The organism is Microcella pacifica (genome assembly GCF_009371975.2).
In the GTDB taxonomy this organism is placed as follows: Bacteria; Actinomycetota; Actinomycetes; order Actinomycetales; family Microbacteriaceae; genus Microcella; species Microcella pacifica.
This window is the reverse complement of sequence record NZ_VIKT02000013.1, coordinates 1-57,671: the sequence shown is the minus strand read 5'-3', so window position 1 is coordinate 57,671 and position 57,671 is coordinate 1. Positions and strand designations below refer to the sequence as shown.

Below are 57,671 nucleotides of genomic sequence, written 5' to 3'. Positions count from 1 at the left end.
AGATCCCCCAGCTCGACCCCACGACCGCCTACCGCTACAGCCCCGCTCTCTTCGACTCCTACGCTGTCGTGCTCGCCGAGCTCGGGCGCGAGGAGGAGGCCGACGAGTGGGCGCGTCGAGCCGACGTCGCCGCCGCGGCCATTGCTGCGGCTGACGGCGAGACGCCCGCCGATGACACCATCGAGATCGTCGAAGAGGAAGGGGAGGCTGGCGCTGCGGAGGCACGCCAGCCCGAGTCGGAGGTCGACGTCGCGGAGGGCGACGATGCCGCTCGGTAAGCGTCGGCACACCCCGCTCACCGAGCGGGATGCTCTGCTCCTCGACCTCGACGGCGTCGTCTACACGGGGCCGGGGGCGATCCCGCACGCGGTCGAGAGCATCACGCGTGCTGCGGAGAGCGTGCGCGTCGGCTACATCACCAACAACGCCTCTCGCACTGACGAGGCCGTCGCCGAGCACTTGAGTGAGCTCGGGCTCTCCGTCGCCGCGAGCGATGTCGTGACGAGCCCGCAGGCCGCGGTGCGCGTGCTCGCAGATCTCGTGGAGCCCGGCTCGCGCATCCTCGTCGTCGGAGGCGACGGCCTCGTGAGCGAGGTCGAGAACGCGGGGTTCACGGTGACGCGCTCGGCGGAGGACGACCCCGCGGCCGTCATTCAAGGGTTCGCGCCGCACGTCGGTTGGGAGCACCTGGCCGAGGCGTCGTTCGCCCTGCACACCGGCATTCCGTGGGTGGCGACGAACACCGACTGGACCATCCCCGTTGCGCGCGGCATCGCGCCCGGCAACGGCACCCTCGTCTCGGCCGTGCACCTCGCCGTCGGCCGCCTGCCCGTCTTCGCCGGCAAGCCCGAGAAGCCCATCTTCGACGTCGCAGCCGAGCGGTTCGGGGCTCGCAACGCCCTCGTCGTGGGGGACCGCCTCGACACCGACATCCTCGGCGGCAACCGCGCCGGCATGGCGACCGCGCTCGTGCTCACGGGCATCGACCGCGCCAAGCAGGTGCTCGCGGCGCCCGCCGGTCAGCATCCCGACTACATCCTCACCGACCTGCGGCAGCTCTTCGAGGCGTATCCCGACGTGCGGGAGAGCGTCGAGGACGGCGTGCGCACGGTCGAGGTCGGCAAGGCTGTCGTGCGCATGAAGCAGCACGTGGTGCGCGTCGCCCGGGCGGGTGATCCGCTCGATCTGCTGCGCGCGGGCGCCGCCGTGATCCACTCCTCGGGGCTGCAGATCTTCGCCCTGGACGTCGATGAGCAGTTGCGCGACCTGGCGGTACGCTCGTAGCCATGGACGGCGACGGCGACGCGACTGCGGGGGAGGCGACGACCTCGGCACACGTCGAGGCTCCGACCTCGGGCGGCTCGACGTCAGATGAGTCGAGCCAGGTGGTGGAGGCTGACGAGGCCCTTCTCTCGCGCCTCGCCCTCATCGAGGAGCGGCCTCTCGCGGACCGTGCGGCGGTGTTCCGGCAGCTGCACGACGAGCTGAGGACGGAGCTCGAGGCGACCGACGGCCCGGCCGCCGACCCGATGCGCCCGGCGTGAGCTCCCGACTCGACGTCGCACTCGTGACGCGCGGGCTCGCGCGCTCCCGCACCGTTGCCCGCGGGGCGATCGAGGAGGGTCGCGTGCGGGTCGACGGGCGCGCGGTGGTCAAGCCCGCGCATCCCGTCTCGGCGGATGCTGCGCTCACGATCGACGCCGACGACGGGTACGTCAGCCGCGCCGCGCACAAGCTCGTCGCCGCCCTCGACGCGACTGCGCGCGAGGGCCGGCCGCTCGAGATCGAGGGAGCCCTCGCGCTCGACCTCGGCGCCTCGACCGGGGGATTCACGCAGGTGCTGCTCGAGCGCGGCGCGCGGCGCGTGATCGCGCTCGACGTGGGGCACGGTCAGCTCGACCCGCTGCTGCGTGCCGACGCGCGCGTCGTCGTCGTCGAGGGGGAGAACGCGCGCGCCCTCACGGCCGAGCGGCTCGCCGCCGTGAGCGGCGTCGCCGAGCGGCCCGACCTCGTCGTGGGCGACCTGAGCTTCATCTCCCTCACGCTCGTGCTGCCGGCGATCGTCGCCACCGTCGGCACCTCGGTGCCGCTCGTCCTGCTGATCAAGCCGCAGTTCGAGGTGGGTCGGCAGGGCATCCGCGAAGGGGTCGTGCGCGATGCCGACGCGCGCGCGGAAGCGATCATGAGCGTGCTGTGGGCGGCGCACGACGTCGGACTCGCCGCCGACACGATCGCTCCCTCCCCACTGGCGGGTGTGCACGGCAATCTGGAGTTTCTCGCGGTCTTCCGGCCGACTGTCGGTCGGAGTCCGACACAATGGAGGGAGCACGTGGATGCTCTCGCGCACGCCCGCGGGGTCTGAGCGCAGCATCACCCCTGACCGCAGCACCGCAGACCGCAGTACCCAGGAGTCCTCGTGACCGCCGACCGCCACCTTCTCGTCGTCGCCCACACCGGCCGCGCCGAGTCGCTCGCGGCCGCCGTGCGCGCCGTGCACCACATTCGCGATGCCGGCCTCGTCGCGGTCGCCGCCGAGGATTCGGTGGAGGAGCTGCGGGCTGCCGCGAAGGTCGACGACCTGCGCGTGCTCGGCCGCGACGTCGGCGTCGGCGAGCTCGAGCTCGTCATCGTGCTCGGCGGCGACGGCACGATCCTGCGCGCCGCGGAGCTCGCTCGCGGCGGCTCGGCGCCCCTCCTCGGCGTGAACCTCGGGCACGTCGGCTTCCTCGCCGAGAGCGAGCGCGACGACCTCACGGCCGCGCTCGACCGAGCGCTCGACCGGGACTACCTCGTCGAGGAGCGCATGACGCTCGCCGTGCGCGTCAAGCTCGGCGGCGAGGTCATCTACGAGACGTGGGCGCTCAACGAGGCGACGGTCGAGAAGGCGAGCCGCGAGCGGATGCTCGAGGTCGTCATCGAGGTCGATGGCCGACCGCTCTCGAGCTTCGGCTGCGACGGCGTTGTCATGTCGACGCCGACCGGCTCGACCGCCTACGCGTTCTCCGCCGGCGGCCCCATCGTGTGGCCGAGCCTCGACGCGATGCTGCTCGTGCCGCTCAGCGCGCACGCGCTGTTCGCGCGGCCCATCGTCGTGGGGCCCGACTCCTCCCTCGCGGTCGAGGTGCTCGATCGCACGCAGGGCACGGGAGTGCTGTGGTGCGACGGCCGCCGCGCCTTCGAGCTGCCCACGGGTGCGCGCGTGATCTCGCGCCGCTCACCCACGCCGGTGCGCCTCGCGCGCCTGCACACGGGCCCATTCACCGACCGGCTCGTCAACAAGTTCGCCCTGCCGACCACCGGCTGGCGGGGCCCCATCGATGAGGAGGCCCGCGACTCGTGATCGAAGAGATCTCCATCCGCCACCTCGGCGTCATCGGCGAGGCACAGCTTCCCCTCGGGCCCGGCTTCACGGCTCTCACGGGCGAGACGGGCGCCGGCAAGACCATGGTCGTCACCGCCCTCGGCCTCCTGCTCGGCGATCGCGCCGACACGGGGGCGATCCGCTCGGGCAGCGGTCAGGCCCTCGTCGAGGGGCATTGGAGCATCGACGAGCGCGGCGCTGTCGCCGACCGCGTGCGGGATGCCGGGGGAGACCTCGACGAAGGTGCGCTCATCCTCAGCCGCTCGATCTCGCAGGAGGGCCGCTCGCGCGCCGTCGTCGGCGGGCGCTCGACCCCCGTGGGCGTGCTCAACGAGATCGGGCAGCAGCTCGTCGTGGTGCACGGGCAAAGCGACCAGGTGCGGCTCAAGTCGTCGACGGCGCAGCGCGAGGCTCTCGACCGCTTCGCCGGGCCCGAGCTCGCGCACGTGCTCGGCGACTACCAGGAGGTCTTCCGCCGCTGGATGGACGCGCAGTCCGAGCTCGACGTGCTCGTCGCCGACCGCGACCGCCGCGCTCGTGAGGCGGAGGATCTGCGCGCCGCGATGACGGAGATCGAGGAGGCCGCGCCGCGCCGTGGCGAGGACGACGAGCTCACCGCTCGCGCCGAGCGCCTCACCAACGTGGAGGACCTGCGGCTCGCCGCCGCGCAGGCGCACGAGCTCATCTCCTCGGAGAGCCTCGACGAGGCGCGCGACGCCGTCGCCCTGCTCGAGACGGCTCGCCGCACGATCGACCGCGTCTCGGGTCATGACCCGGCACTCGAGCCCATCGCCGAGTCGATCGCCAACGCTGGCTTCGTCGTCGGCGAGCTCGCGACGCAGCTCGCGAGCTACCTCGCCTCGCTCGACACCGACGGCGGGCGCGAGCTCGAGACGGTGCAGGAGCGTCGCGCGGAACTCGCGAACCTCATGCGCAAGTACGGGCCGAGCCTCGACGAGGTCATCGACTACCTCGACTCCGGCAGCAGCCGCTTGCTCGAGCTCGACCAGGACAGCGACCGCATCGACGCCCTGCGACTCGAGGTCGACGCCGACCGCGCGCGCGTGAGCGAGCTCGCCGATCGGCTCAGCGACCTGCGCCGCACCGCCGGTATCCGGCTCTCCGAGCGCGTGACGGGCGAGCTCGCGGCCCTCGCGATGAGCGGAGCCCGCATCACGGTCGACGTCACGACGCGCGAGGAGTACACGCTGAGCGGGCGCGACCAGGTGGCGATTCTGCTGCAGCCGCATCCCGGAGCCGAACCGCGACCCCTCGGGCGCGGTGCCTCCGGGGGAGAGCTGTCGCGCGTCATGCTCGCGCTCGAAGTCGTCATCGCCGCGACTGACCCCGTGCCGACGTTCATCTTCGACGAGGTCGACGCGGGCGTCGGCGGCTCCAGTGCGATCGAGATCGGGCGGCGCCTCGCACGCCTCGCCCAGAGCTCGCAGGTCATCGTCGTCACTCACCTCGCTCAAGTGGCGGCCTTCGCCACCAACCACCTGCGCGTCGTCAAAGACAGTGCGGGCACCGTCACAGCGTCGAGCGTGCAGCAGCTCGGCGGCGAGGAGCGCGTCGCCGAGATGGCACGGCTGCTGAGCGGCCTGCCGGACAGCGAGACGGGTCTCACGCACGCGCGCGAGCTGCTCGAGACGGCGCGCGAGCTCGTCGGCTAGGAGACGCGGGCCGGGCACTGCTGCCTCTCTCGTGCCGCCCCGATTCTGCGCGCTCAGCCGCGGATCGGTACGCGGTACTCGGCCACCGTGCCGTCGCGCTCCTCGATCGTGACGGTGAGCGCGAGGTCATCGGTGTCGACGCCGTCCGTGGTGATTCCCTCGGGCGTGGCGAGCACGTGCGTCGTGGGCGCGAAGTCGGCCGTGCAGAACTCGGCAGGGTTCGGCGCGAAGTCGAGCACGACGACGCCCGTCTCGGCGGGCTGCAAGCTGCGGGCGATCGGCGGGCAGCCCGAACTGCCCCACGTCACGACGCGGATCGTCTCGCGGGCTTCGCCCCAGAACGCGAGCGGATCGCCGCTCGCGAGGTCTTCATCATCGAGCTCGATGTCAGCGGGAGTGCCGCGGATGACCTCGAGGGCGATCGAGTCGACGGGCTCCTCGGCCGGCTCGTCAGGAGCCGCGCTCCCCAGCGGCAGGATCGGCACACTCTCCACCGTGGGCTCGGCCGGCCCGAATGCGGTATCCGCGAGCGAGACCTCCACCTCGAGGCCCGCCGAGGCGGCGTCGACACCCTCGGGTACGGCGAACACGTGCGTGCGGGGCGCCAGATCGTCGGTGCACGCTTCGGCTGGCCCCTTCTCGAAGTCGATCGCGAGCTGCCTCGCGGTGAGCATCTCGATGCGCACGGCGATGAAGGGGCAGGACGAGCTGCCGAAGGTCACGACCGTGAGCGTCTCGCCCTCGTCGGAGACCCACGCGAGCGGCTCACCCCTCCAGTCGGGGTCGTTCCACGGCTCGCTCACGGGGGCGTCGGGCGGTAGGCCCTGCGCCTCGGAGAGAGCGACAGACGTGGGTGTGCCGCCCGAGCCCGAGCATCCCGCCATCAACAGCACCCCCAGCAGTGTCGCGGAGGCGGTGAGCGAGTGCCTGCGCATCATGCGCCCAGCGTACGCTCGCTCTCACTCTGCATCACGACGTGAAGTCGGGGTCTCCGCTCGTCGCGCACGTGCCCGACTGGACGGGGGCGTCGTCCGTGACGAAGAACGTCGCCGACGAGTCAGACGTCGCGTCGATGCAGAAGCGACCGGCGGCGATCGTGATGACGGGCGCGGCGATCGTCGAGGTGGCGAAGCCGTAGTCGGCGAGGTCGTCCGCGTCGCTCGTGTAGCTGCCCTCGTGCTCCACCGAGTAGGCGACGAGGGCCGTGCGAATGTTCACCAGGTCGCTCGTCGCGACCGCATTGTGCGCCAGATTCTGCTGGCCGATGAAGATCGGGACGGCAATGGCGGCGAGGATGCCCACGATGATCACCACGACGAGGAGCTCGATGAGCGTGAAGCCGCCGTCGGGGGTCGAGAAGGGTGGCCGCGACCGCTGGGCGGTGCGCGGCGCCGTGCCGTGGGTGAGCGTCATGCGGCTCCCTCCCGGTGGTGCGTCGAGTGACGAGGGCAGGCCGTTCTCGCAGACCGCAGCACCAGACTCACCCTCGATGATGCCGCACCGATGCCGAGCGCAGAATCCCCTCTCCGGGGGAGGGCCCGAGAGGGTTCCGAGGAGAGCGGTGCGCGCGTCGGGAGCCGCCGGCCCGCAAGTCGGATACGATGAAACCCCGTGGCGGACACTTCTGAGACAGGTTCTGACGGGCGAGACTTCGAGCACGTCACGAAGCACATCTTCGTGACCGGGGGTGTCGTCTCATCCCTGGGCAAGGGCCTCACCGCCGCGTCTCTCGGCAACCTGCTCACCGCGCGGGGCCTGCGCGTCGTCATGCAGAAGCTCGACCCGTACCTCAACGTCGACCCCGGCACGATGAACCCCTTCCAGCACGGCGAGGTCTTCGTGACCGACGACGGGGCCGAGACCGACCTCGACATCGGGCACTACGAGCGGTTTCTCGACCTCAACCTCAGCCAGGCGGCGAACGTCACGACCGGGCAGATCTACTCGGAGGTCATCGCGAAGGAGCGCCGCGGCGAGTACCTCGGCGACACGGTGCAGGTCATTCCGCACATCACCGACGAGATCAAGCGCCGCATGCGCCTGCAGGCGCAGGACGACCCGAAGCCGGACGTCATCATCACCGAGATCGGCGGCACCGTCGGCGATATCGAGTCGCAGCCGTTCATCGAGTCGGCCCGGCAGGTGCGCCACGAGCTCGGCCGCAAGAACGTCTTCTTCGTGCACGTCTCGCTCGTGCCGTTCATGAACGCGAGCGGCGAGCAGAAGACGAAGCCCACGCAGCACTCCGTCGCGATGCTTCGCTCGATCGGCATCCAGCCCGACGCCCTCGTGCTGCGCAGCGACCGGCCCGTCTCGAGCGGCAACCGCCGCAAGATCGCGCTCATGTGCGACGTCGAGGAGGCGGCCGTCGTCAACGCCGTCGACGTGCCCTCCATCTACGACATCCCCTCGATGCTGCACAGCCAGGGCCTCGACGCCTACATCATGGACCAGCTCGACCTCGTCGCCGGCGACGTCGTGTGGGACGGCTGGAAGGATTTGCTCACGGCGGTGCACGAGCCCAAGCGCGAGGTCACGATCGGACTCGTCGGCAAGTACATCGATCTGCCCGACGCCTACCTCTCCGTCACCGAGGCCCTGCGGGCGGGCGGCTTCGCGCACCAGGCGAAGGTCGCGATCCGCTGGATCCCCTCCGACGAGTGCGAGACGCCCGAGGGCGCCGCACGCCACCTGTCAGAGCTCGACGGCATGTGCGTTCCCGGCGGCTTCGGTGTGCGCGGCATCGAGGGCAAGCTCGGGGCTCTCCGGTTCGCGCGCGAGAACGAGATTCCCGTGCTCGGCCTGTGCCTCGGCCTGCAGTGCATGGTCGTCGAGTACGCGCGCAACGTCGCGGGCCTGCCGGGCGCCTCCAGCAGCGAGTTCGACCCCGACACCGAGTACCCGGTGATCGCGACGATGGCCGAGCAGGTCGACATCATCGCGGCCGGCGACATGGGCGGCACGATGCGCCTCGGGCTGTACGAGGCGGCGCTCACCTCCGGCTCGATCGTCGCCGAGCTGTACGGCTCGCAAGTTTCGCACGAGCGCCACCGCCACCGCTACGAGGTCAACAACGCCTACCGCGAGCAGATCGCCGCCGCAGGTCTGACGTTCTCGGGCACGAGCCCCGACGGCTCGCTCGTCGAGTACGTGGAGCTGCCGCGCGAGGTGCACCCGTTCTACGTGGCGACGCAGGCGCACCCCGAGCTGCGGTCGCGGCCGACGGCGGCGCACCCGCTGTTCCGCGGGCTCATCGACGCGGCGATCGCGCGCCAGAAGGCCTCGCGCCTGTTCGACGACGAGGCGGGTTCGGCCGCGTGAGCGCCGGCGCTGCGGGTGACGATGCGGCGGTCGATGCAGTGGTCGTGGATGCTCAGGGCGAGGGTGCCCGAGAGCTCCGAGACGAGGCGCGCAGCGTCGAGGTGCTGCGCAGCGATGTCGCCTTCGACGGGGTCGTGTGGGACATCCGTCGTGAGGAATTCGCGTACGGAGACGTGACCCTCACGCGGGAGTTCATGGAGCATCCCGGGGCCGTCGCCGTTCTCGTGATCGACGAGTCGGACCGCGTGCTGACGATCCAGCAGTACCGGCACCCCATCCAGATGCGCAACTGGGAGCTGCCGGCGGGCCTGCTTGACGTCGAGGGGGAGCCGCCGCTCGAGGCCGCGCAGCGCGAGCTCGCCGAGGAGGCCGACCTCGTGGCGGCCGCGTGGGAGCCGCTCATCACTCTGCACACCTCGCCGGGCGGGTCGGACGAGGTCATCCACGTCTTCCGCGCGACGGAGCTCTCGGCGACGGACGAGGTCTTCGAGCGCGAGGCGGAGGAGGCCGACATCGTGCCGCGCTGGGTGCCGCTCGCCGAGGCGGTCGATGCGGCGCTCGCCGGGCGCGTGCACAACGGCATCTTCCTCGCGGCGATCCTCGCCGAGCACGCGCGCCGCACGCGGGAGTAGTCGTGTCGCCCCGCCCCGGTGCTGCGAGCGACACCCCGACGCCGGGCGGCGACGCGCCGCGCGCGGAGCCGGGCGACCGGGGTGACGCAACAGCCTCCCCGCGGGTAGCGTCGGCCATCGAGCGCGCCGTCGAGCGGTACGTGCGCCACGTCGCGCTCGAGCGCGGGCGCTCGCCGCACACGGTCTCGGCGTACCGGCGCGATCTGGCGCGCTACGCCGAGCATCTGCGCGCGCGAGGGATCGACGAGCCGGGGAGCATCGGCGAGGCCGATGTGTCGGCGTTCGTCGCGGCCGTCCGCGCGCCAGCCGACGGTTCGCCGGGGGTGGCGCCGTCCACGGCGGCGCGCATGCTGTCGAGCGTGCGCGGCTGGCACCGCTTCCTCGTCGAGGAGGGTCTGGCCGACCGCCACGTGTCGGCCGAGCAGCGCCCGCCGAAGCAGCCGCGCCGCCTGCCGAAGGCGATCAGCATCGACGAGGTGGAGCGCCTGCTGGAGGCGTGCGCGGGCGACGACCCGTTGCGGCTGCGCGACCGCGCCCTGCTCGAGCTGCTGTACGCGACGGGGGCGCGCGTGAGCGAGGCGGTTGACCTCGCGGTGGACGACGTGCTCGGCGACGACGGCGCCGTGGCGGAGGCGGTGCGGCTGTTCGGCAAGGGGCGCAAGCAGCGCCTCGTGCCCCTGGGTCGCTACGCGCGCGAGGCCCTCGAGGCGTACCTCGTGCGCGCGCGGCCGCTGCTCGCGCGGCAGGGCGGCTCGACGCCGGCGCTGTTCCTGGGGGCGCGCGGGGCGGCGCTGTCGCGGCAGAGCGTGTGGTTGGTGATCCGGGATGCTGCGGCGCGGGCATCCCTGACTGCCGAATTGTCGCCGCACACCCTGCGGCACTCTTTCGCGACCCACCTGCTGGAGGGCGGCGCCGACGTGCGCGTCGTGCAGGAGCTGCTCGGGCACGCCTCCGTCGCGACGACGCAGCTGTACACACTCGTGACGGCGGACGCCGTGCGCGAGGCGTGGGCGACGGCGCACCCGCGCGCGCTGTAGTCGCGCGGCCGTCGTGCGGAGCGCCGCCCAGCAGCACCGCCCGCGGTCACTAGACTGGGGCGCTATGAGTGGGGAGAGGTCAGACGAGTCGGCACTGCCGGGCTTCGACGACATGGTGCAGGGCCCGACCGGCCGCGCGCTGCGCGAATGGCCCGAGCCCCCGCCGCTCAGCGGCCACGGCCCCGCGCGCATCATCGCTCTGTGCAACCAGAAGGGCGGCGTCGGCAAGACGACGACCACGATCAGCCTCGGCGCGGCGCTCGCCGACTACGGCCGCCGCACGCTCGTCATCGACTTCGACCCGCAGGGCGCCCTCTCGGCGGGCCTCGGCATGCCCAGCCACGACGTCGTCACCATCTACGACCTGCTGCTCGGCAAAGAGAAGGACGCCCGCAAGGCCGTCCAGGCGACCAAGACCAAGGGCCTCGACCTCATCCCGGCCAACATCGACCTGAGCGCCGCCGAAGTGCACCTCGTCAACGAGGTGGCGCGCGAGCAGATCCTCGCCCGCGTGCTCGCCCCCGTCGTCGACGACTACGACGTCATCCTCATCGACTGCCAGCCGAGCCTCGGCCTCCTCACCGTCAACGCCCTCACGGCGGCGCACGGCGTGCTCATCCCGCTCGAGTGCGAGTACTTCGCGCTGCGCGGCGTCGCCCTGCTCGTGGAGACGATCGACAAGGTGCGCGACCGCCTCAACCCGGCCGTGCAGCTCGACGGCATCCTCGCCACCATGTACGACGCGCGCACCCTGCACAGCCGCGAGGTGCTCGAGCGCGTCGTCGAGGTGTTCGGCGAGAAGGTGCTCGAGACCGTCATCGGCCGCACCGTGAAGTTCCCCGACGCGACCGTCGCCGGCGCCCCCATCACGAGCTTCGCCCCCGACCACCCGGCCGCCGCCGCCTACCGCCAGCTGGCTCGAGAGCTGATCGCCCGTGGCCAGGTCGCCTGAGCCGACCGTCGCGGGGTTGGCTGCGCAGGCGGGCGCCGTCGCGGCGGCAGAGGCTTCTGTCGAGGATGCTCCGCGCGGGTTCCGCGTCACGCTCGACGACTTCGACGGCCCGTTCGACCTGCTGCTGAGCCTCATCACCAAGCGCGAGCGCGACATCACCGAGCTCAGCCTCAGTGCCGTGACGGACGAGTTTCTCGCCTACCTGCGCGCCCTCGAGGCGGAGGACCACCTCGACGAGGCGAGCGAGTTCCTCGTCATCGCCGTGACGCTGCTCGACCTCAAGATCGCGAGCCTGCTGCCGCAGGGCGAGCTCGTCGACGCGGAGGACGTCGCGCTGCTCGAAGCGCGCGACCTGCTCTTCGCCCGACTGCTGCAGTACCGCGCCTTCAAGGAGGCGAGCGCGTGGTTCGCCGAGCGGCTCGAGGCGGAGAGCCGCCGCCACGTGCGCTCCGTGCGGCTCGAGGACCAGTACCGGCAGCGCACGCCCGAGCTGCAGTGGACTCTCAGCCTCGACGACTTCGCGGCGCTCGCCCTGCTCGCCCTCACGCCGCGCGAGATCCCCCTCGTCGGCCTCGACCACCTGCACGCTCCGCTCATCTCGGTGCGCGAGCAGGCGGCGCACGTCGTCGCCCTCCTGCGGCGCGGCGACCCCGTGTCGTTCCGCCAGCTCATCGCGGGGGCCGAGGGCAAGGGCGTCATCGTCGCGCGCTTCCTCGCCCTGCTCGAGCTGTACCGGCACTCGGCCGTCGGCTTCGAGCAGCTCGAGCCCCTCGGCGAGCTCACCGTGCGGTGGACGGCCGAGAACTGGAGCGACGAGAACCTCGTGAACCTGGGGGCCGACTATGGCCAGTGACGCTGACGTGACCGAGGGCACGACGGCCGCGAGCGCGCCGGACGGCGCCGAGGAGACGGTGCCTGACGAGACCCCGGCCCCGGGCATCCCGGACCACATCGAGGTGGAGCGCGCCCTCGAGGCGATCCTCATGATCGTCGACGAGCCGCAGAGCCTCATCGGCCTCGCGAGCGCCCTCGGTCGGCCCGTCGGGGTCGTGCGGGCCGCGATCGCCGCGCTCGTCGCCGACTACGACGGCGAGGCGAGCGAGGACGGCACGCCGGGCACGCGGCGCGGCCTCGAGCTGCGCGAGGTCGGCGGCGGCTGGCGCATCTACGTACGCGGCGAGTACGACGACGTCGTGCGCGACTACGTGCAGACGCAGAACCCGTCGAAGCTCTCGCAGGCCGCCCTCGAGACGCTCGCCGTCATCGCCTACAAGCAGCCGATCAGCCGCGGGTCGATCGCGTCGATCCGCGCCGTCAACGTCGACTCGGTCGTGCGCACGCTCCTCGGGCGCGGGCTCATCACGGAAGCCTTCACCGACAGCGAGACGGGCGCCATCCACTACGCGACGACCGACCTGCTGCTCACGCAGCTCGGCATCAACTCGCTCGACGAGCTGCCCCAGATCTCACCGCTGCTCGACGACGGGAGCGCGGGGTTCGACGATGTCCGCTGACGGATACAGCGCTGACCAGCCTGCGGGGGAGCGCCTCCAGAAGGTCATGGCGGCCGCCGGTGTCGCCTCCCGCCGGGTGTGCGAGGACTACATCGCGCAGGGCCGGGTGACCGTCAACGGCGAGCCCGTCGTCGAGCCGGGGCGCCGCGTCGACCCTGCGGTCGACGAGGTCGCGCTCGACGGCGTGGCCATTCAGCTCGACACCACGAAGCGGTACGTCATGCTCAACAAGCCGACGGGCGTCGTGAGCACCATGAAGGACGAGAGCGGCCGCCCCGACCTGCGCCGCTACACCGACCGCTACGACGAGCGCCTCTACAACGTGGGCCGGCTCGACGCCGAGACGAGCGGACTGCTGCTGCTCACCAACGACGGCGAGCTCGCCAACGTGCTCGCCCACCCGCGCTTCGGCGTCGAGAAGACCTACATCGCCAAGGTGCGCGGCAGCGTCACCGCGCCCGTGCTGCGTCGCCTCAAGGAGGGCGTCGAGCTCGACGACGGCCCCATCGCGGCCGACGCGGCCCGGCTGCTCGGCAAGCCCGTGGGCGGGTACAGCATGGTCGAGCTCACGCTGCACTCCGGCCGCAACCGCATCGTGCGCCGCATGCTCGCCGCCGTCGACCACCCCGTCGTCGAGCTCGTGCGCCGCTCCTTCGGCCCGTTGCACCTCGGCACGCTCGCGGCGGGGGAGGTGCGCGACCTCACTAAGGTGGAGCGCGGCGCGCTGCTGACCCTGAGTCGCGCAGCCCGCAGCGGGTCGGATGCGACGGATGCCGCCGCCGCCGAAGCTCGCGCGACCGTCGACGACCCCGACACTCTCGACACGAACCCCGGAGCCCCCCGATGACCGAGCCACGCCCACGGCAGCCCGGCGCGCACGACCGCCGCCTGCAGGGCGACGTGCGCATCGTCGGGGCTGGACTGCTCGGCACGAGCATCGGGCTCGCGCTCACCGCGAAGGGCGTCGACGTCGCCCTGGCCGACCTGTCGCCGACGGCCGTGCGCCTCGCCGTCGACTACGGCGCCGGCCGCCCCGCGTCGGCGGGCGACCGCCCCGCGCTCGTCGTCGTCGCCGTGCCGCCCGACGTCACCGCGTCGACGGTGGCCGCCGAGCTGGAGGCGCATCCCGAGGCCCTCGTCACGGATGTCGCGAGCGTCAAGGGCAGCGTGCTCGCCGAGCTGCGCGCCATCGGCGCTGACGTGAGCCGCTATCTCGGCACGCACCCGATGGCGGGGCGCGAGCGCGGCGGGCCGATCTCGGCGCGCGCCGACCTCTTCGTGGGGCGGCCGTGGGTGCTCGCCGGCCACGACGGCATCAGTTACCGCGCGGCAGGAGCGATCGAAGACCTCATCCTCGACGTGGGCGCCGTGCCGATCGAGCTCAGCGTCGAGGAGCACGATCGCGCCGTGGCGCTCATCAGCCACGTGCCGCAGCTCGTCGCGACCGCGATGGCGGCGCGGCTGCGCGGCGCGAGCAACGCCGCCGTCGACCTCGCCGGGCAGGGAGTGCGCGACGTGACGCGCATCGCCTCGAGCGACCCCGGGCTGTGGGTGCAGATACTCGGGGCGAATGCGGGGCCCGTGGCGGGCATCCTGCGTTCGCTGCGCGACGACCTCGACGAAGCGATCAGCGCGCTCGAGCACCCGAATGCCAGCGGCTCGCGTCGAGCGCTCGCCGACCTGCTCGGCGCGGGCAACGCGGGTGTCGCGCGCATCCCCGGCAAGCACGGCGAGGACCGCCGGTACGCGCAGCTCATCGTCATGGTCGACGACACTCCCGGCCAGTTGGCGCGCCTGCTCACCGAGATCGGCGAGCTCGGCGTCAACATGGAAGACCTGCGGCTCGAGCACTCGCCCGGCGCGCCCATCGGCTTCGCCGAGATCTCCATCGTGCCCGAGGCCGAAGAGCGCCTCATCGCCGAGCTCGAGGCGCGCGGCTGGCGCATTGCCGGCGCGAGCTGAGCTGCCCCGACCATTCCTGCGCGGGCGCGCCTCGCCACGAATCCGACGAGAGGAACCCCATGAGCGACATCATCGTGGCCGTCGACGGCCCCGCCGGCAGCGGCAAGTCGAGTGTGAGCAAGGAGGCCGCCCTGCGCCTCGGATGGGCGTACCTCGACACCGGTGCCGCCTACCGCGCGCTCGCCTGGCACTGCCTCGATGAGGGCGTCGACACCGAGGATGCTGATGCCGTGGTCGCTCGTCTCGCCGACTTCGACTACTCGATCGGGATGGACCCCCAGCACTACTTCGTGCGCGTGGGCGGCGAGGAGATCACGCGCGACATCCGCGAGCCGCGCGTGAGCGCCGTCGTGAGCCACATCGCGCGCGTGCCCGAGGTGCGCGTGGGGCTCAACGACCTGTTCCGTCGGCTCATGGCGGAGAACCCCAAGGACGGCGTGATCGTCGAGGGCCGCGACATCACGACGGTCGTCGCGCCCGATGCGCCGGTGCGCGTACTGCTGACCGCCAGTGCGGAGGCTAGAATGGCGAGAAGGTCGGCGGAGCTGAGCGCCGTGTCGGCCGAGGCGACCGCGCAGCAGCTGGCCTCGCGGGATGCCCAGGATTCCCGCGTGGTGGATTTCATGAATGCCGCTGAGGGCGTCACCACTCTCGACTCCACCGACCTCGACTTCGAGCAGACGGTGCTGGCGCTCCTCGACATCGTGCATGCAAGGACCCCATGACTGACACCACCCCCGGCTCTCCCGGTGACGATGACGCCCGCGACTCCGCGGGTGATGACTACCCCGAGCTCGCGCCCGAGGCGGCAGGCGAGGTCGCCGCGCGCCTGGCCGACCTCGATGAGGATCTCGCCGCGAAGCGCGCGGATGCTCTACGCGCCGGCCTCGCCGACTACGACCTCGATGACGACGACCTCGACCTGCTCGAGGGCGCGACCGTCGGGGAGGACGGCATCATCACGATGCCGGCCCTGCCGGTGCTCGCGATCGTCGGCCGCCCGAACGTGGGCAAGAGCGCTCTCGTCAACCGCATCCTCGGCCGTCGCGAGGCGGTCGTGGAGGACACTCCGGGCGTCACGCGCGACCGTGTGACGTACAAGGCGGAGTGGAACACGCGCCGCTTCACGCTCGTCGACACGGGCGGGTGGGAGCCCGACGCCTCGGGCATCAACGCGTCGGTCGCGGCGCAGGCCGAGGTCGCGGTCGATCTGGCGGATGCTGTGCTCTTCGTCGTCGACGCCATCACGGGTGCCACCGCGACCGACGAGTTCGTCGTGAAGATGCTGCGCCGCTCCAACAAGCCCGTCATCCTCGCCGCGAACAAGGTGGACGATGCGCGCCAGGAGCCGGAGGCCGCCGCGCTGTGGAATCTCGGTCTCGGCGAGCCGTGGCCCGTCTCGGCCCTGCACGGCCGCGGCGTCGCCGACCTGCTCGACCACATCCTCACGGTGCTGCCGAGCGTGTCGGCGGTCGCGAAGGAGGAGTACGGCGGGCCCCGCCGCGTCGCGTTGCTGGGCCGCCCCAACGTGGGCAAGTCGAGCCTGCTCAACAAGGCGGCGCGCGAGGAGCGCGTCGTCGTCAACGAGCTCGCGGGCACGACACGAGACCCGATCGACGAGCAGGTGGAGCTCGGCGGGCGCATCTGGCGCTTCGTCGACACGGCCGGCATCCGCCGCCGCGTGCACCTGCAGCAGGGTGCCGACTTCTACGCCTCACTGCGCACGGCGGCCGCGCTCGAGAAGGCGGAGGTCGCGGTCGTGCTGCTCGACGTGACGGAGCCGCTGAGCGAGCAGGATGTGCGCATCATCGACCTCGTGCTCGAGTCGGGGCGCGCCCTCGTGCTGGCGTTCAACAAGTGGGATCTGCTCGACGACGAGCGCCGCCGCTACCTGGAGCGCGAGATCGAGCAGGATCTCGCGCACGTCGCGTGGGCGCCGCGCATCAACATGTCGGCGCGCACGGGACGCCACTTGGAGAAGCTCGTACCCGGCCTGGAGCTCGCGCTCGAGTCGTGGGATACGCGTATTCCGACCGGAAAGCTCAACGCGTTCATCAGCGAGCTCACGGCGGAGCATCCTCACCCGGTGCGCGGGGGCAAGCAGCCGCGCATCCTGTTCGCGACGCAGGCGTCGACGCGCCCGCCGACGTTCGTGCTGTTCACGACCGGGTTCCTCGACCCGCAGTACCGCCGTTTCATCACGCGGCGCCTGCGCGAGGTCTGGGGCTTCGAGGGAACCCCCATCCAGGTGAACATGCGAGTTCGGGAAAAGCGCCAGCGCAAGTAGGTGGTTCTTCGCGAGTGTCCGCTTGCGTTCTAGGCTGACAGCATGCCCCCTCATGCTTCGGTCTCCGCCGTGTGCGTCGTCCACCAGCTCATCCCCGACTACGGCGGCCCCGACGGCGTGACGGCGATCGACAAGCGCGCGACCGCCGAGCCGGTCAAGGTCGGCGAGTTCGGGCTGCGCGGTGACGTGCAGGTCGATCGCAAGCACCACGGCGGTCACGACAAGGCCGTGTACCTCTACAGCCAGTCGGATGCCGACTTCTGGCAGGCCGAGCTGGGCCGCGAGCTGCACCCCGGCTGGTTCGGCGAGAACCTGCGCGTCGAGGGCCTCGACGTCAACGCCGCGCGCGTGGGGGAGCGGTGGCGCATCGGCGAGGGGTCCGACGCGGTGGAGCTCGAGCTGACGATGCCGCGCACGCCGTGCCAGACGTTCGCCCGCTGGGTCGGCGGCGAGGATGCTCGGGGCTGGGTCAAGCGCTTCGCCGACGCTCGACGGCTCGGGGCGTACGCGCGCGTCGTGCGCAAGGGCGTCGTGCGCGCGGGCGACCCGATCACGGTCGTGAGCGTGCCCGACGTGGCGCCGACGATCGCGGGCGCCTTCCGCCACGAGTAGCCGCGCCGTCGGTAGCCGATTTTCCCCCGGCGGCCCTTCCACAACTTCGGAGTGGCGCTCGGAGGCTGTCGGCGGGGCTGCTTCCACTCCGAAGTTGTGGAAGCGGGCGGGGACCGCCTCGGGGACCCGCCGCTGCTACGCGACGCGCGTGGGCGCCGCGAACTCGGTCGTGACGCCGGGGTGCCGCAGCGGGGTCGCGAGCACCGAGTCGGGCGGGCGCTCCGCGAGGTCGGGGAATCCGGCGGCCGCGAGCAGCTCGTCGTCGAGGTGCAGCAGCTCGGCGTCGACGAGCGGCCACGGCTCGTGCGTGTTGCGCGCGAAGATCGTGCGCCCCAGGTGCCGCTCGTGGAACCCCCAGCGCGCGGTGAGGAAGCGGCTGAGCGGCGTGTCGACCGGGGCGGCGCCGGGGCGAGCGTGAATGCGGGTGCACGGTCGGGCGCCGGTGCGTCGTCGCGCGCGGTACTCGAGGGTGTCGGCGGTGAGGCGCATCCCGGCCTGGGTCCAGCGGTACGGCAGGCCGAACAGTGCCTGCGCGGCGAGGACGGAGGGCAACCGTTCGGCGTCAAGCGAGCGGAAGACCACCCCGCGCTGACCGCGCTCGTCGACCGAGTAGGTGCGCACGTTGATCTCGATGAACGTGCCCGCACCGGGTACGGGCGGCAGCGGCAGGAAAGCGTGGTCGCTCAGCACGAACGGGATGAGCCCCACCCACGCGCTGCCGTCGTGCACGTCGGGCCGCGTGCCGGGCGGCAGCATGGGCGCGACGAGCTGCGGGTCGACGCGCCAGTGGAGGAACACGAAGTCGCTCCAGCGCTGGCGGATGATCGCGCGGCCCGGCAGTGGGGGCGCGATCGCGCTGAGCGGGGGCGCGATCGAGCTGAGCGGTGGCACAGCCGCGTCGGGCGGGGGAGCGTCGACCATGCCCCCATCATGCCCCGCACCGCCGCTGTCTACCCGCCCACGCGGCTCGCGTGGGAGAGCGCGCGGCACTCTCGCAGGGGTGCGGCGTAGCCTGAGAGCATCATGACCGAACGACCTCCGCTGCCGCCGCCGCACCTGCGCGACCCCGGCGACGCGTGGGTCGAGGGCCCCGACGGCACGAAGTACTGGGGCCGCTTCGGCGCGGCCGGCCTGCTGGCGTGGCACCTCGAGGCGGGCGTCCTGCTGCAGCATCGCGCCGCCTGGTCGCATCACGGCGACACGTGGGGCCTGCCTGGCGGCGCGCGCAAGCAGGGCGAGTCGGCCCAGGACGCCGCCGTGCGCGAAGCCATCGAGGAGGCCGGCGTGCCGCCCGACGAGGTCAGCCTCCTGTTCGAGAGCGTCTACGACATCGGCTTCTGGTCGTACACGACCGTCGCGGTGCGCGTCGACCGGCTCTTCGCCCCCCTTGTCGCCGACGCGGAGAGCGTCGCCGTGCGCTGGGTTCCCCTCGACGACGTGGATGCTCTGCCCCTGCACCCCGGATTCGCCGCCAGCTGGCCGGCCCTCCGCGAACGACTGAGCCTGCACTGAGTTCATGAACCGCGCCGGGCTCGTCGCCAGCGACGAGCCCGTGAACCGCCCGTGTGCGCCTCGACGGCCCGCGCCGTCCGCTGGCAGAGTGGAGCGATGACGCACGTCTGGCCGTTACTGCCGAGCATCATCGGGCTCGCCGCCTCCGTCGTGCTGCTCGGCTTCGCCGGCACGCGCCTGGCGAAGACGGCCGACGAGCTGGCCGATCGCACGGGACTCGGCGAGGCCGTGGCCGGGGCGCTGTTCCTCGGTGCGGTGACCTCGTTGCCGGGCATCCTCACCACCATCACGGGAGCCCTGGGCGGTGACGCCGAATTCGCCCTCGCGAACCCGATCGGCGGCGTCGCGATTCAGACCGTGTGGCTCGCCATCGCCGACCTCGTCTACCGCCGCGCGAACCTCGAGCACGCGGCGGCGTCGCTCGACAACCTGCTGCAGGCGCTCATCCTCGTCGGGCTGCTCGCCCTGCCGATCATCGCCTACGCGACGCCCGACCTCGCGATCGGGTGGTTCCACCCGGCGACGCTCGCCATTCCGCTGTTCTACGCCTACGGGCTGCGGCTGCTGCGGCAGATGCGCGAAGCGCCCATGTGGTCGCCGCGCATGACGCGCGACACCCGCACCGACGACGGGGAAGACCACAGCACGACCTCGACGCGACGGCTGTGGACGACGCTCGCCGTGCTCGCCGTCATCGTCGGCGTGACCGGCTGGGTGATCGGGCAGTCGGGTCTGGGCCTCATCGCCGCGACCGGGTGGCCGAGCGCGGTGACCGGGTTCACGGTGACGACGGCGATCTCGTCGCTGCCGGAGCTCATCACGCTGCTCGCGGCCGTGCGCCTCGGCGCGCTCACCCTCGGCGTGGGCGGCATCATCGGCGGCAACGTCTTCGACACGCTCATGATCGCCGTCGCCGACGCGTTCTACCTGGAGGGCACCATCTACGCCAACGTGGGCCCGGCGAGTCTCGTGCTGCTCGGCGGCACGATTCTCATCACGGCGGTGCTCGCCGCGGGGCTCGTCGTGCGCGACCGGCGCGGCATCGGCTTCGAGGGCATCGCCCTGCCCAGCCTCTATCTGGCGACGGTGGGCGGGGCAATCTGGGCCGGCTGAACTCGGCGCCCCCGATCCGCGCGATGGCCCGGACGACCGCGCCGGTGGGGATGCGCGCCGCGCTCTGATCGGCGCCTGCTCACGGCGTCTCAGGCTCGGTGTTCTCGAGTCGCCGCAGTGTGTCGATGGCGTCGTCGGCAGCGTCGCGGAACGGGTGCAGCACGGTGGAGATCGTGCCGTCGGCCACAGCCGCGTCGTAGAGCGAGCCGACGGCGTCGGTGTGCGCAGTGACCGCGATGGGGCACGTGGCCCCGTGCTGCCGCAGTGCGGTGGCGAGCACGATGCTCGTGCCGGCGTCGGGCACGGTGCTGATGATCCAGCGCGCGTGGCGGATGGGGAGTGCGTCGGGGAAGTCGGGGCTGCTCGCGTCCCCGAACACGACGGTCACGCGGTCGGCGAGGTCGGCGTCGTCGATCTGTGCTTGCGCGTACGGATCCCACTCGACGACGAGCACGGTGCAGCCGGTGCCGACAATCTCGGCGACGAGCTGCTTGCCGAACCGGCCGTAGCCGAACACGATCGCGTCATAGGTCTCGGGCTCGTAGTCGGTCGCCGGTACTGTGCGCTTGCGCTCGAAGATGCGCAGGGCAGGCTCGAGCCACGCGTAGATCTGCTTCGAGTAGAGGATGAGGTAGGTCGATCCGGCGATCGTGATGAGCCCGACGAGGGTGACGAGCCCGACCATGTCGTCGCCGACCTGGTCGAGGTCACGGCCGAGCGCGATGAGGATGAGGCTGAACTCGCTGATCTGGGCGACGGCGAGGCCGGCGAGGAAGCCCACGCGGCTCGGATAGCCCATGAGGCCCATGATGATGAGCACGATGAGCGGGTTGCCGATGAGGACGAAGAGCGAGAAGACGATCGCTGCGGGGATCTGCTCGCCGATGGCGCTGAAGTCGAGCTGCGCGCCGAGGGTGATGAAGAAGAACAGCAGCAGGAAGTCGCGCAGGCCGCTGAGGGAGGCCGCGATCGTCTCGCGGTAGCGCGTGGAGGCGAGGGCGAAGCCGGCGAGGAACGCGCCGACCTCGATGGAGAAGCCGAGGATGTCGGTGAGCGCGGCGAGGGCCACGGCCCACGCGACGCTCCAGACGATGAGCAGCTCTTGACTGGTGGCGAGCAGCTTGAGCAGCCACGGCAGAACCCACCGGGCGACGACGTACAGTCCGCCCAGCAGGCCGACGGCGCTGATGATGAGGAAAAGCGCCTGCTCGCCGATGGAGCCGTCGCGGCCGCCGCCGAAGCTCGTGAGAGCGATCATCGCGAGGATGACGACGATGTCTTGCACGATGAGGAAGCCGAGCGCGATGCGGCCGTGCAGCTCGTCGAGTTCGCGCTTATCGGTGAGGAGCTTGACGATGATGATCGTCGAGGAGAACGTCAGGGCGACGGCGACGTAGATCGCTGCGACGAGGTCGATGCCGAACAGCACCGCGATGACCCACCCGATGAGGGATGTGAAGACGACTTGCCCGAGCCCGGTCAGCAGGGCGACCGTGCCGATGCTGCGCACGAGTCTGATGTCGAGCTTGAGCCCGACGAGGAACAGCAGGATGGCGATGCCGATCTCGGCGAGCAGGTCGAGCGCTTCTGCCTCTTCGACGAGGCCGAGCACGTTCGGCCCGACGACGATGCCAACGAGGATGAACGCGATGATGAGCGGCTGCTTGGCGCGGTGCGCGAGGAACGCGACCGCGCCGGCGATCGCGAGGATGGCGGCGGTGAGGCCGAAGGTGTCGAGCTCGAGCTCCATGAAGACACGCTAGCAAGCGCACGTTGCGGGCGGGTTTCGCACTGTCGACCGCGCGACGCCCGGCGCTAACCTCGGGCTCATGAGCATGTGCCTGCGATTTCTCAGCCCTCGGCCGCTTCCCGGCCGAGTCGGGCTGATGCTGCGCGCGTAGTCCCGAGTCGGACAACCGCTCGGCCGAGGGGAACGCCTCCTTCTTCCTCCGCCGAACGACAAGGACTCTGTCGATGTATCTCAGCTCTTCCGAACTCTGCGCTGCCCTCGCGGTGCCTGACCTCTCTGATTCTTCCGGTGACGACCCCGCCGGCGGTGTTCACGCTCTTGCGCTTCTTTTCGACTGCATCATCGAGGCGGCGACTGCTCCGGATGCCCTGCCTCACCGCGTCGTGCGGTCGAGCCCTCTCGTGGCCACCGTCGACAACTACGACGCGCTCGGCTTCGACGCGCGGGCGATCACCCGAGATCGCCGGCACTCGCGGTACGTGAGCCCGACGGTCATGCTCCGCAGCCACACGTCGGCGGGCATCCCAGCCCTGTTGAGGCAGCTGGAGGCCGATGGTGATCGGGACGAAGTGCTCGTGCTGCCGGGCCTGGTGTTTCGCCGCGACCAGATCGACCGCACTCACGTGGCAGCCCCTCACCAGGTGGACGTGTGGCGGGTGAGCGCGCCGACGCGGCGCAAGGTCGCCGAGCTCAGAGACATGGTCGACGCTCTTGTGTCGGCGGTGCTGCCGGGTGCGCGCTGGCGGGAGGTGCCGGCCGCGCACCCGTACACGCAGAAGGGGAGGCAGATCGACGTGCTTCTCGACGGCGAGTGGCTGGAGCTTGCCGAGTGCGGACTGATCGACCCGGCCCTGCTGGCGCGCTGCGGCCTGGACCCGGAGCGCTGGTCGGGGCTGGCGCTCGGACTTGGCCTTGATCGCGCACTCATGCTGCGGAAGGGGATCGACGACATTCGCGTTCTGCGGTCGACGGATCCGCGCGCGGTGGCTCAACTGCGCGACCTGACCCCGTGGCGGCCGATATCGACCCTACCGCTGGTGACGCGCGACCTGTCGATCTTGATCGACGAGGACGACGATGATGAGACGCTCGGCGATACCGTGCGCAGAGCCCTCGGTGCAGTCGGGATGCCCGAGCTCACCTAACCGCCGCGCGAGCTCGCCGCTGGGGTTGACGTCGTCGCCGCCGAAGGGCTCGAACCCGGTGACGAGCACGGTGGGAGTGGTCATCGGCGCTGGTCCTCGCTCGGTGCTTCGCTGCGGGGCGGGCCGGGCGCCGCGCTGGGCTTGCGCATGCCGGGGACCGTGTAGAGCACGACGCCCGCTCCGAGCAGGGCGATGCCGAGGGCGAGGTTGTCGGGGGCGATGATGGTGACGACGACGCCGAGGAGGAAGCACGCGAGCCCCAGGGCCATCCACGCGCGGCGTGCGGCTTGGCTCATGCCCGCGCGCGCCGTCTGCGCCGCAGTGGTCGGCACGGCAGGTGTCGGGCGCTGCTGGGCGCCCGCGTTGGGCGCGGTACGCCCGTCGGGCTGGTGCTCGCTCATGGGTACAGGCTAGTCGCGGGCATCAGGCGCTCAGGGCGTCGTGCAGTGCGGGGCTGCGGCTGGGCATGTCGATGGCGTCCGCGCGCTGGTCGGGTGGGATGAGACGGTAGCTGGGCCCGGCTCTCTCGATTTCCCACCCGTTGTTGTGGGCGAGGAGGTGATGGTGGCGGCACAAGAGCAGCCCGACGGCGATGTCTGTTTTGCCGCGGTCACGGTGCCAGTGCTCGATGTGGTGGGCTTCGCACCAGGAGGGTGGCCGTTCGCAGTCGGGCCAGCGGCAGCCGCCGTCGCGGGCGGCGAGGGCGAGGCGTTGGGCGCGGCTGAACAGGCGGCGCTCGCGGCCGAGGTTGAGCGGCTGGCCGGCATTGTCGGGGTGCCCGTCGACGGTGAGGGTGATGGTGCCGGCGGTGCATGCATGACGTTCCACTGTCTCGACGGAGATGGCGTCGGGGTGGCCCTCGATCCAGCCGCGGCCGCGGCGTTCCTGCAGGGTGTGGGCGGCGACGATCATGCGCACCCCGATGGGCCCATCACCGAGCAGCTGGGACGTGTCGGCGGCGACACCCTGGCGCAGCAGTTCGGCGATGGTGTCGCTCGCGCGCTGCTCGGGGGTGCGGTCGTCGTCGAAGGCGGGATGCGCGGAACCCTGCCCGCCGTGCTCGCCCTCGCCCTCGTGCTCGCCCTCGCTCTGAAGGCGCGGCTCGTTGCGTCGCGGTGAGGTGATGCGGTCGTAGACGTCGCTGACGACGGCGAAGGTTTCAGGGTCGAGCACCCAGTGGGCGTAGCCCATGCCGTCGGCGCGCTTGCCGAGGCGGAAGGAGCGCTGCTCGCGCCGGGCCTGTTCTCGTTCGGCGATGCCGTCCAGGTCGAGTTCGTCGCGCACGGCGCGGGCCTCGCGGGCGGCGCGGTCGGCGTCGAGCCCCGAGACTCGTTCCAGGAGCACCCCGGCGGCCTCGTCCAGCACAGACTCCGTCACGCCACCGCCGGGCCGGCCGAGACCGGTGCGCACCGCGTCAGCAACGGCCACGCTCACGCGCCCGGACAGCACGGCCTCCCCGAGCGGCGTGGGCGTCTCAGCGCCCACGGACGACCCCACCCTCACGGCGGTGCGGGCGTCGGCGACGCGGGTGACGGTGGTGACGCGCACCATCTCTTCGGGGGTGCGGTGCCCGGTACGTTGCGCGAGGCCTGCGTGGCCGAGTTCGGGGGCGGAGCGTCGGGCGATCTCCCCGGCCAAGAGGGACACGTGCAGTTGCGCCAGGCGCACCTCGTCGGCTGCGAGGCGGGTGAGGTCGAGCAGCTCGACGTCATCGAGAGCGCGATACGGCGCGATGTCACGAGGAACGGCGGCAAGGGCATCCACCGCAGAGCGCAGCGCGGAAGCGATTGCGGTCATGATGCACCTCCCTTGTCGACGAGAACGGCTTCTGATCGATTCGAACATACCTTCGACCACCGACAGTGGAGCCACGGAGACGAGTGGTGGTGAGGAGGGTGCTCTAGCGAGAGCTGGGGAGGAGGCGCGCCCGTCGACGAGAACCGGCCGACCTTGCCGCCCGCCCGCTCGACGCCGTATTCTGACGTCGGCGGCTCCGCACGCCGAACCCCCTGATCGTCGCCCCGCACGCGTCGACCCCGCGGGGGCAGAGGGAATCATGTTCTCGCGGAGGGCCTCGCAGTCTGATGAGCCCGGTGACGGGCATCCGTTCAGCGGTGGGCGCCAGGTGGGTGCGGGATGCCCGGCGCACGACCGCGGAAGGACCCATCATGACCGAGCACCGTCACCTGAAGCGCCTCGTGCGCGAGCGCATGCAGCGCACCGGTGAGGCGTACACGACCGCGCTGCGGCACGTTCTCAGCGCCCGCGATGACGCGAGCACTGACACTGTCACCGACAGCCGCCCGCGCCCCGCGCCGGCCGCGCCGCAGCACCGAGTCTCCGCCCTGGCCCGCACGATGCTCGCCGCGGCGGGTTTGCCGGTGAGCGAGCCGATGGCGTGCGGTCTCGGCGGCGGCATCGGCTTTCTCTACGCGATCTTCCAGTACAAGCAGGTCGAGCACCCGATGCTGACGATTGTCGCGCAGCATCACCCGCAGCCGTGGCTCGAGGCGGTCACCGCCCACCTCAACGCGGCGTCCCCCGCGGTGGAGCACCGCATCGTCACCTCGTCGTCCGCGAAGGCGGCTTTCGACAAGCTCGACGCGACGCTGGAGACCTCCCCGGCCTGGATCACGGTCGGTCGAGGCGGTCTGCCCTGGCACGAGATTCCCGAGGGCCCGCTCGGCGCGGCGGAGGCCGCCGACCCCTACCCGGTGGTCGTCACGCGCGGGCCCGAGGCGGGTGCCTACCTGATCGACGACGCCGACGGTGAGATGCACACGCTCTCCGCCGACGAGCTCGCCACCGCGTGGGCGCTCCACAAGAATGGTCGGTTCGCGATCGAGACGCTCGCGCCGCTGAGCGCCGATACCGGGGTGGGTGCAGACCCTGCCGATGGTGGAGGCTTCCACTCCGAAGTTGTGGAAGCGTCGCCCACCCCCGACGCCGTGCGAGCATCCGTCGCCACGACCGTTGCGCACCTGACGGGGCCGGTGATCCACCACGCCTTCGACAGCAATTTCGGCCTCAGCGGCATGCGCAAGCTCGCGACCGAGCTGCGCGACGACCGCACGAAGGCCGGCTGGCGGCGCCGCTTCGGCGACGCGCGCTCGTTTGAGGTCGGGATGCTCCGCCTCGCCGAGTGCCTCACCTGGGTTCACACGGCGCCGGGTGGTACGCGCCCGCTGTTCGCCGAGTTTCTGCGCGAGGCGGCCGAGCTGCTGCCCGCGGCGGAGCGCGAGTCGTGGCGCGAGGCGGCCCGCGAAGCTGACGCGGCGGGGGAGTGCTGGGCCCGGGTGGCCGACACGGCGGCTGCAGGCAGCACAGGCAACACCGACAGCACCGACAGCACCGACAAGGAAGCGACGTTCGACGAGTTCGCCGACCTGGTGGAGCAGGCGATCGCCCACGAGGAGAGGATGGTGGTGCAGCTCAGCAGGTAATGCTCCGCTGTTTCGGGATCGTCGCTACTTCGGTTCGAGCGTCGAGCGGCTTCTGGGGTCATGCGGAGTCGAGGCGGCCTACGCATGCCCGCTCTCGGTGATGCGCTGAGTGGCCCACTCCCAATTGATGAGTTCTTGCTCGAGTCGAATGGCCTGCCCGTAGCGGTCGGTGACGATGTCCGAGTACAGCGCAGCCTCCTCGCCATTCAGCTGGCGCAGTGCGGCACTCGTGGGCGAGCTCTCGTGACTCCAGTGGAGTTGGTGAGCGAGGAGCGTCTCTCGATCCATGAGCACCGATGTGACGTGAGGCAGACGCGTTCGCACTCTGTTGAGGATGCTGAAGCCGTGAGTGTCCAGGTCGCCCCAGTAGTCGACCTCCATGTCGTTCAGCCAGGACAGTGATGCTGGTTCATCGACCTCGTAGCCCTTACCCCAGAGCACGACGCAACCCGCTGCAACGGGCACACTGAGGTAGGTGATCTCGTTTTCGACGATGAGGGCACGTCGCGCTCGAACGGTGAGGCGGTTCAGTTCGTCGGTTCTGACGACAGCTTCGGTGAGGCCACGAGGCATTCCCATCACCGCAGGGTCGAAGCGCAGGCGAACCGTTGAGGGTTTGATGGCAAGACCAAGTGCCACCTCGAATGACCTTTTGCCCGCCGGCACGTCGAGCATGGCGGCCAGCACGCGGCGGTGGCGCTCGATGAATTTGGTGTCGACTCCCGGCGCGCTGGCCTGCCGCACGTAGAGGCCGGTGTCGCGATGGGTGTCGAGCCAGGCGCACGCTGCGAGCATGGTGGTCCACTCGGCGGCGAGCGCGATGGCGGCGACGGGTGAGGAGAGTGCCCAGGTGCGGGCTCTCGGGGTGTCGACCGCGGCGTCGAGCATTGATGCGAACACTGTTGCCTGGTCTGCGACACCGAGGAGGGCCCACGCCTGCTCGTAGCGGGATACCACGGCCCGCGTGGGAATGTCGGTCGCGCCGGCAAGTCGTCCCCCGATGCGCCCATGAACGATGTCGAAGCCGCGACCGTCGCGGGAGGCTCGTCGCACGGAGTCTGCCCAGGTGCGGGCGGCGTCGAAGTGCACACCGAGGTCGGCGGCGACGGGCCCGCGCAGGGCCACTTCGATGCGGGGAAACTGCTGTTGCGCCACGTAGGCGCGCAGCAGTTCACCATCTCTCCATCGCTGCCGCACGGCCGCGGCGATGTCAGAAGGCGTCGTCCAGCGCTCGGGGTCGCTCACCCGGGCGTCCTCTGCCGTTCTCGGAACTCTTCGATGGTGAGCGTGTGCACCCTCGAGGCGGCTCCGGTCGGATTGTCGACGAACCCGATGGTGCTGACGTATGGCTCGATGATGTGCACCTTCTGCAGGGGGGTGATGATGAGCAACTGCAGCCCGAGCTTGGCGAAGAGGTCGAGCGCGTAGCGGGTTGAGACGTCAGACCCGCGACCGAATGCCTCGTCGATGACGGCGAAACGAAAGTCTCGTGACTTTTCCACGCCCCACTGAAGCCCGAACTGGTAGGCAAGGGATGCGGCAAGGATCGTGTAGGCGAGCTTCTCTTTCTGCCCACCGGACTTTCCGTCGGAGTCGGTGTAGTGCTCGAACTCTTCGCCGGTGCGGCGATCTTGCTCGCTCGCGGAGAAGGTGTACCAATTGCGCACGTCGGTGACGCGCTGCAGCCAAGCCCGGTCGCTGTCGGCATGCCCTTCGCGACCCTTGAAGCGTTCGATGAGAAGACGTATCTGCTCGAATCGTCGTTCGGCGTCGATCGTTCCGTCATCGGAGGCGAGTGCATCGCTCGTGGCTTCGCGCAGATCGGCGCGAAACTGTTTGACTTCTTGGTTGACGGTGGGCTCGGCGAGAAGCACGATAACACGGCCGGGGTTGTAGTCGATCGCGGCGAGCGCGTCGTTGATGACGTCGACACGCGTGCGTATGTCGTCGGCGCTGCGGCGCAACCAGGCGTTGAACTGCGCAAGCTCGCGCAAGGCGTTGGTGGTGAGCTGGTGGCGAAATTCAGCTTCGAACCGTGGCAGATCATCGCGAAGCACAGATTCATGCAGTGCCCTAAAGGCTGAGATCGAGCGAACGTCGGCGTCTAGGTCTGCGCGATGGGCTGGCCACCGACGCAGGAATTCCCCCATCTGCTGCTGGATGCTCGTGGTGTAGCCGTTCATCTCGCGCTGCACTCGGTCGATCGCGCTCGTGAGGGTGTTCGTGATGCTCGTACGCAGTCGATCGCAGTCCTCCACGGTGCGTGCGTTCGCCTGTTCGACGCTGTCGGCGAGGGCAGGGTAGTGCTGGCGTGCGCGTTCGATCACGTCAGTGCCCATCAGACTGATGGCGTCTGCTTCTGCGTCGTCTCGCGCGGTCATCGATGCAACGGCTTCACGCGCGGCTCCTATGCGAGCGGCAACCTCGTGGGCTTCGGCCGCCAGCCCCGCATCCTCTGCCTCGACCTCCGCGATTCGGGCGTCGAGGGCGGCGAGCTCGTGAGACCCTGCAACCAGTCTCTCGTGCTCGGCTCGCAGCGTCTCGAGTGCAGTGTCGGCTTGCACGGTGTCGATCTCTGACCAAGAATGGTATTGGCCGAGTGCGGCGAGCACACCACCGAGCCGGGCGAGGGCTTCTGTCTCGACATCGAGCGTGACCAGGTCGGCGTCAAGGTTGCGCAGGTCGATGGCGCATGCGTCGCGTTCCTCTCCAAGTGCCGCGATCTTCTGCTCACTTCCTCGCCCCAGCACCCATGTGCGAGGGTCGCTGGCGCGACGCCGGTCATCCTTCTCGTGACGCTCGCCCTCTCGCACGAGCCCCTCGAGGGTCACCGCCCGGTCTTCGCGTCGAAGCTCGTCGACCGATTCAGTGAGCACGTGGTCGGCCCGCCGTGCGAGTTCAGCAGCGAGGTAGTCGGCAAAGCTGCCCGGCTCGATATCGATCACGTCGACGAGTCGGCGACCACTGAGCGCCGCGGGCATCGCACGCACTCTCCGTTCGGGTACTCGTCGGTACACCAGGCGCGCATTGAGTCGATTGTCGTTGACCCACTGCGAGACGGTCGCGTAGTGCTGCTGGGGCACAAGCATGGTCAGGGCAAAGCCACGCAACACTCGTTCGGCGGCACCGCGCCACGCAGAGTATGCGGGGAGCACGGCAAGCAGTTCGCCCGCGAACGGTATCTCCTCTGGGTCGAGCGAGAGGGCGTCGCAGACTGAACGTCGCACGCGGTCGAGGTCAGCGGGCAGGTTGTTGCGCCGGGTACTGAGGCTTTCGATCTCGCGCTGCGCGGCGTCGTGGGCTCGCCGAACGTCGAAGCGAAGCTCGATGAGCGGCTCACGGCGCGAGGTGAGTGACGCGCGGTCGTGGTCGAGGCGCTCGCGCCGCCGCGTCGACTGTTCGACGGTGGCGCGAAAACCATGGGCATCCTCGACGCGCTCGAGCAGGGCATCCGCTACGAGCTCGTCGTACCGTCGTCTGCGTTCCGCGCGCTCGTCGCGCTCAGCGGTCGCTCGTCGTATCTCGACTTCCAGCTCGTGAAGCCTGTCGCCACCGACGCCCCCGCGTTCCAGCGTGAGCCGATCACGCACCGGTACGAGTGCCGCGCGTGCTGAGGAGAGGTCGGCGGTGCGAGCTGCGAGTTCTGACAGCTCGTGTGAGCGTGAGGCAATGTCGCGCGCAAGGATTTCTCGCACTCGTTCTGCCATGTAGGGGGTGAGGGCACTGCGCTGATCGGTGAACTGGGCATGCCGGGCGCCCGCATCTTCGTAGCGGTCGGCTGCAGCGATGAGCGGTGTGAGCACGTCAAGCTGCTCGGTGGCGATGCGCACAGCGTCGTGTGCTTTCACCAGATCGTCGAAGTGGTCGACGATGGCCCGCACTCGCGTGCGCGTCTCGGTGGGCTCCAGCATGTGGCCCCGAACGAAGTCGTTGAGGTTGCCGACGGCCTTCATGGAGACGGTCTGGTGGAAGAGTTCCATTGCTTGTTCAGATCTGATGCCGAGCAGGCGACGCAGGCGACGGTGGTAGTCAGGGAACGTTGTGTCAATGTCGGCGCCTCGGGAGCGCAGTCTTGCGCGTAGCGCCTTCAGGTCGGAACCGAAGTCGGCGAAGTCTGAACCAATGGAGAGGGCTTCGGAGGCGGTGACGAAGAAGCGATCCGGCTGACCGGAGCGGTCTCTCTGGTGGAAGACCTGCGCGATCGTGATCCGCTCGCCGAAGCCCTCATTCGCGAATACGCCGAGTATGACTGAGTACGAGCGGGCATCGCGGAGGCCGACGGGTCGGGACGCTCCGGTTGTCTCGTTGCGCTCCGACTTGTAGTGACCTTCGACGTAGCTGCGGAGGGTGCGCTCACGAGCCTCAGCACCGGCGGCCCTGTTGTAGGCGATGCGGTGGGCGGGCAGGAGGAGGGTCGTGATGGCGTCGACGAGCGTCGACTTGCCGCTACCGATGTCTCCCGTGAGCAGGGAGGTCTGCCCTTGTGGGCTGATCGAGAAGACGTGCTTGTCGAACGTGCCCCAGTTGAAGACTTCGATGCGATGCAATCGATACCCCGTGTTGTGGTGCGTGGGCGACGGTGCGTCGAGGGCGGAGAAGAGCGTCTCGCTCATGCAGTGCCCTCCTTGGTTGCCCCGGCGTAGTCGGCGAGTCGGCTTGCAAAGTCTCCGAGTGTCTGAGCGTCGATGTATGCCTTGAGGATGCGACGCACCTCCCACCTTCCCGTTTGCCCGCGAAGCTCGCGAAGGAACCCGAGGTCGGCGACCTGCGAGATGGTTCGATCGGCCTGGTCGACCACTCGTGCTTCGTCGCTTGACGAGGCGTGGAAGACGCGCATCGTGTCGATGAGCTGGTCACGGGTCAGAACAAGCGTGCCGTCCTCTCCGCTCGCCTCGAATTCGATGAGACGCTTGCGCAGGAGGACGAGCAGCAGACTGACGTTGTAGGTGAGGCTGCGCCGCCGCACGAGGCGGGGGAGGGGCTCTTCGCCTTCCTCTGGTTCTCGCGTGCTCAGATATGCGTAGCCTTCGACGTCGTCGACGATCACGTCGATGCCGATCCTGGCGAAGTGATCGACCACGGCGGAACGGTGTCGGTCAAGCGTCTGCCAGGCCTTCTCGTGGGAGGCGAGTTCTCGATACACGACTTCCCTCATGAGCAGGATGATCGCGCTCGCGACGGCGTGCTCGTCGGCTGTTCTCATGATCTGGTCACCGTGACCTTCCGCAAGAGCACTCGTTTCGATTCGCCGTCTGGGGTCGTGTAGTCGATGATCATCTCGCGGTCACCCATGTCGATGTCGATGTCGATGTCGCCGTCGTCGAGTGTCAGGTAGCCGAGTATCTCGGCCACACCGTCCTGCACTGGGTAGAGCCTAATGATGTCGTCGAGCGCTGCCGCGGTGCGTGGCGGCACTATGGCGCGAATGTTGCGCGCCAATCGCGCGGTATCGACGTACCGCTGCGCGAACAGATTGTCGAGCTCTGATTCAGAATCGTCGTCGGGCGCGAGCATACTGTCCACGATCGATTCTGGCTGTGTGTCGTAGAGGGGCCGTTCCATGGGAAGAACGATGGGCACCCCTGGCGCATCGACGGTAAGGCCAATGTCTCGTGGTGCCTGCTCGCGCACGTCGAGTGCGGCCGCTTCGACGGCGCGAACCAGCTCCATGACACGCCGGTTCTCGATCCACACTTGGTCGTCCAGAAAGCGGCGCAACTGCTCCGAGAGCGTTCGCACGGTCTGCTGAGTGCGTTCTGCGGCTTCAGACCAGTCGTGGTGCACGGTGCGCAGTCGTCGGTCGGGCACGATCTGGGGGATGCTCTGAACGGTGGCGATGAGGTGCGCGAGCTCGTCTTGACTGCCCTCCGACAGAAGGTAGTCGTGGAACGCTTGAAAGCTACGGCCTTGATCGGAGGACGTGATGTCGGTTCGGCTACGCAGAAGTTCAGCCAGCAGATCTCCCTTGCCGCCTTCCCAGCTCGCGATCTTCTCTCGCGCCGAGCGGTCGAGGGTGCGAAAGTTCTCCTCCACCTCGCGAAAGTCGTTCAGCAGGTCTCGGGCGGTGGAGGCCACCTGCTGGTAGCGGTCCCGCAAGGCCGCATCGTCGAGTACGGAGAAGTTGCCGAGGCGGGCTTGGGCCAGCTCGGCATCGAGGGCGTCACGGCGGCGTTCGAGTTCGGCGATGCGGCTGTCGGGGTCGGTTTCTGAGCCGCGCACGATCTGACGCAGCAGTTCCACTACGGTCTGCAGTCGAGATTCGGTGCCAATGAACGATCTGCTGCGCAGATTCTCGACCCACGCGTGGGCTTTCTGCAGGGCCGGGGTCGCTTCGTAGTGCACTTCGTTTGAACCGACCGGATAGTAGGCGCGCAGCCATCCAGATTCGGGACCAGCCCAATCGTCGAGGTAGGTCGAAGGGTTCGCGGTGTACCGGTCGGGCTCGGCGCGGTGCACGCTGTAGAGATAGTCGTCGAGTGCTGTGACAAGGCGACCTGCCGGGGTGGCCCCGCGGTTATTCTCAACGAAGTACTCGCCGAGGAAGGACAGCACGAGGGGCGCATTGCGGGCACGCAGGAGCCGCCAGGCAGGGTGTCGTTCCCACAACAGGGCGATGTCGTCGAGATCCATGTCGCGTCTAGCGTACGGGCGGAGGACGACGCTCGACATCGTCCCCCATGCACCGAGTCTACTTGCAATAAAAGACTGCTAGCCTCTGTTTTATGAAAGTTAAGGCACCCGCGCTGTTCCCTCTTCTGCGATCCGAAACGCAAGGGGAGGTCCTTGCCGCTCTTGAGCTCAGCGAACGGGGGGAGACGGCGGCCGACTTGGCGCGGCACGTCGACGCGAGCCTGCCCACGGTGACGCGCGAGCTCGCCCGTCTGCATGACGCTGAGATCATCGAGGCGACCCCGGTGGGCCGTCGAGCGGTCTACAGTCTCAACGTGCGCCACCCTCTCGCCGAGGTGGTGCGCGAGATCGCGATGTTCACGCACGGGCCGCAGCCCGTCGTCGCGCGCGAGCTCTCGTCGGTGCCGGGCATCGTGCAGGCGGTGCTCTTCGGCTCGTGGGCGGCGCGTCGCCGTGGTGAGCCCGGCCCGCCACCGGGCGACATCGACGTGCTTGTGATCGGGCGACACGATCGCGACGAGCTCTACGACGCTCTGAGGCGGGCAGAGGGTCGACTGCGTCGGGAGGTGAATGCCACAACGATCACCCCGGAGCGATGGGCGACTGTGGATGATCCGTTCGTTGCGACGGTGCGTGCGCGAACATGGGTCGACCTTGACGTCGACACCGGAGGAAACGCATGACGTGGGAGCAAGGCCAAGCGACGATCGAGCAGCTTCTGCACCGCGGAGAACTCGAGACAGTCACCGCGCAGCCCGAGTTCGCTGAGCGCTCCTCGGAGCTCTGCGAGACCCACATCGTGGCAGCAAGGATGATCGTGGGGGAGGATCCGGTCGGCGCGCTCGCCCTCGCCTACGACGCGGCGCGCAAGGTATTCACCTCGCTGCTGCTCGCGCAGGGCATCCGGCCCACCCGTTCGGGAGGCCACATCGCCGTCACGGAGGCGGCGTCTGCCCAGCTCGACCCGCCGAATCGGATCGGCCGCCAGGTAGACCGCCCTCGTCGCGCGCGCAACGACAACGAGTACCCGTCCGTCGACACCCCGTCAGCGACGGCGGACGATGCGCGGGATGCGATCGCTGTCGCGCAGGAGGCGGTGCGGGCGGCCCGCCTCGTGCTGCCGCATCTCACGCCGTTCTGAGCCCGGCCGAGCGACCTCGGTGCCAGACTGACCCCATGTCAGCTCCTGCTCGCGCGGTCGCCCCCGCACCGCCCTCCGGCCCGGTCGGCGCCGTGCACGCCCTCACGGTGGGCCGCGTGCAGGTGCGGCCGAAGAACATCGCCGGCTCGGGCACGCCCATGCTGTGGTGGACGCTCACGGCCCGCACGTGGAGCGACTGGTTGCCCGTGCACGTGTTCGTCGTCGAGCACAAGCGCGGCACGGTGCTGTTCGACACGGGCCAACCGCTCGCTTCGGTGACCGACCCCGACTTCTACCCGCGCGGACCGCTCGGCTGGGTGTACCGGCGGCAGGCGCGCTTCGAGGTGAGCCCCGAGCACGATCTGGCGACGCAGCTGGCGGAGATCGGGCATCCGGTCTCGTCGCTGTCGTTCGCCGCTCTGTCGCACCTGCACCAGGATCATGCCGGTGGTGTACCGCAGCTGGCCTCCACGCCGATTCTGGTGGCTGCGGCCGAGCTGGCCCTGCTCGACGAGAAGACCCCGCAGCTGCACGGCATCCTGCCCGAGCACGTGGCCCCGCCCACCGCCACCTTCACCCCGGTCTCGTTCACCCCCACGGACGACCCGCTGCTCGCCCCCTTCGGCGCCGCCCACGACATCCACGGCGACGGCACGCTGCTCCTCCTGCCCACCCCCGGCCATTCTCCGGGCTCGATGAGCCTCCTGATCCGCCGACCGGATGCTCCGCCTCTCCTCCTCGTAGGAGACGCCACCTACGACCCGAGCCTCTTGCCGCGCGCAGTCGTGCCCGACGTAGGAGACCGCGCTGTGCAGTTGGACACGGCCCGTCGCCTAGTGGCCCTCCAGTCCCTGAACCCAACCCTGCGCCTCCTCCCCGCCCACGACCCGAATACTCTGACTGCGCTAGTCGCCCGTTGACGGCGAAGCTCGTCGAGGTTGCTCGGGGGCCCGCACGCACCACCCCTCCACCTCCGCTAAGCTTGCTCCCGGCCCACCCTCTCCGGGCCAGCCACGGGCTGTGGCGCAGCTTGGTAGCGCACTTGACTGGGGGTCAAGGGGTCGCAGGTTCAAATCCTGTCAGCCCGACCAACGACGAAGAGGGCCGGATATCATCCGGCCCTCTTCGTCGTTTCCCGGGCGGGTAGCTCGGACCTGCGAGCAGGTGGGCCCACGCCGCGCGAGGGGCCCCACGCGTTGCGTAGCAGCGTGTGGGGGAGCCGGTGGGGACAAATCCACAACCTGCCAGGCGGCCACCGGTGCCGAGCACCGCTCGGCGCCGCGAGCGTCGAATCGTTCCGCCCACTCTGCGAGGCTCAAGAGCTACACACCTCGAAGTCCGGGCAGTGTCGCGTAGGCCTCCGCAACATTCGCTATACAGTTCGCTCGAGAGCCGCAACGGCGAAGTCTCCCGAGTGGACTGCAAAGGTGCGCTCTGCGACCTCAGGATCATTCCCCGAGCACCTTTCGAAAAGCGAACCCGACGCTGCTCTCGCTGGCAGCGAGGGCGATGTTGGTCAAGACGATGCCAAGTGCAAGGATCACCAGTAGTAGGCGCACAGTTGAGCCCCAGCCCGATTGCACTGCGTCGGCGATGGCGGACCACATTCCTACCTTGCGGCCCGAGTCGTCCCTCGCGGCGCTCTTCGCTCCCATCGACCTGCACCTCCTCCAACGACGGCTTCTCGATTTCACAGCCAAGTAACGCACACCGTCGGCTTGCGTGCAGGTATGATGCAGTTACGCCTTAACCGGCCAGAACCGTCACATAGCAACGAGCTAACGGATGCTTCTGGCTGGTTGAAACGTTCAGAATGAAATGATCTAGTTCGGAGCGATGTTTGGTTCTCACTGTTGATTTTTCACGGGCCCCCACGGCGAAAGAGGCTGCGAAGCTAGAATCGCGGCTCCGCCGCTTGGATCTCATTCAGCAGAATGCGGGAATCAATCGGGTCTACAGTTCGATGCGGGGAGAGCTGCCTCCGACAGGACTGCTAATCCGCGAGGGTTTCTCCTACCGGGCGCTGGCAGCCGGCACTCTTGCGTCCGACCGCAAAGCACTCCCGCGTGAGTTGCGTCCTCCTGCGACTCGACTCATGAGTAGCCGCGGCTCGGCATTGCGGTTCATCTTGACTCTCATCGCGCTCGTGCAGACTCGACGCCGCGCGGGCGCTAAAGCGAAACTTGTCGAGTTCGGTTTCGAGGTCGCTGGACACACAAGCGCCTGGGGCTGGACAGACTTGATTGCCTCCGACGCGACGAACAGCAATAGCGGCGGTGTCTTTCTGACGGCGCGTGACAAGCGCGCGCGCATTGTGCGGAACGCGCTCCTCTCGCTTGAGGAAGCCGGCCTCGTAGATATCCCTGGTCGCCCAGGTGAGCGGAATCGCTTCGAGAAATTCGTGCTCCTCAACGAGCGAGGTGTCGAGGCAATTGGAGAACATGAGGAATACCGGGTGCCGACTAAAGCCGAGCCGACGTTTACATTCCCTGCCGGATTGATCGCGAATGGTTGGCTTCATGTCCTCGAAGATTCGGAGATCGCGATTCTGCTAATGGTGGCGTGCGCCAGGGAAGGCTGGCGGGACGGTGGACTTTTGGTAATGCCTCCCGAAATTCGGCTCCAGAACTACGGGATTCATCGCGACATATTTTCTTCGGCTCGCAAAACGCTCGTATGGTTTGGCTTGTTGAATGTGGAAGAGTTAGGGAGGCACGGCGATGGCCGCGCTGAAAATGGCGATCAACTGGTGCACAGGTTGGGTCTGGTCCCGGAAGGATTCGAATCGCCTGCGGCCACGGTTGTCATGAGCGCATTAACTGCACAGCTCGCGCGGCGCTGATCGTCAACGTGTCTTGCCGTCGTATCGTGCTCTCTGGCGGACTAAGGGGTGGTCGGCATTTGCGTCGCAGTAATGTCGGGTTCGCCACGAGAGGGGGACTACAACGGCTTCGCATAGTGGGCCACGGCACCGCAAGTTTGTCCTAGACATCCGTCGGGGGCAGATTGTCTACCTACTCGTTAGTCAGCAGCTCAGTGGAATTGCGGCTCGTCACTGGCAGCACTCCGCTAGTGAAAGCTCCTGCCACTGCAAGGCCTTCGCGGATCGAGCGCCAGCTATTTCCACTGATCCTTGGTCTTAGCGAGGAATTCCTCTCTCGTGCACGACTCGACACCGAGCTCCGTAGCTTTGGCCCGCACCGCATGGTCGTTCGAGACGACGACCCAAGTCGGACCCCACAGGTGCGAGGCGGCTTCCTCCATGCCGTCGAGCGCGCAGGCGATGAGCATCGGATCGGCCGCGCCCTTGTTCGAGTAGAGATTCACGAGCGATATGTCGTCCGCAGGAACGGTCGCCATCACCGCGCTTAGGTGCGAAAGCACTCGCGAGGTTGTCGGATACTCGACGTTTTTGAATTCGTTCGCATCAGGGTATCCCTGCGCCTCGTAAACGATCTCGGACGGAAGGTGGCACCGGTCGTAGAAGAAAGTACTCGAACGTTGGGGCGCGGTGAGGTGGGAGAGTGCGTTGTTGTCGAGCAGATAACGTTCTTCGTTCATCTGACCGCCGCCTTGAGATCGCCAAGGTCGGCAGGAGAGAGCCGGTTGAGGCAGACAACGCGGCAGAACTCCTTCTCGGAGAGCCGTCGATCCTGGACAGCGCTAAGCATCCGTGAGGTCAGCGCTCTGCCGCTGTACTTCCGGATCGCATTCACGGGCGTCGGCTGACGGCGTGGCCCAGGTTTCTGTCGAGCGCTGAACTCGACCTCGAGTTGACCGAGATGTGTGAGTGCAGACTTAGCGCCTAGCTCGCCGAGTCGCATCGCCCGCACCACCACTGCACTTGGGGTGACGTGGAAAGCCTCTGCCGCGACCTTCACCGCGTCGAGGCTGTCGAAGGAAAAGTGTCGAAGGTGATCGGCGGGCATTAGTATCTCGCCAACCAGGTCGTACTCGCGGCCAGCTTCGGGAGCATGACTATTCGCGTCGTAGGAAACCGGAGCGAAGATTCCTCGTGCGACGAGTACGGCCATTAGCGTGAGAGTGAATATTTGGCGCCCGGGCGGGTCTTGGAAATCACCGTGGTCGCCGCCGGCAAGAAAGATGTACGGCACCTTCGGGTCCCTAACGGTCATGCCGCTGAAGTGCACTCCATCCAAAATCTGGGGCATGTATCCGCGCACGCTGCGCGACACGAGAACTTGGTTCGCCTCCAGATGATCGATGAGGATCTCAAGCGCGATTTCCTTTGTCCGGGCTCGTCGAAACGTGTCCATTTCGAGGCCAAGTGCCGTCACGAGTTTGTCGGCATCCTGGCGCACATTGGCGCCGCGCTTACGAAGCAGCCCGACGATCCTGTTCTTGACGAGTGATGGATCGTACTTCTTTGCGAGCGACTGCTTTCGGAGGAGGTCTTTGATGATGAGCTCCACGTCGCGGAGCTTGATCGTGGTTCTGGTATTCACGGTGAAAGTCTCAGGAGCCACGCCTTGCAGTAGCTTCTCTGTCTTGGATGCCACCTGCGCCCGCACCATCGCGACAGATGCGAAAAAAAGTGGATGCGGCACCTCTGCCTTGCGTGCAAGATCCACGAGGTCGGTGTACTGGATCTCGCTCCGCTCAAGAGCGCGATGGTAAGGCGCACGATCATTCACGACAGAGTTCCCAAGAAGCTCGGTGAACACGGCTCGCGAGATCGAAACACGTCTCCCGTTGATTAGCACGTCCAAGGTATAGCCCTGCCTTCGACCTGACCATCGCTTAGGCGTCTCGACATTTCGGCCCCGATCTTGCTTGGCGTGGATTGAAACCTACGCGTTCGCTCGTTGGTCGCGAGCGTTCCACGCCGGACAACTCCTAGACACGACCGCCGTGACAAGGCCACCCATTAAGCTACCGCCGTCCCTCGTTCCGTGGGCTACGGCGCCGCTCCACGGGGACTTGAAGCTGGCGGCGAAGGTAAGGATCGACCGCGAAAACGAACGTCCCCCGAATCCCACGAGTCATCAGCACCGCGTACACATTGCAGACATACCGCAGCAGATCCTCATCGCTGTACGTCCGGCCGAGGGTGGGGTTGTTCTCTTTCCCCTTCTTGTCGAAGTACCTGTCCCGGTCGACGACGAGTCGCTGAGCATCCTCGTCCCACTGCAGGTCGTTGCCGATGATGACGCCGGCGTAGTTGAGGTCGTAGCCCTGCACCGTATGGATGGAGCCGACTTCGTCGAGCGAGGTCTTGGAGGCGATCCAGTCGGTGGCGGTCGTGTTCCACCGCAACTGGGGCCCGTCGAGTTCGATGTCGTAGGCGGTGGGGTCGTTCTTGCTCTTCCACTCCCACGCGTAGCCGGCGACGAGGCGCGCGAGCCCGTGTTCGGCGTCGCGCTCGCGGATGGCGACGTGCATCTCGCCGAGGTCGTCGAATAACTGTAGGTCGCAGCCCTCGAAGGTGCGGGGTGCAGGTGGCGAATCGGATCACCTCGCGTGGCACAGGCCTTTGCGACGCTGCTAGGCGACCGACCAAGAATCGACGAACCCGGCGTGCCTGGAAGCCCTTGGGCTACCACTCGACCGAATTTGTTGTCACGTGGCCCTGATATGCGGCTGCTGTCCGGGACGACGACTAGGGTGAAACGCGAACAAGACTCGCCGAGCCGCGCTCTATGTCGTGCTGCCCGGCCAAAACGAGTCCCCAAGTCTTCGACCGCCAGGAGGTCTGCACGATGCCAGTTCCGGTGATCATCGTTGCGGCTGCTGTCGCGTTCTCCGCAGTCGGCGCGGCTGGACTGGTGCTCGCCATCAATCGCCTCCTAAGGTTCCTGGCCAACAAAAAGCTGACAATTCTCGGAGCTCAGCGGGTGGGCAAGACCACTTTGTTTCAGACGCTTCGTGACGGGAAACCACCGAAGAGATCGAAGTACACAGTTGACCCCGAGCCCGGCATGGAGTTCACGTTGAGGCTCAAGGGAAAGGACGTTCGGTTTGCGATTCCGAAGGATATGCCTGGTCATGATGGTGTCGCGTTTCCCACGTGGCGAGCAGCCTTCGAGAGTTCCGATCAGGTGTGGTACCTATTCAGAGCTGATCTGATCGCGAGCGGGGATGTCGCGACGATTCAGCTAGTGACTTCGCACCTCACACTCCTGAAGGTCTGGCTGAAGAGCATGAGCGGCCCGAAGCCGAGCGTACTTCTGGTGGGGACATTCGCTGACCAAGTTTCCGATTATTCGCACAGTCATGAGGATGTACTTAAGCGAGTAGCGGACTGTGCACCCATCAAGGCGGGCCAGGTCCAACTCAACAATGCCGAGCTTGTTGTCGGTTCGTTGGCCAACGCCCGGATGGCGACAACAATGGTGAAGACAATAGAACGAGCAATCTCGTGATCGCCGTCTACGTTCAGTCCGAAGTCCGCCAAGGCATCGACGTGGCAGTTGACGGTGCAGTTGTCGACGCCCAAGAGTCGCGGTTCGTTGATCTTCGGAGTAGATCAATCACCCTCAATCTGCGGCGTAAACCGATCCGAGTCGATAGTGTTCTGGTTCGTGTTGGCAGGGGCATCGCTCGACTGGAGTTTGAACCCGGTGCAGCCCGCGACTCGTCGCCGATCGTCGTTGTGGTGACGTCACGCGAGCTAGCTCGCGAACGGCAGGACGTAGTCGAGTCCGTCGTTCGCACGGCTCGTGCCCTCGATTGCAACCTGAATCCCGCACAGGTCGAAGCGGGTCTCCGCGTTGCGGCGCGACTCGCTCGTGATCATGAAGTGACACGGATCATCTTTGTAGGCGCCGGGGCCGCGCTCATCGGAATGTGCGCGTCCACGTTGCTTCGAAGCGCGGCAGCAAGGCGTCGACTCACATGATGCTTCCAATCACAGATTCAGGAGAGTGGACGCCGTGACTGAGCTCATGCCCAACGCCAGGATGCCTAGGTCGGTGCTCGTTGCGTCGGACGCACTTTATCTGCAGCTCGCTAGTGACCCCGACACGATCGGCCTTCTTCAGCGAGTGGACGCGATGGTCGTTCCCTACGCCGCAAATCCACTCTTCAATGAATCGAGAGTCTTGCGGGTCAGAGAGCACTTGGATCTTCGAAGTCAGCTTACGGAGGGTTCGATTCTCATCAAGAATCCCTTCGATCTCGACTCGTTCGAGATTGCGGAGAACGCGATCGCCGCCTTCACTGCGGACAAGTACCGCGTCATGGCGAAGCTCGCGGCGCTCCTCGGGGCGGTTGAGGTGACGTTGGGTGAGGCGCGGGTCGAATCGGAACGTGCCGAGTGGTCTGGTGATCTCAAGAGTCGCTTCAAGATCGGCAGCGGCGCGTCAAGCGCGAAGAGAGAGGTCCGAGGGCAGGTGACCTCGCGTATCAGCGCTCACTTGACCTTTCCGGGAGGATCACCGTCTCTTGAACAGGCGAGGGAGCATCTCGATCGGCACAACCTCTCTCGCGATAACGAGCTCAATGCGCTCGTTCAGCTGCGGGAAGGTCCGTACCCGGTCATCCGTTTCGAGATGAAGATGAGCGGTACAAAGGAGCTCGAGTCGAGTCTTCGTTGCGCACTCGACCTGGCAAACGCCGGGCCGGTGAAGCTACTGCAGATCGGGGGGTCGTTCACGAAGACCGCCAATGTCATCAAAGACATCGAGATCACGACGACGATTGACTTTCCGACTCCGGAGTAGTGCCCATCGGTGCGATGAGCGGGGCATCTCCGAGCCGATCCACCTGGATCGATCCGAGCCCGGCGACAATTCGCGTGGAGTTCAGAACCCATTCTTCGGGCCGGTATCCCTGCAAGAACTTCCGATACATCACCTGGTTCGGGAACACTTCCCGAACGTGAGTGCCAACAACGTGCTCGAGCTCAACCGCACCGGCGCCGTTGAACCCCCAGCGGTTCTGCCCGGCGTCCCACTCCATCTCAGACTCGAACCAGTCATCGATCCGGTACGCACCGCGCACCACTCCGTGCGCAATGCCGAGGCAGTACCGGGCACGCGCCCGCACGTCTGGGCCGACCTTCCAATGCCCTCGCGTGGTGTCGTAGACCTGCTTCGCGTTCATGTCCGCACGCCAGCCACGCTGCATCTTGACCATGATGACCGGGGCTTCGATCGCGGGGCACGGCGCCGCCCCATACCGAGCCACGACAGCCGGTAGTGCCGCCAGTCCGAGAAGCCCCGAGTCATGCCCCTTCACGAGATTCGTGAGTGGATGCCCGTCGGCCAGAAACGCGTCGATGACAGCCTGCTCGACCGCAAACGCTTCAGACTCGCCGAGCTCAGTGCGCAGGAAAAGCAGCTCGACCTCGCGCCCTTCGCTCTCGATCTCATTGATGGTGCGCAGTTTCGCTCGCTCCGACGTCGGGTTGTTGCCCGCCTCGATGACATGCGAGTTGATCCGGGCCCCTTTGCCTTTGCCCACGTAGAAGATCCGTCCACAGCGAGGGTCCCTCAGGGCGTAGACGTAGTACCGAAGTTGCGCGGCAACTTCGTGCGGAATGTGGACGACGAGTCGGCCGCTCATGTTGAGGTTCCGAATCACTGACCTGTGGAGGTCGCGCGACGCCAGTTCGCATAGGCGACTGTGGCGGCCACATTGATGTGAGCGGCAACGGCCGACGCGAACGCTTGTACGAGCCAGCCAGATAGGGCGACTCCGACGGCCGCCCCAACGAAGTACCCGGCTTGCCCCGCGGAAATGGAATTGAAGGCGCCGAAGACAAGAAGCGCGGCGGCGATGAGTGAGAAGACCAGGTATCCGACACCTGCATTCTTTAGATACTCCGCAGTGTTGATCGCTCGATCGGTTTGAACTCGCACGACTACCCCTGACTGATCATTCATTGCTGATTGGGTCTCAAAATACTCTGCACTGGCATGAGCCGCACCTACAACTCGCTCGCTGACTAGGCTCGAACCACACCACAATTCAGGAGCCTCCCTCACCGATGAGCACCCCGAGCACGCCGAGCCCCTCGAACCCCGCGGCCAGCACTCCCAACCTCTCCGCCTTCATCTGGGCCATCGCCAACCTCCTCCGCGGTACCTACAAGCAAGCCGACTACGGCAAGGTTGTCCTCCCGTTCACGGTCTTGCGCAGACTCGACGCCGTCCTCGAGCCCACGAAGCAGGCGGTCCTCGATGAGGCCGTGAAGCTCAAGGGCAGCTCGGCTGCCGACCATGTGCTCCCGGCCATCGCCAAAGCCGACTTCTTCAATACGAGCAAGTACACCCTCGCGACGATCGCCAACGACCCGGCGAACGTGAAGGCGAACCTCACCGATTACGTCAGCGGCTTCAGCGCCAACGTCCGCGACATCTTCGACCGCTACAAGTTCGCCGAGCAGCTCGTGACGCTTGAGGAGAACGACCTCCTCTACCTCGTGCTGCAGAAGTTCGCCGAAGTCGACCTTCACCCGGACCGTATCGACAACAACCAGATGGGCTCGATCTTCGAGGAACTCATCCGTAGGTTTGCGGAGACGAGCAACGAGACAGCGGGTGAGCACTTCACCCCGCGCGAAGTCGTGCGGCTGATGGTCAGCCTGTTGTTCACCGAGCACCCCGACGACGAACCGAAGAAGTCGCTCACAGTGCCGGGCGCCGTGCGCACCGTCTACGACCCCACCGCGGGAACCGGCGGCATGCTCAGCGTCAGCGACGAATACGTGCGCGAGCACTTCCCGAGCGCCAAGCTGCGGCTCCACGGCCAGGAGCTCAACGCCGAGTCATTCGCCATCGCGAAGGCCGACATGGTCATCAAGGGCCAGGCGATCGGAGACATGGTGTGGGGAGACACTCTCACCACCGACGGCCACATCGGCAAGACCTTCGACTTCGGCATCGCCAACCCGCCCTTCGGCGTCGAGTGGAAGAAGCAGCAGAAGCACGTCACCGACGAGCACACCCAGCGCGGCTTCGACGGCCGCTTCGGCCCAGGCCTGCCCCGCGTGAGCGACGGCTCCCTTCTCTTCCTCCTCCACCTCGTCAGCAAGATGCGCCCCAAGCGCGACGGAGGCGGGCGCGTCGGCATCGTGCTCAACGGCAGCCCGCTGTTCACGGGCGGCGCCGGCTCAGGCGAGTCGAACATCCGCAAGTACCTGTTCGAGAACGACCTGGTCGACGCGATCATCGGCCTGCCGACCGACCTGTTCTACAACACGGGCATCGCTACCTACATCTGGATTCTCGACAACGACAAGCCCGCCAGCCGCAAGGGCCGCGTGCAGCTGATCGACGCGACCACCCAGTGGGTGAAGATGCGCAAGTCGCTGGGCAGCAAGCGCCGCGAGATCAGCCCCAAGCAGATCGCCGAGATCGTGCGCACCTACGGCGAGAACGTCGAAAGCGAGACGAGCAAAATCTTCCGCACCACCGACTTCGGATACACGACGATCACCGTCGAGCGCCCCCTGCAACTGAACTGGGCCTTCACCGCCGAGCGTCTGCCGCTGGCCCTCGCCGCGAAGCCGTTGGCGGCGCTGAGCGACGAGGCGCGCGCCACGATCGAGCAGCTCGCCGAGTCGTCACCGATCGATCAGTCGACGGATGCTGATGCCTTCGCGCGCCGCCTCAAGCAGCTGCTCGCGGCGGAGTCGATCACCCTGACCGCGCTCCAGCTGAAAGCGCTGCTTGCCGGCCTCAGCGTGCGGGATGACACGGCCCCCGTCATCCGCGACTCCAAGGGCAACCCGGTGCCCGACGCCGACCTGCGCGACACCGAGAACGTGCCGCTCTCGGAAGACGTCGACGACTACATCGCCCGCGAGATCGCCCCGCACCTCGAGCACTTCTGGGTCGACCGCAGCAAAGACAAGGTCGGATACGAGATTCCCTTCACCCGCCACTTCTACCAGTACGTGCCGCCGAGGTCGCTCGACGAGATCGACGCCGACCTCAACAAGCTCATCGCGGAGATCATCGTTCTGCTCGCCGAGGTTGAGAAGCGGTGAAAGCGAAGTTCGCGGCACCCGATGTCCGGGATGCGGTCGACCCGTCAGATCTTGACCGCGAGGTTACCCACTACGCCATCCCGCATCTCGAAGAGTTCGGTGTGCCGATCGTGCAACACAGCTCCGAGATCGAGAGTGGCAAGCTCCTCGTCAAGCAGGGCGACGTGCTCATCTCAAAGCTGAATCCTCGCAAGTCACGAGTATTCAAGGTTGGCGACCATGACGTCCGCCCGGTCATCGCTTCGGGTGAGTTCATCGTCTTTCGCCCGCGCCGTTGTCATCCTGATTTTCTCGCTTACCTCCTTCAGTCCGATATCGTCACGGGGCTGCTTTCCGCATCGGCCAAGTCGGTCACCCGCAGCCATCAGCGGGTCGACCCTGCGACAGTTCGAAACATCGAGCTTCCCGACGTGTCCGTGGAGGAGCAGCGGCGAATCGCGGAGTTCCTCGACCGCGAGACCGCCCAGATCGACGAGCTGATCGCCAAGCAGGAGCAGCTCATCTCCACCCTCGCCGAGCGCGAACGTGCACTCCTTCGGCACTTGATCGGAGAGGTCTCGGCACACGAGCCTCCGGCTGTACTCGGGCTACTAGCCCGGGTCGGGAACGGGTCGACTCCAAGCAGAGAGCGACCAGAGTATTGGCTCGATGGTGGGTTTCCATGGCTCAACAGCAGCGTTGCCAATGCTGATTACGTTCGTGAGCCGAGCGACCTGGTCACTGATCTCGCACTCGTGGAATGCCATCTACCCCTCGTGGCCCCGGGGAGCACGCTTGTCGGGCTTACGGGACAGGGACGAACACGCGGCATGGCCACGCGTTTGAGCATTGAAGCGACAATCAGCCAGCACCTCGCCTACGTCACCCCTGGCCGAAGGCTTGAGCCAGAGTTTCTCTACTGGGTCTTGGTGAATGAGTACGAGACGTTCCGCGAGACCAGCGATGGCAACGGGGGCACCAAGGGTGGCTTGACGTGTGAAGCGATTCGGCGGACGAGAGTGCCCGTTCCGCCCCTAGATCAACAGGCGCAGGTCGCATCGACCCTCCAATCATCGGCTGACACGGCAAGGTCTGTCAGGCAACGTATCGGGCGAGCCATCGAACTGCTGAGCGAGCGACGCCAAGCTCTCATCAGCGCGACCGTCACGGGTCAAAATGAGGTGGGGGGAGCACCCTGAGCTCGCTTGATGCTCTGGTCGGTGATGCCCTCGCATCGCTCACCGCGTCGGGGCTCCCGATCACGGAAGCCGCCGTGACGGTGCCCGCGAAGCCGGGGCTGTACGCGGTGCACGGCTCCGCGTGCGCGTTCAGCGACCTGGACATCGCCGAGCGCGAGCCGGGCATCCCGCTGTATGTGGGCAAGGCGCAGAAGAGCCTGGCGTCCCGCGACGTTCGGGTGCACTTCAGCATCGGCACACCGAGCGGTTCGACGACCGGTCAGTCGACCCTGCGGCGAAGCCTGGCCGCGCTGCTGGTCGACCATCTGCAACTGCGCCCGGTGCCGCGCGAGAAGGCGCCGCCGCACCGCTTCGCGATGTTCGCGCTCGACGAGCCGAGCGACGCCCGCCTGACTGAGTGGATGCACGAGCACCTGCGCCTCGCGACCTGGGTTATGCCAGCCGAAGCGGGGGTTTCGCTAGGCGCTGTCGAGTCGGCGGTCATCACTCGGTTGGTGTCGCCCCTCAACCTGTCGGGATCTCCGAATCCTCAGTTCGACCTGAAGGCAGCGCGGGCTCGGATGGCGCGGCGGGCGCGAGAGTCAGTGCAAGCAGGCAGGATGGAGTCATGATGAGCAGAGGTCGCAATCGATGAGCGCAATCTTCAAGACGGTGGCATGGCAGGCGGGGTCGTTGATTTCGTCGGTCGAGAACGGGACCATTCAGTTGCCCGACCTGCAGCGGCCATTCGTGTGGCCGGGCACCAAGGTGCGCGACCTCTTTGACTCGATGTATCGGGGCTATCCAGTCGGCGAGTTGATGTTCTGGGATGTCTCCGCCGATGGGGAGACCCGCGCGATCGCAGGCGCGTCGGCGCAAGACGCGCAGCACCAGATCGTCGACGGTCAGCAGCGGCTCACCAGTCTGTATGCCGCGGTGAAGGGGCAGCCGGTTCGCGATGAGAACTACCGCGACAAGAAGATTGCGATCTCGTTCAACCCGTTCACAGAAAAGTTCGAGGTGCAGACCCCTGCATTCATGCGATCAGCGGAGTGGGTCGCAGACATTTCGACCTGCTTCGAATCGCCCATCGAAGCGTTGCAGGACTTCCTCGAGCGCTATGAAGAGTCGGGTCGCGAGATCGACAGGGAAAAGCGCACGAAGCTGGGCAAGGTCTTCGTCAAGCTGCACGGTCTGCAGAACTACTCGTTCGACGTCGTGCACATCCAGAAGGATGTCGAGAAGCGCACGGTCGCTGACATCTTCGTGCGCATCAACTCGGAGGGCGTCAGCCTGAAGGCCTACGACTACATCTTGACCTGGCTCAGTGTGTTCTGGCCCGACGGCCGGGAGCAGATCGAAGACTTCGCCCGCAACTCACGCATGTCGCCGGCGCATGCAAGCGCCATGGCAAAGCGCACCATCAGCTGGACCGCGCAGAACCCGTTCATCGATGTCGAGACGGGCCACGTCGTTCGCGCGGTCGTGGCAATCGGTCAGAACAGAGCGAAGTTGACGGATGCCTACAACGCGCTTCAGGCGAAGGACCGGTCATCGGGTCTCGTCGACAGCGATCGACAAGAACGGGAACTTGACCTGCTGAAGGAGGGCCTGCCGGTCATCATCAATCCCTTGCACTGGCAGGAGTTCATCCGTTCGGTGCAGACGGCGGGATTCCGCTCGCGCAAGGGCATCACCTCGAACATGAGTCTGGTGTCGAGCTACGTCTACTTCTTGCTCGGCCGCACCCGCTACGGAGTCGACCTGCCGACCCTGCGCGTGCTTACAGCGCGCTGGCTATTCATGTCGCAGCTGACCTCGCGATACAGCACCAGCAGCGAGTCTCAGTTGCAGAAAGACCTCGATCGCTTCAGTGTTCTCGGGCAGGGCGACGCAGCAGGTTTCGCTCGCATCACCGACGAAACCATCGCCACAGAACTCACGGCTGACTTCTGGGCCTATCGGGTTCCCGACCTGCTCATCACGTCAATTGCTGCGCTATCGCCTGCGTATCAGTGCTACATGGCGGTGCTGAACGCGATGGACGCGGATATGTTCATGCTCGACATGAAGGTGCGCGACTGGATGGACCCGAACCTTCCGGTTGTGAAGGGCGTAGAAGGTCACCACCTCTTCCCGCGGTCTTACCAGGAAAAGGTGCTGGGCACGACCGACATCAAGCGCATCAATCAGGCCGCCAACTTCGCGCCAACTGACTGGGACACGAACATCTTCATCGGCGACAAGCCCCCGGCGCAGTACTGGGCGGAGCTGGTTGCGAGCCGTGGCGCGGATCCGGAATGGCTCGCCAGACAGCACTACTGGCACGCGTTGCCTCACGGTTGGGAGAAGTTGGACTATGAGGAGTTTCTCGCCCAGCGTCGGCGACTGATCGCCGAAGTGATCCGCGACGGCTACCTGAAACTCAGCAAGGGTGAGGTTGTCGAGCCGACGGACCCCACACAGGTCGAACTCCCGGCAGTCGTTGAGCCGTCGCTCCGGGAGCTGATCGATCAGTCACTGCTGAGTGTCGGCGACTTCCTCGACCCGGTCGACCCGAACTGGGTGGTCGACGCCGCTGTTACCGATGACGGCACGATCATGATCGATGGAGTGCACGAGTTCGACTCGCTCGACGAGGCTGCACATCACCTCGGTGTGACCAGCATGAGCGGCTACGAATTCTGGGCGCTCGAGACCGAGGAGGGGCTTGTGCCTCTGCGCGAGTTGCAGAGCAGAGTGATCAACACATAGCGGAAGAACGGCTTCGAAGGGTTCGGGTGACGAACGTGGCGGGGTAGCGCGATACCCGCGCGCGAACGTGACGGGGGTTCGTGTCAAGATCATGTTCATGGTCACTGAGTCGCCTGTGAACGAAGCCCCGCCGTCAGTCTTGGAGTCGCTGAGACGGTGGCTTTCGCGCCCCTTGGCTATCGGTGTCATGGCCGCCGTCGGCGTGGCGTTGGCGGTCGTTGCCCTGATAGCCGCGAATCGAGTAGCGATGCCCGAGCTAGTGGGGCTTGACCACGCCTCTGCGCTAGAAGAGATGGACGAGGTTGGCCTTAGCCTCGACGATGATCAGATCAACTGGGATTCGTCTGTGGAGCGAACGTTTCAGGTCGTGGCAACGCAGAATCCCTCCGCGGGCGACACGGTCTGGCGCACTGTTGAGGTGCAATTGCGTATGGAACCCATGCGTGTGACGGTTGCCGATGTGCGCGACCTGACGCTCAACCAGGCCCGCCAGGTTTTGGGAGAGCTCGGCCTTGGCATCCAGACCGAGTTCGGGGACGATCCTGTGGCGACCACCTGGCAGGTGCTCGCACAAAGTCTGTGGCCGGGCAGCAATGCGAGTGCTGGAGACAGTATTGAACTCGAGCTCGATGTCCCTGAAGTGGCGGTGCCACAGCTGGTGGGTTCCGCCCTCGGTGATGCGACCAGTGCCCTACAGCTTCTCGGCTTCACGATCGCGCCAGATATTGCCGAGGCCGAATCTGATTGGGAGGTGATGTCACAGAGCGTGCCGGCCGGCGAAGCTCGCCGCTACGGAGGCGCTGTTGAGGTGGCTGTCCTTCCACCGCTGGTCGAGGTTCCGAATGTCGCTGGTCTTGGGCTTTGGGAGGCCGAGTCGGCTCTTGAAGGAGCAGGATTCACTGTCACTCTTCGGCCAGAGGACGGTGCTTCTGATTGGACAGTGCAGACTCAGAGTCCAGCTGGCGGCGCCCAGGCACGCGACGGATCGGCGGTCACGTTGACACTGCGCGAGCCGCGCATTGTCTTCTCGGTCTCGGGCAACGGCACTCGGGCATTGATCACCTGGGCGGTGCCGGGAGGGTCGTTCTCGATCGGACAAGAGAACAACGCGAGCCTGCCGTGGAGCAAGTCCTTTCCCATGACGTCCGGCTACAAGGGAAACCTCAGTGCCCAGATGCTCAATGGCAGCAGCATTACCTGCACGATCACGGTCAACGGCCGCGTGACGAGCCAGATCACCTCGACGGGCCAATACTCGATAGCGTCATGTGGCTAGCTCAGCGACGCCTGGCCCGAGAGGCGAAGCCGTCGAGCAATTCGAGGACCGCTGGTGCTTGCCAAGCGCGGTTGCGGGCTACACCGCTTAGTGGAACCAGCACCCCTGCGGCCTCGAGCCGATCGATCGCGGCTGCGGCGGAGGTGTAGGCGACACCGAGCAATTCGGCCGCGCGTGTGACGTCGATCACGGGGTGCGACGCGAGCAGGTCGAGTAGCCGCCTCGCGCCGCTGCCGCGCCGAGCATCCACTCGTGACTCCCACTCCATGCGCAGTTGCAGCAGACCGGTGACGAGTCGGTCGGCATTGTCGATGCTGCGCCAGGTGGCGGCGATGAACTGCTCGATGATCGGTTCGATGTCTCCCGCACGGTAGGCGGTGAGCGCGTCGAAGTAGTCGCCGGTGTGGGACAGCAGGCCGGCGGAGACGGGGACGGTGACGCTGCGGGTGACGCCGTGGTAGCGCAGCATTGCTTGGACGAGGGCGCGACCGGTGCGCCCGTTGCCGTCGGCGAACGGGTGGATCGTCTCAAACTGTGCGTGCGCGAGCGCCACGTGCGGCAGCACCAGCAGGTCGGTGCGGCGCGCGAAATCCATGACGTCGAGCATGAGCTCGGGCACGCGTGCATGGTGTGGCGGCACGAACTCCGCCGAGTGGGGAGTGTTCGCGAGGCCTCCACCGATCCACACCTGCTGGTTGCGCAGGCCGACCAGGTCGGGGTGATGCTGGCGGAGGAGTGCTGACTGCATGGCGAGGACGCTGTCGACGCTCACGTCATCGGCGAGGTCGAGGGCGGCCTGCATGGCCCGCACGTTGGCGACTATGAGTTCGGCATTGGAGCCCGAGCGGCGCCCCAGCTCGGCGAGGGCGATCGCTTTGGCGCTGGAGGTGAGCCGCTCGATCTCAGAGCTGGAGGCCGACTCGGTGCGTAGCAGGATCGCGGCCAGTGGTGCCGGTATCTCGCCGACGCGCGCGTCGAATGCTGTGAGGGCCGCTTGAGCATCGGCCGCCTCGGCCGCGAGTCGGCCGTCGATGGTGGGGTTGACCGAGGCGATGAGTGGGGGAACGGTCGCGCGGTAGGGGCCACGGGCGCGGAGCTGCTGGCGACGGGACGCCGTGCGCTCGAGGTCGCCGTGCCAGGGGTGTTCCTCGTACGTGACCGTCGGCCATGTCATGACACCACTACTCCTTATTAGTGTTTAGTAGCATAAACGCTAACAAGGGCCAGCCCTGCTTTCGTTTCAGACGTTCGCAGCGGCGGATCGTCAGTGACCTCTAGACGATGGACGAGTCGAGCGAAGAACGCCTGGCAGAGTGGAGGCACGCGGCCCCGCGCCCCGCCCAAAGGGCCATCCCGGCCGCGGCCGAGCTCTTGCTCGGGACCGTCGAGTCGGCGTTCATCCGGGCTGTTAGTGCTGCCGCTCCACAATTCGGATGGGCCCTGGTTGCCGCTCGAACTGTCGGCAGCCCGGTTGGGAACGGCGAAGCGCGCGAAGGAGTTGGCTTTGTCGGGCCGTGCGGTTTGCTAGCGCTCGTAGCAGATCCCGTCACCGTCTCCGTCGCGGCAGTTGTAGTGGCCGGATTCCACTAGCCGCTCCAGTTCAGCTTCGCGCGCAAGACGTTCTCGTTCTGCTTCGCGCCAGGAGTCGATATATGCATCTCGGTCGGCTTCTGCCGCTCGTCGACAGTCGCCCACTGTTCCGATGTACTTCCGCACGGCCTCGTCACCTGCCTGGGCGATGTATCGAACGTAGTCCACCGCTTGAGAGGTGATGCTGCTGCGGGGACTATAGAGTTCGAATGCGACGGTGCTTTCCCCGTAGCTATCGAGACCGATACCTCCTTCCATGGAGAGGGAGTCGGGTACCCACCATCCCGTGCGAATCAGGCGCTCATTGACTGAGTCTTCGGGAGGTGTGACGACGGGGTCGACGCTTCTGCCCTCAAGCACGTGAATGAAGCCAGCGTCTGCATACTTCTCGCTCATCACCACGAGAACCCTTTGGCCGATCGGCAGTTCTCCCACCAACGCTTCGCGAGCGGCGTCCAGCCCCTCCTTCAGCGCAGACCCGCACCCCGGTGCGAGTGGCGAAATCAGGTCAAGTTGCACGGGTTTGGCATCTACGAAAACCGTAGAGATGCCCACTAACCCATCGCGCTCATAGCCGGTGATAGTCCCGGTGAACATGCGCTCGTCCGTGTGCAGATCGAACGCAAGGGTGTCGGTCACTTCGGACGTAATTTCGTCGTGCTTTAGCGCACGCAGGTCGACGTAGGTTTTTTCGCCGGCCGGTCGTCCAGGTGCGAAGTTCTGCCAGACGACAGTCCAGTTCGAGCGGTTCCAGATATTGCGCTCGTTCCAGGCGTCTTCGTCGTTCACGTTCAGTCGAAGTCGGTTCGCAAGGTCGATTGCGTCATCGAGGTTCATGCCGACAAACTGGGGAATACGGAGATCATCGTCGAGCGGCCAGTATTCACGGACCTGGGTGACCCCACCGGCAACCTCTTCGTCAGAGTCTGTTTCGGGAACGTCCGTCGTTTGTAGGGCAGGTTCCTCCCGGGGAGGCGCCAGTCTGTCGAGAGAGATGCAACCAGAAGTCGAGAGCAACAGAGCGACCACCAAAACAGCGGTCTCGCGTCGGAAGAGCATTTTCTGATGCTATCCGTGAGAGGCGACACGGAGTCACTCTCGCACGCGGCCATGGTGGTCACCACGGCCTTGACCGAGTTCGCTACATGACGGTCGCTCGTTCTGACTACTCTCGACTGAAGAGAAATCACCCGCCGGGCAACATCAGTGAGGGAGCAGCGTGGCCATCCACAACGAGAACCCGTTCGAGCGGGAAATCTGCGAGCACCTCGCCGCGAATGGGTGGTTGTACTCGCCGAACGATGCGGGCTACGACCGCGCGCGGGCGCTCTTCCCGGAAGATGTCTTTGCCTGGCTGGAGGCCACGCAACCTGAGACTCTGGCGAAGGCTGTTCGCTCGGAGTCGCGGGAGCGCGATCGTGAGGCCCTCCTCGACCGACTCGTTAAGTCGCTCGACGCTCCCTTCGAAGCGTCGGGAGGTCAGCAGGGCGGCACGCTCGCCGTGCTGCGCCGCGGCTTCACGAACGTTCCCCACACGTTCCGCATGGCGCAGTTCAAGCCGGCCGACGACCTCAACCCGACGACCACTGATGCCTACGCGCAGATGCGGGTGCGCGTCATGCGGCAGGTGCACTACTCGACGAAGAACCAGAACAGCATCGACCTGGTGCTCTTCGTCAACGGTCTGCCCGTCGCGACGATCGAGCTGAAGACCGACTTCACCCAGAGTGTGCAGAACGCGATCACGCAGTACCGGCAGGATCGCCAGCCGAAGGGTGAACCGCTGCTGGGCTTCGGTCGGCGCGCACTCGTGCACTTCGCTGTATCGAATCGTGAAGTGCACATGACCACGAAGCTCGAGGGGGAGTCGACGCGCTTCCTGCACTTCAACCGTGGCGACAATGGCAGGTCGGGCAACCCAGCCAACGCGGAGAGCTCGTCGACCTCGTACCTGTGGGAACGGGTGCTGCAGCGTGACGCGTGGCTGGACATCTTGGGCCGGTTCATGCACCTGCAGGTCTCGAAGTCTGTCGACCCCGTGACGGGGGAGGTACAGAAGCGCGAGACTCTCCTGTTCCCGCGCTTCCATCAGTGGGAGTCGGTCACGCACCTCATCGACGCCGCGCGCACCGAGGGGCCTGGCCATCGGTACTTGATCCAGCACTCCGCTGGTTCGGGTAAGACGAACTCGATCGCCTGGACCGCCCACCAGTTGTCGACTCTGCACCACCCGGACGGTGCGAAGGCGTTCGACTCGGTCATCGTCGTCACCGACCGAACGGTGCTCGACTCGCAGCTGCAGGATGCGATCAAGCAGATCGACGCCAAGAGTGGCGTGGTCGTCGCGATCGACGCCGCCGGCTCCGGGTCGAAGTCTGAGCGGCTGGCGGCAGCCTTGACCGCGAAGGCGCCGATCATCGTCGTCACGATTCAGACGTTCGGCTTCGTCGCCGAGAAGCTCGGCACGCTGCCCGACCACTCATTCGCGATCATCGCGGACGAGGCGCACTCCTCGCAGACAGGCACGACGGCGAGCAAAGTCAAGCAGGTGCTGTCGCCCGACGAGGCCGCCGATCTCGACGACGGGGGAGAGGTCGACATGGAGGCGCTGCTCGCCCTCCAGATGGAGTCTCGCGCCAACGCCACCAACATCTCCTACTTCGCGTACACGGCGACGCCGAAGGCGAAGACACTCGAGCTGTTCGGCCGCAAGGATGCCGACGGCAAGCCGCGACCGTTCCACCTGTACACGATGCAGCAGGCGATCGAGGAGGGCTTCATCCTCGACGTGCTCAAGAACTACACGCCGTACAAGGTGGCTTTCAAGCTCGCGCACGCCGGCCAGGAGTACGACGCGGATGCCCCGCTCGTCGATCGTTCCGCCGCCGTGAAGCAGCTCATGAACTGGGTGAAGCTGCACGACTTCAACATCAGCCAGAAGGTGCGCATCATCGTCGAGCACTTCCGCTCGAACGTCGCCTGGCGACTGGATGGGCGCGCGAAGGCGATGGTCGTGACCGGTTCCCGCATGGAGGCTGTGCGCTACAAGCTCGCTCTCGACGCCTACCTGGCTGAGTCCGGTTACACCGACTTGAACGCGCTCGTCGCCTTCTCGGGTGAGGTGCGCGACGCCCAGTCGGGGCCGGAGCCGTTCACCGAGTCGAACATGAACCAGGGCGTGAAAGGCCGTTCGCTGCCGCAGGCGTTCGAGTCTGACGACTACCAGGTCATGCTCGTGGCCAACAAGTTCCAGACCGGGTTCGACCAGCCTCTCCTGGTGGCGATGTACGTCGACAAGAAGCTCTCCGGAGTCACCGCCGTGCAGACCCTCTCACGCCTCAACCGCACGGCCACGGGCAAAGACTTCACGTGCGTGCTCGACTTCGTGAACGATCCGGAGGTCATCCGGGAGTCCTTCGAGCCGTATTTTCGGGATGCCCGGCTCAGCGACGTCTCGGACCCGAATGTGGTCGTCGACCTGCGCGCGAAGCTCGACGCATACGGCGTGTGGGAGTGGCATGAGGTTGAGGCTGCCGCGACCGCGCAGTTGCTCGCCAAGGGCAACAACGCCTACTTCGCGGCGATCGAACCCGGTCGCAGTCGCTTCGTCACCCGGCTGCAGGCCGCGCTGAACGACCACGACGCCGCGGAGGCGGAGCGGCTGTACCTCTTCAGGTCAGACCTCACCGCCTACGTCAACGCCTACGACTTCCTGTCGCAGGTAATCAACTTCGAGAGCACTGACCTGGAGAAGCTGTCGATCTACTCTCGCGGGCTCGCGCGTCTCATCCGCGAGGAGAACATGCGTGTGCCGATCGACCTGGCCGGCGTGCAACTCGTGAGCTACTCGATCAAGAAGCTGCCGGATGCCGCGCTAGGTCTCGAGGGCGATGTCGAGCTCGATCCGCAGACGGAGACGGGTACGAAGGCGCCGAAAGATCCTGACCTGGTGTTGCTGGAGGAGGCGGTGGAGCAGCTGAACCAGCTCTTCGACTCGACTGACTTCACGGACGCCGACTTCGTGGGCATGGCGACCCACGTGGCGGGCAAGGTGCGCGAGAACGACCAGATTCGAGAGCAGCGCGCCGCCAACTCAGAGAAGCAGTTCCTCGCGAGCCCCGACCTCGCGACCGCAGTGGTCACGGCGATCATCGCCGCGCGCGAGAACAACGGCAAGATGGCTGACGAACTCTTCGACGACCAGGCGAAGCTCACGCAGTTCGTGTCGATCATCGGCAAGTTGCTCTACCGCCGTGGAGATGAGGCCGCGTGATGAGGGACGACGCGCCAGAGCCGTCCCACCGCCAGGTTGTCCCCGCAAGCTGGTGGCTGGCAGCTGAATTGGTTCGCCGTCATCCAGACATGGTGGCCTACGAGATGCATCCAGGGGGAGGCATGTACGACGTGCTCGCTCTGGTGCTCCCTCCGTATGAAGAGAACCCGACGCGTGTGATGCTCAACCGCGCGGGCTCGATCCAGGTGCACTCGGGCAATCAGATGCACAAGGTTGCCACGTGGAGCGACTTCCTTTTCAGTCGGGAGCCACGGCGAACTGTGGCCTTGATCGAACGTGCGGCGGGGTTGTCGATCGTTGAGAAGGCGCCTGCCAGCGGGGCCCGCGCAATCGCATACCGATACATTGCGCGACTGCTGAGCATCACTGAAACGGATCGACATGTGTGGGACGTACGTAACGAGTTCAACGACAGTTCGGGCGACTTGTTCGACGAGGTTTCTCCGTATCGCGGCTATCTCAGCGCCTTTCCTTTGGCCGAGGCCGATAGTCGCGCCGCGCCGCGCATTGGCATCTGGAGTGAGCCTCACGCGCACTTCTGGGCTTTGCTCCGCGACGAAACTCCGATCGGACTGGTCAGCAATCATGGTCTGCTGTATGTGGGGCGCGACCGATTTGACCTCATGGAGGAGTACGTGAGCGACGGGCGAAAGCTGTTGCCATGCGTCGTTCGGACGTTGGGCCACCTACTGCCGTAAGCGCCGTCCTCCTCCGAACCGCAGCGGGAGTATCTTGCACGGATGTCGGCAAGGCGAAGTAGTGTCACGCTCATGAATGGCGATGAAGACCTCGACACTGGCTTTGACCTGAGGTCAGACACTCCCGAGGGCAAAGACCCCGACACGTACAGCCCTACTCTGCGGCGGTACCACCGGATGCTCTGGAGCAAGGAGCTGCCGAATGGGCAGGTCTTCGAGCTGGTTCCGGAAAAGCGCACGGTGTATCTCGCGCATGACTCTGATCTCGGCAGGTTCGTACTCTCGAGCGACACCATTGCTTCGTCGCACCGGAAGCGGCTCAACCATTTCTACTCGCAGCTCTCGGATGAGGAGAACGAGCGCTTTCACCGCCAGGGGTACACGATCGGCGGAACGATGGTGTTTCCCGGTGTGCCAGTCAAGGGCAAGCAGACGATCAACCAGCGCCGAGGTACGCACCGTGAGATCGAGGATCGTTTCGACCTCACCCTGGAGTGCATCCGGCGCCACTACGACGGGGAGTCAAGCCCGCTCGCCGAGACGCTCGCTGCGTACTCATCATTCTTCGACCTCTTCGAGAGCTTTCAAGGCTACGTCGACTTCTTCATCCTGAACGACCTCGTGACCGCTTCGGGCGATGTCGATTTTCTCCATCCGTTCACCGAGTTCAAACGCAACCACCTTCCCGACAGAGTGGAGTCCCGCATAGTGGTGTAACCCACGGTGGTCGCGCACGTCGTTGCTGACGTGAACGCGGTCACCGTGTGATCCTTCGAGGAAACTCTCACATCCCTCTCGAAAGGCATCAACACGATGACCGCTCCCCACATTGTCGACCCTGCAACGGTGCTCGGTGAAGCCCT

The 57,671-nt window shown here is 66.9% G+C and carries 52 protein-coding genes, 1 tRNA gene and 2 pseudogenes (1 of these 55 running past the window's edge); 36 read left to right on the top strand and 19 right to left on the bottom strand.

Annotated elements, in window-relative coordinates:
- The 6 genes in view from FK219_RS08800 to recN are tightly spaced (at most 54 nt apart) and all read left to right on the top strand, a layout consistent with a single transcriptional unit that may run on beyond the window.
- On the top strand, positions 1-278 hold the final stretch of the coding sequence (locus FK219_RS08800) for a hypothetical protein (RefSeq protein WP_152583744.1). 817 nt of this gene lie to the left of the window's left edge; only the last 278 of its 1,095 coding nucleotides appear in the window; its start codon lies beyond the left edge, outside the window; it ends in the stop codon at positions 276-278.
- Complete coding sequence (locus tag FK219_RS08795; RefSeq protein WP_152583743.1) at positions 265-1,284, top strand: HAD-IIA family hydrolase; 1,020 nt, start codon at positions 265-267, stop codon at positions 1,282-1,284. Before FK219_RS08800 ends, FK219_RS08795 begins: the two co-directional genes overlap by 14 nt.
- A gap of 2 nt (positions 1,285-1,286) precedes the next feature.
- Positions 1,287-1,544, top strand: a complete 258-nt coding sequence (locus FK219_RS08790) for a hypothetical protein (protein ID WP_152583742.1) — start codon at positions 1,287-1,289, stop codon at positions 1,542-1,544.
- Positions 1,541-2,362, top strand: coding sequence for a TlyA family RNA methyltransferase (locus tag FK219_RS08785; protein WP_152583741.1), 822 nt, complete (start codon positions 1,541-1,543; stop codon positions 2,360-2,362). The genes FK219_RS08790 and FK219_RS08785 overlap by 4 nt, the downstream gene beginning before the upstream one ends.
- A gap of 54 nt (positions 2,363-2,416) precedes the next feature.
- Positions 2,417-3,340, top strand: a complete 924-nt coding sequence (locus tag FK219_RS08780) for an NAD kinase (protein WP_152583740.1) — start codon at positions 2,417-2,419, stop codon at positions 3,338-3,340.
- Complete coding sequence (recN, locus tag FK219_RS08775; RefSeq protein ID WP_152583739.1) at positions 3,337-5,034, top strand: DNA repair protein RecN; 1,698 nt, start codon at positions 3,337-3,339, stop codon at positions 5,032-5,034. The genes FK219_RS08780 and recN overlap by 4 nt, the downstream gene beginning before the upstream one ends.
- Before the next feature lie 53 nt (positions 5,035-5,087).
- Here recN and FK219_RS08770 read toward each other — a convergent pair whose 3' ends face one another.
- On the bottom strand, positions 5,088-5,972 hold the full coding sequence (locus tag FK219_RS08770) for a hypothetical protein (protein ID WP_152583738.1): 885 nt from the start codon (positions 5,970-5,972) through the stop codon (positions 5,088-5,090).
- Positions 5,973-6,003: 31 nt separating this feature from the next.
- Positions 6,004-6,447 carry a type IV pilin protein gene (locus tag FK219_RS13455; protein ID WP_210416802.1) on the bottom strand — a complete coding sequence of 148 codons (444 nt, stop codon included), beginning with the start codon at positions 6,445-6,447 and terminating at the stop codon, positions 6,004-6,006.
- Between the two features lie 198 nt (positions 6,448-6,645).
- Between FK219_RS13455 and FK219_RS08760 the strand changes: the two genes are divergently transcribed.
- The 11 genes from FK219_RS08760 (at position 6,646) to FK219_RS08710 (ending at position 17,351) form a co-directional block, all read left to right on the top strand.
- Positions 6,646-8,355 (top strand): CTP synthase, encoded by a 1,710-nt coding sequence (locus tag FK219_RS08760; RefSeq protein ID WP_152583737.1) that lies wholly within the window; start codon positions 6,646-6,648, stop codon positions 8,353-8,355.
- A complete protein-coding gene (locus FK219_RS08755) occupies positions 8,352-8,987 on the top strand; it encodes an NUDIX hydrolase (protein ID WP_328821657.1) in 636 nt (211 codons plus the stop codon). Before FK219_RS08760 ends, FK219_RS08755 begins: the two co-directional genes overlap by 4 nt.
- 2 nt (positions 8,988-8,989) lie before the next feature.
- Positions 8,990-10,024, top strand: a complete 1,035-nt coding sequence (gene xerD, locus FK219_RS08750; protein WP_407941901.1) for a site-specific tyrosine recombinase XerD — start codon at positions 8,990-8,992, stop codon at positions 10,022-10,024.
- 64 nt (positions 10,025-10,088) lie between these two features.
- Positions 10,089-10,976 (top strand): ParA family protein, encoded by an 888-nt coding sequence (locus FK219_RS08745; protein ID WP_152583736.1) that lies wholly within the window; start codon positions 10,089-10,091, stop codon positions 10,974-10,976.
- A 16-nt stretch (positions 10,977-10,992) separates the two neighbouring features.
- Complete coding sequence (locus tag FK219_RS08740) at positions 10,993-11,829, top strand: segregation and condensation protein A (protein WP_152583761.1); 837 nt, start codon at positions 10,993-10,995, stop codon at positions 11,827-11,829.
- Positions 11,819-12,490: an SMC-Scp complex subunit ScpB gene (gene scpB / locus FK219_RS08735; RefSeq protein ID WP_152583735.1), complete on the top strand. Its 672-nt coding sequence runs from the start codon at positions 11,819-11,821 to the stop codon at positions 12,488-12,490. The genes FK219_RS08740 and scpB overlap by 11 nt, the downstream gene beginning before the upstream one ends.
- Positions 12,480-13,337: a pseudouridine synthase gene (locus tag FK219_RS08730; protein WP_152583734.1), complete on the top strand. Its 858-nt coding sequence runs from the start codon at positions 12,480-12,482 to the stop codon at positions 13,335-13,337. Before scpB ends, FK219_RS08730 begins: the two co-directional genes overlap by 11 nt.
- Positions 13,334-14,452 (top strand): prephenate dehydrogenase, encoded by a 1,119-nt coding sequence (locus FK219_RS08725; protein ID WP_152583733.1) that lies wholly within the window; start codon positions 13,334-13,336, stop codon positions 14,450-14,452. The genes FK219_RS08730 and FK219_RS08725 overlap by 4 nt, the downstream gene beginning before the upstream one ends.
- A gap of 59 nt (positions 14,453-14,511) precedes the next feature.
- Positions 14,512-15,177 carry a (d)CMP kinase gene (gene cmk / locus FK219_RS08720; protein ID WP_152583732.1) on the top strand — a complete coding sequence of 222 codons (666 nt, stop codon included), beginning with the start codon at positions 14,512-14,514 and terminating at the stop codon, positions 15,175-15,177.
- Entirely contained in the window at positions 15,174-16,739 is a 1,566-nt protein-coding gene (gene der, locus FK219_RS08715) for a ribosome biogenesis GTPase Der (RefSeq protein ID WP_152583731.1), read from the top strand. The genes cmk and der overlap by 4 nt, the downstream gene beginning before the upstream one ends.
- A gap of 42 nt (positions 16,740-16,781) precedes the next feature.
- On the top strand, positions 16,782-17,351 hold the full coding sequence (locus FK219_RS08710; RefSeq protein WP_152583730.1) for an MOSC domain-containing protein: 570 nt from the start codon (positions 16,782-16,784) through the stop codon (positions 17,349-17,351).
- A gap of 135 nt (positions 17,352-17,486) precedes the next feature.
- On the opposite strand, the gene FK219_RS08705 is transcribed toward FK219_RS08710, so the two are convergent.
- Positions 17,487-18,272, bottom strand: coding sequence for a YqjF family protein (locus tag FK219_RS08705; RefSeq protein ID WP_152583729.1), 786 nt, complete (start codon positions 18,270-18,272; stop codon positions 17,487-17,489).
- Positions 18,273-18,374: 102 nt separating this feature from the next.
- Here FK219_RS08705 and FK219_RS08700 point away from each other — a divergent pair, with 102 nt between their 5' ends.
- The gene (locus FK219_RS08700) at positions 18,375-18,863 is read left to right on the top strand and encodes an NUDIX hydrolase (protein WP_152583728.1); all 489 of its coding nucleotides are present in this window, start codon (positions 18,375-18,377) and stop codon (positions 18,861-18,863) included.
- 96 nt (positions 18,864-18,959) lie between these two features.
- Positions 18,960-19,976, top strand: a complete 1,017-nt coding sequence (locus FK219_RS08695) for a sodium:calcium antiporter (RefSeq protein ID WP_152583727.1) — start codon at positions 18,960-18,962, stop codon at positions 19,974-19,976.
- Between the two features lie 79 nt (positions 19,977-20,055).
- On the opposite strand, the gene FK219_RS08690 is transcribed toward FK219_RS08695, so the two are convergent.
- Entirely contained in the window at positions 20,056-21,726 is a 1,671-nt protein-coding gene (locus FK219_RS08690) for a cation:proton antiporter (RefSeq protein ID WP_152583726.1), read from the bottom strand.
- A 263-nt stretch (positions 21,727-21,989) separates the two neighbouring features.
- Between FK219_RS08690 and srmL the strand changes: the two genes are divergently transcribed.
- A complete protein-coding gene (gene srmL / locus FK219_RS08685) occupies positions 21,990-22,871 on the top strand; it encodes a PheS-related mystery ligase SrmL (RefSeq protein ID WP_328821656.1) in 882 nt (293 codons plus the stop codon).
- A gap of 27 nt (positions 22,872-22,898) precedes the next feature.
- Here srmL and FK219_RS14145 read toward each other — a convergent pair.
- The 3 genes and pseudogenes from FK219_RS14145 to FK219_RS08675 all read right to left on the bottom strand — a co-directional run.
- A pseudogene (locus FK219_RS14145) lies at positions 22,899-22,955 on the bottom strand (hypothetical protein); the annotation flags it as partial.
- Positions 22,952-23,272: a hypothetical protein gene (locus FK219_RS08680; RefSeq protein ID WP_152583723.1), complete on the bottom strand. Its 321-nt coding sequence runs from the start codon at positions 23,270-23,272 to the stop codon at positions 22,952-22,954. The pseudogene FK219_RS14145 and the gene FK219_RS08680, both read right to left, overlap by 4 nt.
- Before the next feature lie 22 nt (positions 23,273-23,294).
- Positions 23,295-24,668: a DUF222 domain-containing protein gene (locus tag FK219_RS08675; RefSeq protein ID WP_165638087.1), complete on the bottom strand. Its 1,374-nt coding sequence runs from the start codon at positions 24,666-24,668 to the stop codon at positions 23,295-23,297.
- Between the two features lie 371 nt (positions 24,669-25,039).
- Between FK219_RS08675 and FK219_RS08670 the strand changes: the two genes are divergently transcribed.
- Complete coding sequence (locus tag FK219_RS08670) at positions 25,040-26,314, top strand: DUF4872 domain-containing protein (protein WP_165638086.1); 1,275 nt, start codon at positions 25,040-25,042, stop codon at positions 26,312-26,314.
- Positions 26,315-26,392: 78 nt separating this feature from the next.
- Here the strand turns inward: FK219_RS08670 and FK219_RS14140 are convergent, their stop codons facing one another.
- From FK219_RS14140 to FK219_RS08650, 4 genes are read right to left on the bottom strand one after another with little or no spacing between them, the layout of a single operon-like run.
- Positions 26,393-27,559: a Wadjet anti-phage system protein JetD domain-containing protein gene (locus FK219_RS14140; protein WP_152583720.1), complete on the bottom strand. Its 1,167-nt coding sequence runs from the start codon at positions 27,557-27,559 to the stop codon at positions 26,393-26,395.
- Entirely contained in the window at positions 27,556-30,927 is a 3,372-nt protein-coding gene (locus FK219_RS08660) for an ATP-binding protein (protein ID WP_152583719.1), read from the bottom strand. The genes FK219_RS14140 and FK219_RS08660 overlap by 4 nt, the downstream gene beginning before the upstream one ends.
- Positions 30,924-31,517, bottom strand: coding sequence for a DUF4194 domain-containing protein (locus FK219_RS08655; protein WP_152583718.1), 594 nt, complete (start codon positions 31,515-31,517; stop codon positions 30,924-30,926). Before FK219_RS08655 ends, FK219_RS08660 begins: the two co-directional genes overlap by 4 nt.
- Positions 31,514-32,944 (bottom strand): DUF3375 domain-containing protein, encoded by a 1,431-nt coding sequence (locus FK219_RS08650; RefSeq protein WP_152583717.1) that lies wholly within the window; start codon positions 32,942-32,944, stop codon positions 31,514-31,516. Before FK219_RS08650 ends, FK219_RS08655 begins: the two co-directional genes overlap by 4 nt.
- Positions 32,945-33,141: 197 nt before the next feature.
- Between FK219_RS08650 and FK219_RS08645 the strand changes: the two genes are divergently transcribed.
- The 5 genes from FK219_RS08645 to FK219_RS08625 all read left to right on the top strand — a co-directional run bounded on the left by FK219_RS08645 (position 33,142) and on the right by FK219_RS08625 (position 36,927).
- Entirely contained in the window at positions 33,142-33,627 is a 486-nt protein-coding gene (locus FK219_RS08645; protein ID WP_152583716.1) for an ArsR family transcriptional regulator, read from the top strand.
- Positions 33,624-34,085, top strand: a complete 462-nt coding sequence (locus tag FK219_RS08640; protein ID WP_152583715.1) for a HEPN domain-containing protein — start codon at positions 33,624-33,626, stop codon at positions 34,083-34,085. Before FK219_RS08645 ends, FK219_RS08640 begins: the two co-directional genes overlap by 4 nt.
- Positions 34,086-34,120: 35 nt before the next feature.
- On the top strand, positions 34,121-35,005 hold the full coding sequence (locus FK219_RS08635) for an MBL fold metallo-hydrolase (RefSeq protein WP_152583714.1): 885 nt from the start codon (positions 34,121-34,123) through the stop codon (positions 35,003-35,005).
- A gap of 94 nt (positions 35,006-35,099) precedes the next feature.
- A tRNA-Pro gene (locus FK219_RS08630) sits at positions 35,100-35,176 on the top strand.
- 824 nt (positions 35,177-36,000) lie between these two features.
- Positions 36,001-36,927: a hypothetical protein gene (locus tag FK219_RS08625; protein ID WP_152583713.1), complete on the top strand. Its 927-nt coding sequence runs from the start codon at positions 36,001-36,003 to the stop codon at positions 36,925-36,927.
- A 275-nt stretch (positions 36,928-37,202) separates the two neighbouring features.
- Here the strand turns inward: FK219_RS08625 and FK219_RS08620 are convergent, their stop codons facing one another.
- From FK219_RS08620 to FK219_RS08610, 3 genes and pseudogenes are all read right to left on the bottom strand, one after another.
- Positions 37,203-37,646: a hypothetical protein gene (locus tag FK219_RS08620; RefSeq protein WP_152583712.1), complete on the bottom strand. Its 444-nt coding sequence runs from the start codon at positions 37,644-37,646 to the stop codon at positions 37,203-37,205.
- Positions 37,643-38,809, bottom strand: a complete 1,167-nt coding sequence (locus FK219_RS08615) for a hypothetical protein (protein WP_165638085.1) — start codon at positions 38,807-38,809, stop codon at positions 37,643-37,645. Before FK219_RS08615 ends, FK219_RS08620 begins: the two co-directional genes overlap by 4 nt.
- Before the next feature lie 169 nt (positions 38,810-38,978).
- Positions 38,979-39,515, bottom strand: a pseudogene (locus tag FK219_RS08610) (DNA/RNA helicase domain-containing protein); the annotation flags it as partial.
- A 302-nt stretch (positions 39,516-39,817) separates the two neighbouring features.
- Between FK219_RS08610 and FK219_RS08605 the strand changes: the two are divergent.
- Entirely contained in the window at positions 39,818-40,468 is a 651-nt protein-coding gene (locus FK219_RS08605) for a GTPase domain-containing protein (RefSeq protein WP_152583709.1), read from the top strand.
- A gap of 248 nt (positions 40,469-40,716) precedes the next feature.
- Here the strand turns inward: FK219_RS08605 and FK219_RS13975 are convergent, their stop codons facing one another.
- On the bottom strand, positions 40,717-40,842 hold the full coding sequence (locus FK219_RS13975) for a hypothetical protein (RefSeq protein ID WP_268888670.1): 126 nt from the start codon (positions 40,840-40,842) through the stop codon (positions 40,717-40,719).
- A gap of 136 nt (positions 40,843-40,978) precedes the next feature.
- Here FK219_RS13975 and FK219_RS08600 point away from each other — a divergent pair, with 136 nt between their 5' ends.
- Positions 40,979-41,767 carry a hypothetical protein gene (locus tag FK219_RS08600; protein WP_152583708.1) on the top strand — a complete coding sequence of 263 codons (789 nt, stop codon included), beginning with the start codon at positions 40,979-40,981 and terminating at the stop codon, positions 41,765-41,767.
- Here FK219_RS08600 and FK219_RS08595 read toward each other — a convergent pair.
- Positions 41,733-42,611 carry an LEM-3-like GIY-YIG domain-containing protein gene (locus tag FK219_RS08595; protein WP_152583707.1) on the bottom strand — a complete coding sequence of 293 codons (879 nt, stop codon included), beginning with the start codon at positions 42,609-42,611 and terminating at the stop codon, positions 41,733-41,735. The genes FK219_RS08600 and FK219_RS08595 overlap by 35 nt on opposite strands.
- A 14-nt stretch (positions 42,612-42,625) precedes the next feature.
- Positions 42,626-42,907, bottom strand: a complete 282-nt coding sequence (locus FK219_RS08590) for a hypothetical protein (protein WP_152583706.1) — start codon at positions 42,905-42,907, stop codon at positions 42,626-42,628.
- Positions 42,908-43,035: 128 nt separating this feature from the next.
- Here FK219_RS08590 and FK219_RS08585 point away from each other — a divergent pair, with 128 nt between their 5' ends.
- The 5 genes from FK219_RS08585 (at position 43,036) to FK219_RS08565 (ending at position 50,226) form a co-directional block, all read left to right on the top strand.
- Positions 43,036-45,039, top strand: coding sequence for a type I restriction-modification system subunit M (locus FK219_RS08585; RefSeq protein ID WP_152583705.1), 2,004 nt, complete (start codon positions 43,036-43,038; stop codon positions 45,037-45,039).
- Entirely contained in the window at positions 45,036-46,217 is a 1,182-nt protein-coding gene (locus FK219_RS14135) for a restriction endonuclease subunit S (protein ID WP_152583704.1), read from the top strand. Before FK219_RS08585 ends, FK219_RS14135 begins: the two co-directional genes overlap by 4 nt.
- A gap of 74 nt (positions 46,218-46,291) precedes the next feature.
- On the top strand, positions 46,292-46,828 hold the full coding sequence (locus FK219_RS08575) for a GIY-YIG nuclease family protein (RefSeq protein WP_152583703.1): 537 nt from the start codon (positions 46,292-46,294) through the stop codon (positions 46,826-46,828).
- 19 nt (positions 46,829-46,847) lie between these two features.
- Positions 46,848-48,950, top strand: a complete 2,103-nt coding sequence (locus tag FK219_RS08570) for a GmrSD restriction endonuclease domain-containing protein (protein ID WP_152583702.1) — start codon at positions 46,848-46,850, stop codon at positions 48,948-48,950.
- 187 nt (positions 48,951-49,137) lie between these two features.
- Entirely contained in the window at positions 49,138-50,226 is a 1,089-nt protein-coding gene (locus FK219_RS08565; RefSeq protein WP_165638084.1) for an MmpS family transport accessory protein, read from the top strand.
- 1 nt (position 50,227) lies between these two features.
- Here FK219_RS08565 and FK219_RS08560 read toward each other — a convergent pair whose 3' ends face one another.
- Entirely contained in the window at positions 50,228-51,400 is a 1,173-nt protein-coding gene (locus FK219_RS08560) for a Fic family protein (RefSeq protein WP_152583700.1), read from the bottom strand.
- Positions 51,401-51,750: 350 nt separating this feature from the next.
- Positions 51,751-52,875 carry a PASTA domain-containing protein gene (locus tag FK219_RS08555; RefSeq protein WP_152583699.1) on the bottom strand — a complete coding sequence of 375 codons (1,125 nt, stop codon included), beginning with the start codon at positions 52,873-52,875 and terminating at the stop codon, positions 51,751-51,753.
- 160 nt (positions 52,876-53,035) lie between these two features.
- On the opposite strand from FK219_RS08555, the gene FK219_RS08550 reads away from it, so the two are divergent.
- From FK219_RS08550 to FK219_RS08540, 3 genes are read left to right on the top strand one after another with little or no spacing between them, the layout of a single operon-like run.
- Positions 53,036-56,089, top strand: coding sequence for a type I restriction endonuclease subunit R (locus FK219_RS08550; RefSeq protein WP_152583698.1), 3,054 nt, complete (start codon positions 53,036-53,038; stop codon positions 56,087-56,089).
- On the top strand, positions 56,089-56,808 hold the full coding sequence (locus tag FK219_RS08545) for a TY-Chap2 family putative peptide chaperone (RefSeq protein ID WP_407941903.1): 720 nt from the start codon (positions 56,089-56,091) through the stop codon (positions 56,806-56,808). Before FK219_RS08550 ends, FK219_RS08545 begins: the two co-directional genes overlap by 1 nt.
- Positions 56,809-56,850: 42 nt before the next feature.
- Positions 56,851-57,525, top strand: a complete 675-nt coding sequence (locus FK219_RS08540) for a DUF6994 family protein (protein WP_407941899.1) — start codon at positions 56,851-56,853, stop codon at positions 57,523-57,525.
- The last annotated feature ends 146 nt before the right edge of the window (positions 57,526-57,671 follow it).

Bases quoted from the DNA above. Each gene is read 5' to 3' on its own strand.
- FK219_RS08795 (WP_152583743.1), top strand. From the start codon at position 265: ATGCCGCTCGGTAAGCGTCGGCACACCCCGCTCACCGAGCGGGATGCT.
- FK219_RS08790 (WP_152583742.1), top strand. From the start codon at position 1,287: ATGGACGGCGACGGCGACGCGACTGCGGGGGAGGCGACGACCTCGGCA.
- FK219_RS08770 (WP_152583738.1), bottom strand. From the start codon at position 5,972: ATGATGCGCAGGCACTCGCTCACCGCCTCCGCGACACTGCTGGGGGTG.
- FK219_RS13455 (WP_210416802.1), bottom strand. From the start codon at position 6,447: ATGACGCTCACCCACGGCACGGCGCCGCGCACCGCCCAGCGGTCGCGG.
- FK219_RS08745 (WP_152583736.1), top strand. From the start codon at position 10,089: ATGAGTGGGGAGAGGTCAGACGAGTCGGCACTGCCGGGCTTCGACGAC.
- scpB (WP_152583735.1), top strand. From the start codon at position 11,819: ATGGCCAGTGACGCTGACGTGACCGAGGGCACGACGGCCGCGAGCGCG.
- FK219_RS08730 (WP_152583734.1), top strand. From the start codon at position 12,480: ATGTCCGCTGACGGATACAGCGCTGACCAGCCTGCGGGGGAGCGCCTC.
- FK219_RS08725 (WP_152583733.1), top strand. From the start codon at position 13,334: ATGACCGAGCCACGCCCACGGCAGCCCGGCGCGCACGACCGCCGCCTG.
- cmk (WP_152583732.1), top strand. From the start codon at position 14,512: ATGAGCGACATCATCGTGGCCGTCGACGGCCCCGCCGGCAGCGGCAAG.
- der (WP_152583731.1), top strand. From the start codon at position 15,174: ATGACTGACACCACCCCCGGCTCTCCCGGTGACGATGACGCCCGCGAC.
- FK219_RS08710 (WP_152583730.1), top strand. From the start codon at position 16,782: ATGCCCCCTCATGCTTCGGTCTCCGCCGTGTGCGTCGTCCACCAGCTC.
- FK219_RS08705 (WP_152583729.1), bottom strand. From the start codon at position 18,272: ATGGTCGACGCTCCCCCGCCCGACGCGGCTGTGCCACCGCTCAGCTCG.
- FK219_RS08700 (WP_152583728.1), top strand. From the start codon at position 18,375: ATGACCGAACGACCTCCGCTGCCGCCGCCGCACCTGCGCGACCCCGGC.
- FK219_RS08695 (WP_152583727.1), top strand. From the start codon at position 18,960: ATGACGCACGTCTGGCCGTTACTGCCGAGCATCATCGGGCTCGCCGCC.
- FK219_RS08690 (WP_152583726.1), bottom strand. From the start codon at position 21,726: ATGGAGCTCGAGCTCGACACCTTCGGCCTCACCGCCGCCATCCTCGCG.
- FK219_RS08680 (WP_152583723.1), bottom strand. From the start codon at position 23,272: ATGAGCGAGCACCAGCCCGACGGGCGTACCGCGCCCAACGCGGGCGCC.
- FK219_RS08675 (WP_165638087.1), bottom strand. From the start codon at position 24,668: ATGACCGCAATCGCTTCCGCGCTGCGCTCTGCGGTGGATGCCCTTGCC.
- FK219_RS08670 (WP_165638086.1), top strand. From the start codon at position 25,040: ATGACCGAGCACCGTCACCTGAAGCGCCTCGTGCGCGAGCGCATGCAG.
- FK219_RS08660 (WP_152583719.1), bottom strand. From the start codon at position 30,927: ATGAGCGAGACGCTCTTCTCCGCCCTCGACGCACCGTCGCCCACGCAC.
- FK219_RS08655 (WP_152583718.1), bottom strand. From the start codon at position 31,517: ATGAGAACAGCCGACGAGCACGCCGTCGCGAGCGCGATCATCCTGCTC.
- FK219_RS08650 (WP_152583717.1), bottom strand. From the start codon at position 32,944: ATGGATCTCGACGACATCGCCCTGTTGTGGGAACGACACCCTGCCTGG.
- FK219_RS08640 (WP_152583715.1), top strand. From the start codon at position 33,624: ATGACGTGGGAGCAAGGCCAAGCGACGATCGAGCAGCTTCTGCACCGC.
- FK219_RS08635 (WP_152583714.1), top strand. From the start codon at position 34,121: ATGTCAGCTCCTGCTCGCGCGGTCGCCCCCGCACCGCCCTCCGGCCCG.
- FK219_RS08620 (WP_152583712.1), bottom strand. From the start codon at position 37,646: ATGAACGAAGAACGTTATCTGCTCGACAACAACGCACTCTCCCACCTC.
- FK219_RS13975 (WP_268888670.1), bottom strand. From the start codon at position 40,842: ATGATCACGAGCGAGTCGCGCCGCAACGCGGAGACCCGCTTCGACCTG.
- FK219_RS08595 (WP_152583707.1), bottom strand. From the start codon at position 42,611: ATGAGCGGCCGACTCGTCGTCCACATTCCGCACGAAGTTGCCGCGCAA.
- FK219_RS08585 (WP_152583705.1), top strand. From the start codon at position 43,036: ATGAGCACCCCGAGCACGCCGAGCCCCTCGAACCCCGCGGCCAGCACT.
- FK219_RS08570 (WP_152583702.1), top strand. From the start codon at position 46,848: ATGAGCGCAATCTTCAAGACGGTGGCATGGCAGGCGGGGTCGTTGATT.
- FK219_RS08565 (WP_165638084.1), top strand. From the start codon at position 49,138: ATGGCCGCCGTCGGCGTGGCGTTGGCGGTCGTTGCCCTGATAGCCGCG.
- FK219_RS08560 (WP_152583700.1), bottom strand. From the start codon at position 51,400: ATGACATGGCCGACGGTCACGTACGAGGAACACCCCTGGCACGGCGAC.
- FK219_RS08555 (WP_152583699.1), bottom strand. From the start codon at position 52,875: ATGCTCTTCCGACGCGAGACCGCTGTTTTGGTGGTCGCTCTGTTGCTC.
- FK219_RS08545 (WP_407941903.1), top strand. From the start codon at position 56,089: ATGAGGGACGACGCGCCAGAGCCGTCCCACCGCCAGGTTGTCCCCGCA.
- FK219_RS08540 (WP_407941899.1), top strand. From the start codon at position 56,851: ATGTCGGCAAGGCGAAGTAGTGTCACGCTCATGAATGGCGATGAAGAC.